A 57,355-nucleotide genomic window follows, 5' to 3' on the forward strand; every position below is an offset into this window, starting at 1 on the left:
TCAGGGCCGGATGACCACCGTCGAAGTGACCTTGTCGTGCAGGCACTGGTACAAGGGACGGTCCCAGAGCAGCCACAGCACGTCCAACAGTCCGCCGAGCGGGACCGCGCGGAGGACGAGCTGGATGCCGAAGCGGCCGAAGGACAGGCCCAGGGACGGGAAGCTGTGCCCGTCGGCGACCCGCACCACGCGGACGCCCACGGCGAGCTTGCCCAGGGTGCCGCCCCATTTCCAGGTGGTGATGACCTCGTAGAGCAGCATGAACAACACGGCCAGCGAAACGAAGACGATCAGGAGAAGCAGGGCCGATCCCTCCGGCTCCCCTAGGTCGCCAGTGAGGCTGGCGAGAGCCACACCCAGGCCGGCCAGCAACCCGGCGCCGATGACCAGGATGAAGAAGTCCAGTACCCGCGCTCCCAACCGCCGCCACGGGCTGGCGATTACGCGCACCGGCACGGGAGCGTCCGGGTGCTGGCCCTCCGGTGTGGACGGCGGCAGGAACACCGGCGCACCGGGGGCCTGGCCGTAGTACGGCTGCTGGGCGTAGGGCTGCTCGGCGTACGGGGGCTGGCCGCCTTCGGGCGACGGTGGAAAGCTCGGCAGTGTCACGGTGACTCCTCGAGGGACATAATTGGTCTCGCGGGCGGTGCGAGAATGCCACACCGGCCCGTCGCCCGCGGGTATATCCCCCGTGCCGGGGCCTTGCCGATCAGTCGACCGCGGTGGTCATCGCCTCGAAGTTCGCGCGGTACTGGTTGTAGATGGCTTTGATGTTCGTCTGGATCATGGCCTCATCGTTACGTCGAAGCGACGTGTGGTTGAAGTTGGGGCTGCCGGTGAATACGCGTACCGCGTGTGGGTCACCGTCGAACTCGCCTTCGATGAGCAGGTACTTCGAGTGCAGGCGTCCGGGGAGCGAACCGGAATCGTTGAGTTCGTGCAACTGGATGGCCGGTTCCGCCGACAACACGTCACGGACGCCCTCGTCCATCAGTCCGTGCACGATGGAAACAGAGCATCCCTGGCCGGCCAGGTCCGCCAGTCGTTCCGCGATGGCGATCCGGGAAGTGTCCCATTCGGACATTCCGATGCGAATGCTCGTATCGCTTCCGCAGCCCGCTTTGGCCAGGTTCTCCACGATCGGATCGCCCGTGGCGCGCGGGAAGAAGTATGCCTTGACGAAGCCACCGCGCATGCCGGTGGTCACCTCTCGGTAGTAGTCGTCCGAGCGGCGCTCGGCAGCGAGGTCGTCGAAGTACGAGCCATAGGCGTTGTACAAGCGAGAGTTGCCCACCAGGGTGGTCGCGTTGTTCCAGTACGTCGTCGAGTTCAGGTTCGTGAAGTTGGCCGAGGACTGAACGACCACCTCGGACTCGCCGCCCGTTCGGGAGAACAGATAGAACTTGTTGTGTTGCCCCTTTGTGCCGATACATGCGGCGGTGTTGCCCTCGGGGGAGCGACCGGTACAGACATGCAGCCAGGAACGCGCGGACTTGTCGGTGCCGAGTTCACTCCGCAGGGCGTCTACGGCAGGGTTGTCGACCTGCCAGCCGTCCAGCACGAGCTGGACGTCGACATCGCGGCGGTGTGCCTGGAGGAGTTCGGTCGCGAAGTCCATGCCGGCGCCGCCCGAGATGACGAAGTGCGCGATCCGGATACGGGAACCGCTGGGCGCCTGGTGCACGAGACCGCAGATCTGGCGCACTATCGCTGTCGGGTCCCCGGCGGCCGGATTGTTGAAAACGGCGCCGGTCTGCACGGGCGCGGCCGGTGCGTCGCGACACGGTCGGTCGGTTTCTGTGGCAACAGCCGCGCCGGTGGGCGCGGCAGTGATCGTCAGCGCGAGCAGGACCGAACACAGCAATGGCTTGATTCTCATGGGCACTTCCTTCTTTTCGGGGCAACCATGCCCGAGGTTCGACAACGGAGCACCAACGCTCGATGAAGTGTGGTGGCTGATTGATCGGCGAGATCACTCGTTGAGCCAGGCGAACACAGGAGGAGCGCGCTGGCCTCCGCTCTCGCAAGGAGATGCGGAGAGGTTGGGTTAACGTTCACGTTAACGCTAATGTCGGCGCCCTCCAGACGCTACTCCGCGCGCTTCTTGCTCGTCAAGACGTGTTCGAGGGAGGGATCGAAGGCATCCGAAGACCGACCGTTGACGAGATCCCGGCGAGAAGTTAGCGTTCACGCCACGACGGAGTTAGCGCTCACGTTAACGTTAATCTCCACGTTGCGACGTTCTCCTTAGGAGTTGAAACCTTGGGTTCCCCTGACGACGCGGCCATCGCCGGACACCTACGTCGAGCCATGCTCGACGCGGACCCGGCCCTGTCCCGCTTCAATCCGCTGTCTCGCATCCTCGTGTTCGATCAGTTCAACACAGGTACGAACGGCTGGACCGAGTTGATCGGCAATCATGACGGAGCGGGAAATCTCGACACCGTCGACGATCACATGCGTGACTTCCGGCCTCCGCAGCTGAGTTCCTGCACGTTCTTCGACGTTGGTACCCACGGTGCGATGACGGGCACCTACGCACTCAAGGTCGCCACGCGCCCGGTCGCGGGGCACACCGCGGTGGCCATCCGCCGGCTAACGATGGCGCGTAAGGGCCGAGTGCAGTTCGAGACCTACTTCACCTACAAGTCCGAGGCGGCGTCCACCGAGAACCAGGCGGCCAACCAGGCCGGTGCGGGCGATTGGGATGGCAACATCCACCCCTCGGAACAGCAGTTCGGCGCCCTCACCGTCGCGACGGACATCTGTGACGACAGGGGAGTGCGATACCACTGCGTGGCGCGGTATCAGAACACCGACCTCGACAACCAGTTCACCCGGCGCTGGATGTACCCGGTGGTTCCGGAGCCCACACCTCGCGAGCACCTCGAGGGCAAGGTCAAACTCGGCCCCACCGCCGATTTCACGGCCCCCAACCCGGAGGACTGGCGAAGCCTCGGCGAGCCGCAGTCGCTCTGCTACAACGAGGTTCCGACCAAGGTCAACTGGCACTACCTGCGCTGGCAGATCGACACCGAGTCGCAGCGCAACGTCGAACTGCAGATCAACGACCGCATTTACGACATGAGCGACGTGCCCGTCCCCGCTTACGCGGAGCGTTACGACTCCCTCGACAATCTGCTCAACTTCTACGTCAGCGCTCGAACACACACCAATGTCAGGAACTTTCTCTTCCTGGACTCGGTTCTCGTGTCGGTGGATTGGTAGGTCTACATGCGACAGTCACAAGCCGCGGTACTCGAACGCTATCGAACGTTCGAGGGCGATTTCGTCACCGAGCCCTACGAGGCCGGCTGGGCATCTGAGGCGCGCTGGTTCGTGCAGGTGCTGAGTTCTGACCAACCAGACACGAAACTCGTGCTCACCACACAGGTGTCCCCGGACGGGCTGAATTGGTGTGACGCCGAGAATCCGCCACAGGTCGCCGAGGGCGAGGGAATGGTGTCATGGCCGGTACGGGAGTTCGGTCAGTGGTTGCGTATCAGGGGATCTGTCCAGGGGGACGAAGGATCAGTGAAGGTTCTGATCTACCTCACGCTCAAAAGCTGAGCATAGGAGATTCACATGGCACCCAGCTACAACCGGAGAAGCTTTCTCAAGATCAGCAGCATGGGGCTGGCGAGCGCCTACCTCGCCGGCTGCAGTGTTGGCGGAGGCGACCAGCGGACCGCCGAGCAGGCGCTCCGGGCCGCGTTCGTCCAACCCATCAACGACCTCGACCCGCATGGTCCGAGCAGCGTCGACGAGAGCACCCTCCTCGCCGGGCGGCTGATCTACGACACACTGATCCGCCGCAACGGTGAGGAACTCGAGGCCGGAGTCGCTACCACGTGGGAGCAGTCCGACCCGAACACCTGGGTTTTCACCCTGCGCGACGACGTCAAGTTCCACGACGGCAACCCGCTGACCGCACGCGATGTGAAGGCGTCGCTCGAACGGGTCAAGGAAGCCGGAACGGCACAGTCGGCACTGTGGACCTCTGTGTCGTCCATCGAGGCGCCGGATGAGCACACGCTGCGGATCACTACCGACGAGCCACTGGGCACCATGGCGGTGAACCTCACGCTGATGTTCATCCTGCCCGCGGACAAGATGGACACCGAAGGGTTCTTCCGCAAGCCGATAGGCAGTGGTCCGTTCCGGGTCGAGTCGTTCACCCCTTCCGACGTCCTCGAACTTGCCGCGGTGGAACACTGGAGCGGAAAGCCGAAGCTCGCCAACGTCTCGCTGCCTTACATCCCGGAGACGTCGAGCCAGATCACCGCGTTGCGCACTGGCGACCTCGGTGCGCTTTGGCCGATTCCCCCGGACCAGCTGCGCGAACTGGAGGGTGTCGACGGGGTACGGCTGGAAACCGTGCCCAGCTATGTCTACTACTTCAACTGGTTCAACTGTGGACGGCCGCCCTTTGACGATCCGCGCGTCCGCAGGGCGATGTGGCGCGCTGTGGACGTCGCCGGGATCGTCCGGAATCTCTTCGGCGCGGGCGCGGAGGTGATGACCGCGCCGATTCCGTCCACCGTGTTCGGCCACGCCGAACAGGAGGCCTATTCCTACGATCCCGATGCGGCGAAGCAGGAACTTGCCGAGGCGGGACTCGGTGACGGATTCCGTACGTCCGTCATGTGGTTCAGCGACACCGGGCCGCTGGCCGACGGGCTCGCGCAGGCCATGATCTCGGACTGGGCGAAGATCGGGGTCACGGTGGAGCCGCAGAGCGTCGAGAAGGCCGAATGGTTGCGCCGTCTCAACGCCAAGGAGTTCGATATGGACCTCCAGACCAACACCGTGACCACCGGCGACGCCGACTTCACGCTGGGCAGGTTGTACGACTCCAAGGCCGACCGGATGGGGTACAGCAACCCGGACCTCGACTCGATACTGCGGCAGGCACACGAGGACTCCGATCGAGCACGGCGCGGCGAGCTCTACAGTCAGGCCTGCAAGATCATCTGGGAGGATGCCGTTGGCATCTTTCCGGCAGCGCTGATCAGTACCTACGGTCTTCGTGACACTATCGACGGTTTCGAGCCTGCGCCGAGTAATCAGCCCGATCTTCGTGGCGTAACGCTCACCAGCTGAGGAGGGGCAGATGGCGGAGGCGCGACGGGTGACACTGAAGGACATCGCCAAGTCGTTGGGTGTCTCGGTCAACACCGTATCCCGTGCACTGACCGGTAAGGACAGTGTCGGTGAGGAGACGCGGGCTCGGATCAAGGCGGAGGCGGACCGGCTCGGCTACGTCCCCAACTCCATGGCACGTTCGCTTGTGCTCGGGTCCGCGATGACTCTCGGCCTGGTCATCACCAATCCGTCGAACCCCTTCTACGCCCAGCTCATCAGCACAATCGAGCAACGAGGCCGGATCCATGGCTATTCGCTCATGCTGTTGGTTACCGAGGAGAGCCCGCAAGGCGACCAGGCTGCCGCGGAGACACTGCTGCGGTGGGGTGTCGACGGTGCGCTCGTCGTGCCCGTGCAGGGTGATGGCGAGCACTGGGACAGGCTCAACGAGTCGGGGGTCCCGGTGGTCTGCCTCAATCGCGGCTTTCCCTCACTGGAGCTGGATTTCATCGGCGTCGACTACGAGCGCAGCGCGTACGAGGCCGCACTGCACCTGATCGACGGGGGCGCGCGTACGTTGTGCCTGCTGGAGGAGGATCTGCCGATCTCGCCAGTCGCGGATCGCATCACCGGGTTCCGTCGGGCGCTCGCCGAATCCGGTATCTCACCCACTGTCGACCCGGTGGTCGCGGTCCCGACGCGGCGTCAGGAATCGCTCGCACTGCCGTGGGAACCGGCCGACGCGTACCGCTTGGCGCAGCAGATCGTGCGGGGCCGCGATCTTCCGGACGCGATCATGGTCGGCAACGACTACTTCGCTCTCGGGGTGTACCGGGCATTGACGGAGGCCAGCCTGCACGTCGCCGACGACGTACTTGTCGGGGGTTTCGGTGACCATCCCTTCGCGGCCTATCTCAACCCGGCGCTGACGACCGTTCGCCTGCCCGCAGCCGAGATCGGGACATCCGCGGTCGACCTGTTGCTCCGACGGGTGAAGGGTGACGGCAGCCAGGAGCGGGCGGAGAAACAAAGGCTGCCCGCAAGGCTCGTCGAACGAGCGTCGAGCCGAGCCGGAAGAAGTGCTTCCACATGATCATCTATCTCGCCCGCAGGCTGGCGCAGTCGGTGCTCCTGATCTTCGGCGCCATCACCATCGTGTTCCTGGTACTTCGTGTCATTCCAGGAGATCCGGCTTCGCTCATCCTGGGCAGCCAGGCAAGCCGCGAGGAACTGGAGTCGCTGCGGCAAGAAATGGGGCTCAGTGACCCTTTGCTGGTGCAGTACGTGCGGCATCTCGGTGAAGTCGTGCTGCTCGATTTCGGCGAGTCCTGGCGCCTCAGTGCCGACGCTTTCAGCAGTGTCGTCGACCGGCTGCCCGCCACTCTGACCCTGGCCGGATACGCGCTGGTGCTGACCCTGCTCATCGGTTTCCCGTTGGGCATCTATGCGGCCAAGCACACAGGTCAGGCCGTAGACCGGGTTGTCTCCTACCTCTCGCTGACCGGACAGGCACTGCCGTCGTTCTGGGTCGGCATCATGCTCGTGCTGATCTTCTCGCGGATGCTCGATATTTTGCCCAGTACCGCTGACGGGACACCCCTCGCGCTGGTGCTGCCCGCCTTCACACTCGCACTACCGTTTCTCGGCTGGCTTGCGCGCCTCGTTCGCAACGGCACGCTGGAGGAGTTGGGCAAGGACTACGTGCGCACCGCTCGATCGAAGGGGCTCTCGGAGCGGGTGGTATTCAACATTCACGTTCTGCGCAACACGCTGACGCCGGTGGTGACGGTGCTGGGGCTGGTGATCGGCAACTTCATCGCCGACGCGGTCATCATCGAGCAGGTGTTCGCCTGGCCGGGCATCGGTTCGTTGATGATCGAGTCCATCGTCAACCGCGACTATGCGGTGGCGGAGGCGGCCATCATCCTGATCGCGGTGTTCTACATCGGACTCAACCTGCTGGTTGACGTCCTGTACTTCGCCCTCGATCCGAGAATCACGCTGGAGACGGTATGAAGTCGAAGGCCGCGATGTTCGCGGGTTCGGTCCTGGCGCTGTTCGTCCTGATGGCCGTATTCGGGCCCCTGCTGATCCCTTACGACAGTGTGTCCACCGGCGTGGCCGACCGACTGCTGGCGCCGGGGAGTGAACGGTCCGACGGGAGCCTCGCGTTGCTGGGCACCGACCAGCTCGGCAGGGACGTGCTCGCACAGGTCATCGCAGGCTCGCGGGTGTCGCTGCTGGTAGGTGTCACGGTTGTGGTCGTGGGAGGGCTACTCGGCCTCGTGCTCGGTCTGCTCGCGGGCTACTACGGTGGCTGGCTCGACTCGGTCATCTCCCGGATCGGCGATATGCAACTGGCGTTTCCCAGCATTCTTCTGGCGATCCTGCTCGCGGGTGCGCTCGGGCCGAGTCTGCTGAACGTCATCATCGCGCTGGCGGTGACCAGATGGGTCATTTTCGCCCGAGTGGTTCGTGGTTCCACGCTCTCAACCCGAAACCGGGAATTCGTGGATTCCGCGCGGGTGATGGGTGCGAGTGATTCGCGCATCATGGCCCATTACATCTTCCCGTCGTGCCTGCAGCCGTTGCTGGTGGCCGCGACGGTTCAGATCGGGCTGACCATGGTCGCCGAGGCGGCATTGAGCTTCCTCGGCCTCGGTGTGCCCATCGACCAGGCCTCGTGGGGATCGACCATCGCCAACGGTCGTGACTACCTGGCATCGGCGTGGTGGATCGCGGCTATCCCGGGAATCGCTCTGACCCTGGTGGTGGTCTGCATCGGGCTGCTCGGGGACGCGGCACGCGACAGTAGCGACAAGTCGAACGAAGTGGTGATCCGATGAGCGCGTTGCTCGACGTTTCCGGGCTCGTGGTCGCGTTCGGCGATGTGCCGACGGTCCGCGGCGTTTCATTCGCTGTCGAGAAAGGACAGACGCTCGCGATCGTTGGTGAGTCCGGCAGCGGCAAGAGTCTCAGTTCACTTGCGGTGCTCGGACTGCTGCCGCCACAGGCGCGAGTCACCGCGGGTGACATCCGCTGGGAAGGTCAGGATCTGCTCGCTCTCGGCGACACCGAAATCCGGCGGCTGCGCGGCGAGCAACTCGCGATGATCTTCCAGGATCCGTTGAGCGCGCTCAACCCTTCGCTGACGGTGGGATACCAGATCGCGGAGATGTTCCGTCGTCGCCGCGGAATGCGCCGGAGACAGGCCAGAGCACAGGCGATCGAGGCGATGACCGAGGTGGGTATTCCGGACGCAGGCCAACGGTTCGGCGCATACCCGCACGAGTTCTCCGGGGGTATGCGGCAGCGCGTGATGATCGCGATCGCTCTCGCGCTCGAGCCGAAGCTGCTCATCGCGGACGAGCCGACCACCGCGCTCGACGTCACGGTGCAGGCACAGGTTCTGCGACTCCTGCGCCGACGGCAGAGCGAGGGTCTTTCCATGATCATCATCAGTCACGACCTCGGTGTCGTGGCCCGAACCGCGCAGTCGGTCGTGGTGATGTACGCCGGGCAGGCGGTGGAGACCGGCACCGTCGCCGATGTGTACCCCGCGCCCGCCCATCCCTACACGGTGGGGCTGATGGCGGCCAGTCCGTCCGCAAGAGACGGTCGCAGGGAGGTGCTCCCCATTGAGGGGTATCCACCCGACATCGCGACCCTGCCCAGCGGGTGTGTGTTCCATCCCCGTTGTCCGTTCGCCCGGGAACGGTGTCGGGTCGAAGAGCCGGCGTTGCGTGAGGTGGCACCGGGCCGCAGCAGTGCGTGTCATTACGCGGAGGAGGTGCTCACCAGTGGAGCGGAACTCGACCACGCCGGTGCTTGAGCTCGTTGACCTGGTCGCGGGTTACCGGCTTAGGCAGGGACTGCTCGGCAGCCGTCGGGACGTACGCGCCGTGGCTGGAGTGAGTTTGTCGGTCAACGAGGGGGAGACCCTTTGCCTGGTGGGCGAATCCGGATGCGGCAAGTCGACTGTCGCCAGGACGGTGGTGAATCTGCTCCGCCCCTTCTCCGGAGAGGTGCGGTTCGAGGGCGCCGACATCACCGGTATGGGCAAGCAGGACCTGCGAGCCATGCGGCAGCAGGTGCAGCTCGTGTTCCAGGACCCGTACGCCTCGCTCAACCCCCGTATGACCGTCCGTGAACTGCTTACCGAAGCATGGCGGATTCACCCGGGGATCGTGGAGCGACAGCACTGGGACACCGAAGTGGACAGCCTTCTGGAACGCGTCGGGCTCAATCCCGCGCATGCCTCGCGGTACCCGCATCAGTTCTCCGGCGGGCAGCGGCAGCGAATCTGTATCGCCAGGGCGCTGTCCGTTCGGCCTCGGCTCATCGTGTGCGACGAGGCCGTGTCCGCGTTGGACGTGTCCATCCAGGCGCAGATCCTTACGCTGCTCAAACAACTGCAGGACGATCTCGGTGTCGCGTACCTGTTCATCACCCACGACCTCGGGGTCGTCCGGCATTTGGCCGATCGGGTCGCGGTGATGCAACTGGGCACCATCGTCGAGACGGGCGACACGGAGCAGATCTACGAACGACCCGCGCACCCGTATACGCAGGCGTTGCTGTCCGCGGCACCGAGCGTCGACGACTGGCGAGAGCAGACGAGCGACGAGATTCTGTTGGCGGGGGACGCGCCCTCTCCACTCAACCCGCCGTCGGGCTGCCGCTTCCATCCTCGATGCTGGAAGGCGCAGGATATCTGCGGCATCGACGAACCCGCACTCGTGCACCGGGACACCGACCACCCCGTCGCCTGCCATTTCGCTTCGGCGGACGCCGGGGTGGGGCCGGTGTTCAGCTGATCAGACGCCCAGTGGGTGCCAGACGGTCTTTGCCTCCAGGTAGCGGCGCAGGCGGGCGATGTCCGGACGCTGTGTCCAGTCGGGTTCCTCGGCCGGGACGTCGAGCACCCGCTTGACCGTGCCCGCCGCGTCCCGTGCCAGGTCGGCCCGCGCCTCGACATCGGCGCCGGTGGGGTCCAGCGCGTTGACGTCGCCGTGCGAGGCCAGCCACGACCCCAGCTCGGCGGCCCTGCCGGTCAGGATGTTCACCACCCCGGCCGGCACGTCCGACGTGGCCAGCACCTCGGACAGGGTGATCGCTGGCAGTGGCCGCTGCGCGCTGGTGACCACGACGGCCGTGGAGCCGGTGGCGAGCACCGGAGCGAGCACGCTCACCAGGCCGAGCAGCGAGGACCGCTGCGGCGCGAGGACCGCCACCACCCCGGTCGGTTCGGGGACGGTGAACGAGAAATACGGCCCCGCCACCGGATTCGCCGAACCCAGCACCGCCGTGATCTTGTCGGTCCAGCCCGCGTACCAGACCCAGCGGTCGATCGCGGTGTCCACAACGGACTGTGCCTTGCGGTCGGGAAGACCTTCCGAAGCCGCGACCTCGGCGGCGAACTGTTCCCTGCGGCCCTCCAGCACCTCCGCCACCCGGTACAGCACCTGACCGCGGTTGTACGCCGTGGCGCCGGACCAGCCGGGGAACGCCTTGCGGGCGGCGACCACCGCGTCACGGACGTCCTTGCGGGATGCGTGCGCGGCGTTGGCGAGGAAGGTGCCCTTGTTGTCGGTCACGGGGTAGACCCGGCCGGACTCCGAGCGCGGGAACTTCCCGCCGATGAACAACTTGTAGGTCTTCGCGACCGAAATCCTGTTGCTGTCAGGCATTGAGGTAAGCCTCCAGACCGGCGCGCCCGCCCTCGCGGCCGAACCCCGATTCCTGGTAGCCGCCGAACGGTGCGGCGGGATCGAAACGGTTGAACGTGTTGGCCCACACCACGCCCGCGCGCAGCTGGTTGGCCATCCACAGGATGCGGGAGCCCTTCTCGGTCCAGATGCCCGCGGACAACCCGTACGGCGTGTTGTTCGCCTTGGTGACCGCCTCGTCCGGTGTCCGGAAGGTCAGCACGGACAGCACCGGGCCGAAGATCTCCTCGCGGGCGATGCGCATCGACTGCTGGACGTCGGAGAAGACGGTGGGAGCGAAGAAGAATCCGCGTTCGGGCAGCGGGCAGGAACTGGTCCAGCGCTGCGCGCCCTCGGCGTCACCGGCCTCCACCAGTTCCCGGATCTTGGTGAGCTGCTCGACGGAGTTGATCGCGCCGATGTCGGTGTTCTTGTCCAGCGGGTCACCCAGACGCAAGGTGGAGACGCGGTAGCGCAGTTTCTCCAGCAGTTCGTCCGCGATGGACTCCTGCACCAGCAGCCGCGACCCGGCACAGCAGACGTGGCCCTGGTTGAAGAAGATGCCGTTCACGATGCCCTCGACGGCCTGGTCCAGCGGTGCGTCGTCGAACACGACGTTCGCGGCCTTCCCACCGAGTTCGAGGGTGAGCCGCTTCGGTGTGCCCGCCACCGAGCGCTGGATCAGCTTGCCGACGTCGGTCGATCCGGTGAAGGCGATCTTGTCGATGCCCGGGTGGTTCACCAGTTCCGCACCGATGTCCCCGGCACCCGGCACGATGTTGACCACGCCGGGCGGCAGCTCCGCCTGCTGGCAGATCTCCGCGAACACCAGTGCGGTGAGCGGAGTGGTCTCGGCAGGCTTGAGCACCACCGTGTTCCCGGTGGCCAGCGCGGGCGCGATCTTCCACGCCAGCATCAGCAACGGGAAGTTCCACGGGATGATCTGCCCGGCCACACCCAGCGGGCGTGGGTCGGGACCGAGGCCCGCGTAGTCGAGCTTGTCGGCCCAGCCCGCGTGATAGAAGAAGTGTGCCGCTGCCGTGGGTACGTCGGAGTCGCGCGACTCCTTGATCGGCTTGCCGTTGTCCAGGGTTTCCAGGACCGCGAGTTCGCGGGAGCGTTCCTGGATCAGCCGGGCGATACGGAACAGGTACTTCGCCCGCTCGCTGCCGGGCATCCGGCCCCAGACCTTGTCGTAGGCCTTGCGGGCGGCCTGCACTGCTTTGTCCACATCGGACACCGACGCGGTCTCGATCTCGGCCAGGACTTCTTCCGTCGCCGGGTTGATCGTCTTCAGCGGCTCACCGGAGCCCTCGACGAACTGTCCGCCGATGAACGGGCGGTAGTGCGGCTTGAGATTGGCGATGTCCCTGGATTCGGGCGCGGGGGCGTACTCGAACGGTGATTCAGTCATGTCAGTCCAGGGTCACGTAGTCGGGGCCGCTGTAGTGGCCGTCGAGCTGGGTGCGTCGCTGCAACAGCAGGTCGTTGAGCAGGCTGGAAGCGCCGAACCGGAACAGGTCCGGGGTCAGCCACTGCGGGCCCGCCACCTCGTGCACGGCGACCAGGTAGCGGATCGCGTCCTTCGTGATGCGGATGCCGCCCGCGGGCTTGACCCCGCGCAACTCGCCGGTGCTCCTGTGCCAGTCGTGCACGGCCTGCAGCATCACGTGCGTGACCGGCAGGGTGGCGGCTGGGGAGACCTTGCCGGTGGAGGTCTTGATGAAGTCGCCCCCGGCCAGCAGCGCGAGCCAGGAAGCGCGGCGCACGTTGTCGTAGGTGGCGAGTTCGCCGGTCTCCAGGATGACCTTCAGGTGCGCGTCGCCGCAGGCAGCCTTGATGGTCCGGATCTCGTCGAACACCTGTCCGTAGCGGCCCTCGAGGAACGCGCCCCGGTCGATCACCATGTCGATCTCGCTCGCACCGGCATCCACGGCCAGTGCGACGTCGGTGAGCTTGACCTGCTGCGAGGAGCGGCCGGAGGGAAACGCGGTGGCCACGCTCGCCACCGCGATGCCGGTCCCGGCCAGGGCCTCGACCGCGACGCGGGCGAGGTCCGGGTACACGCACACGGCCGCGACCGGCGGGGTGTCCGGGTGATCCGGGTCGGGCCTGCGGGCCTTCGCGGCCAGCGCGCGGACTTTGCCGTGGGTGTCGGCGCCTTCCAGCGTCGTGAGGTCGACCATCGAGATGGCGGTGTCGATCGCCCAGCGTTTGGCGGCCTTCTTGATGCTGCGGGTGGCCAGGCCTGCGGCGCGTTGTTCCACGCCCACCTGGTCGACACCGGGCAGCCCGTGCAGGAACCTGCGCAGGCTCGCGTCGTCGCGGATGGCGTCGGCGAGCTCGGCAGGCAAGGTAGCTGTTGCCATGGGTCGAGCGTAACCGCCAGGTCAGCCGCCCAGTTCCTTCGGCGTCTTACGGGGCTTGCGGATGACGGTCACCGCACCCCAGAACGCGAGCCCGTTCACGGTCACGACCGGTGCGTCGGCAGGTGGGACGGCGAGGTCGCCGCGTTCCTTTGTCTCGAATGCGCCCATGAAACCGATGCCGGTGACGTCGACGATGACGTCGTCCGGGACGACGATGTCGATACCCGCCATGATCGCCACGGCCGTGATGGTGACGTGCTGCTCGGCGAACCGGGCCTGACGCAGGTCGATCTTCACCTCGCCCCAGAAGGCGACGCTGTTGTGCTGGCGCGGGACCACCCAGCTGCCCTTGCGGGTCGCGCCGGACATCACCGCGATCGAACTCGTCGATCCCGGGGTGCCGCCGACGCGAGTCTCGGGGGATCGGCTGAAAGCGGGCTGCACGGTGGCGCCAGGGGTGCCGGCGTCGGGCAGATCGGCGGTGACAGGCTCCAGTTCGCCGAGCGTTTTCGCTGAGTAGACGGTGTTCAGCCGCTCTTCGAGCTCAGCCATCGTGATGCGGCCTTCGCTCATCGCCTGCTGCAGGATCCGGGCGACATGCTCACGGTCGGTGTCGGAGGCGCGGAACTGCTTACGGTCGGGCATGCCGGACAACTCACTCACCCGGCGAGCGTAGCGCGCATGCGCGGTGAGGTGGGCGGAATGGGGACATCGTTGGTGGAGGCAGTCGCTTCTGTGGGGCGAACGACCGGCACGCTCGCCGACCGGGCCGGGCTACGGTCTCGTCGTGCGCGGATGCAGGATTCACGCACGATCACTAGGAAATCGCGATTTGCCACCCTTTGTCTTGAACAATTGTAACCAAGGAGATTTATGTTTTCACTCCACTCCAAAGGAAAACGGCTCGCGTCGTTCATGGCGTCGGCGATACTCGCATTGGGGATAGTGGTCGGAAGCGGTGGAATGTCGACCGCCGGCGCTGACACGATCAGGCCCTACCTCGGCTGGTCGGAGAGCGGGGGCTATTGTTACGGTACGTGGTCGAAATACGTCGGGACGCGGACCTACAACCCGAAGACGCACAGCGTCACGCGGCTGAAGAGGACCGAGACGACGTCGAGCAGCATGACGAAGATCTACAACCAGAACGGTGTACGTAAAGCCAGGGTGTACGAGGCGTGCAGGAATGGCGGCCTCACCCGCAGCTTCAGTCCTTCGGTCTATAAGCATCGGTCCATCAAGGTCAGCTACGTCTGCTGGAGCGGCCGGTGCAGCATCACCAGCAGGATCTACGGCAGCTGGCTGAATGGCACTGGCACGCCGAAGTAACGGATGGCGCTGGTAACTCGAATTCTTGTCAACCAAGGAGATCCATGTCTTCAATTCGTCGCGTGATCCGCAAAGCGGCTGTCCCTGCCCTCGGTGCGGTGCTGGCTTTCAGCTTCGCCGTCACCACCGCCACGCCGGCTGCGGCCAGCGGCTCCTACAGCGGCAGGGCGTACGTCTACGGCAGTGGCTCGGTAAACAACGACTTTGACAACGAGGGCGTCGTCAATGTCAGAACGCACCGCTATTCGAACGTCACCTGTCTGTGGCAGACCGTTCTTTGGGCACATGGCTACCTGCCCTCGTCCGGGGTCGATGGCGTCTTCGGTGACCGAACTGACGCCGCTACGAGGAAATTCCAGGCAGACAAGGGCCTCGTCGCGGACGGCTCCGCCGGTCGGAACAGTTGGGCAAAGGCAGGAAACAGGATCAGGCAGCACGACAACCAGAATGGGTGGCTGTTTGTGGTCTATGACGGCCACAAGGGCTCCAGGAGCCAGTACAGCTCACATGATTTCGTGTTGCAACGTTCACCCAGCGGGAACTACAGGTTCTACCCGCCCGGGACGAACGACATTCCCTGGGCGTCTTACAACTCCCGCACCTGCTGACCTCGCCGGAGTGTCGGTCCGCGCTGCGAGGATCGCGGTATGGATGAGGACAACCGGCACCCGGACCACTCACTCAGCAGGCAGCACATCTCCGACGCCGTCAGCGACTTGGGCTGGCGGTACGTTCTGGCGAGCCTGCAGACCTACGTGCGCGTGGGCTCCCTGACGGAGGCGGCCGAGGTCGCCGCGCGCGTGGTTGCTGTCGCGGGCGGCGATCTCGGCGAGCACCTGAGCGCCGATCTCCGCAGGGACCGGCTGGTCCTGTCGTTGCAGTCGGCGTACACCGAATCAGTGACCGCGTCCGACATCGACCTCGCGCGCCGGATCTCCGCCCTCGTCGCTGACCTCGGACTGCGTACCGACGCCAACGCCGATGCCGGGACCCGCGCCGTGCAGGTGCTGGAACTCGCGATCGACGCCCTCGACATCCCGTCGATCCGCCCGTTCTGGAAGGCGGTCCTCGGCTATCGGGACGAAGCCTCTGGCACGGCGCTCGTGGACCCGGCCGGGCAGCAACCGGCTGTCTGGTTCCAGCAGATGACCGAGCCGAGGCCACAGCGCAACCGAATCCATGTGGACATCTCTGTGCCGCACGACGCGGCGCAGAGCCGAATTGCGGAAGCGCTCGCGGCGGGAGGCGAACTGAAGTCCGGCGCGGCGGCTCCCGCGTTCTGGATCCTGGCCGACGCCGAAGGCAACGAGGCGTGCATCACGACCTGGCAGGGCCGCGACGGCTAGCGGTGGTGCGGTAATTCGTCGACGAATTACCGGTGGGGGCGAGCCGGGACCTGGAGCGGCTGGGACGGGCCGGGTATTGACGGCTACGGTGGTCCGCTATGGACGTGCACGTTGTCGATCACCCGCTGGCGAAGGCCAGGCTCTCCACCATGCGCGATGCGCGAACTGACAGCGCGGCCTTCCGGGCGGCACTGCACGAGCTGACCGTGATGCTGGTGTACGAGGCCACGCGCGATTTCCCCGTCCGCACCGAGCGCATCCACACGCCGGTCGCCCTCACCGACGCCTATCGACTGGCGACCCCACCGCTGCTCGTGCCGGTACTGCGCGCCGGGCTCGGCATGGCCGACCAGGCGCACAAGCTGATCCCGGATGCGCGGATGGGCTTCGTCGGCCTGGCCCGTGATGAGGAGACGTTGCAGCCGACGCCGTACATGGAGTCGCTGCCCGACAGCCTCGCCGACCAACCGGTGATGGTGCTCGACCCGATGCTGGCGACCGGCGGCTCGATGGAGTTCACCATCCGGCTGCTGGTGGAGCGCGGGGCGACCGACGTCACGGCGGTGTGCGCGCTGGCGGCCCCGGAGGGGATCGAGTTGCTGCGTGAGTCCGGGCTGCCGCTGCGCGTGGTCACCGCGAGCATCGACGAGCGCCTGAACGACTCCGGCTTCATCGTCCCCGGCCTCGGCGACGCGGGTGACCGCCAGTACGGCGCGCGCTGAGCGTTCGCCGTTACTCGCGAAGCCAGCCCCGCGCGTTGGCGCGCAGGGCCGATTCGTACGCGCCGGAGGCGCTGAACTCCGGGGGCAGGTTGCCGTTGAGTTCCAGTGAGACGAGTCCGTGGGTGAAACCCCAGCAGCTCACGGCGATCACCTCGGCGGGGTGGTCGGCGAGCACGCCTCGCGCGAGGCCGTCCCGGACGATCTCCAGCAGGGGGTCGAGGGTCGAGGCGGCCAGCCTTCCCGCCTCCTCGTTGGGCTCGAAGCCGGGGACCGCCTTGGTGAACATGATCGAGTACAGGTGCGGGTCGGCTTTCGCGCTGGTGCGGTAGACCTTGCCGAGCTCGATCAGGTCCTCGATGGTGTCACCGGTTCTGGCCACCGCGCACATCCGGCCCGCGAACCGCCGGAATCCCTCCAGGTACAGCGCGTTCACCAGGTCCGGCTTGCTGCCGAACAGCGAGTACACCGCGGTGGTGGACGTGTCGACGTCGGCGGCCAGTTTCCGCAGGCTCAGTGCCTTGGGGCCCTCGGCGGAGAGCAGTTCGCCCGCGCGGTCGAGCAACCGCAGTCGCAGAGCGTCGTCGTGGATTTTGGGACGAGCCATCGGACCAGAATATCGCAACACTGTTACCAAACAACTCGGGCCAAAAACTCGCGTTTGACCTGGAGCGCACTCCAGGTCGTAGTGTCGCTTCATGAGCTACTCGATAGCGGAAGCCGCGCGACGTAGCGGACTGTCGATCGACACTCTCCGGTACTACGAACGCATCCAGTTGCTGGAGCCACCCGACCGGGACCCCGCGGGCCGCAGGGCCTACTCGGACACCGACCTGGTGTGGCTGGAGTTCCTGACGAAGTTGCGCACCACCGGCATGCCCATCCGGCGTATGCGCGAGTACGCCTCCCTGCGCAGGCTCGGCACTGCGAGTGCGGGCAGGCGTAAGGCGATCCTGCAGGAGCAGCGGGTTGCCGTGCTGGAAAGGATCGCCGAACTCCGGTCCTGTTTGGACGTGCTCGAATACAAGATCGATAACTACGAGAAGATCGAATGTGCGATGGCCGACGTGCTCGACAGTGAGCCGCAAGGGGTGTCGGCGTGAACGAGATCGAGGGGACAGGCGTGGGAGAGCGGACAGTGCAGGCGCGCAGGCTCGGCAAGTTGGAGGTCAGCGCGCAGGGCCTCGGCTGCATGGGGATGAGCGAGTTCTACGGCGAGACCGACGACACCGAATCCATCGCCACGATTCACCGCGCACTGGAGCTCGGCGTGACGCTGTTGGACACGGCGGACATGTACGGCTTCGGTCGCAACGAGAAGCTCGTCGGCCGCGCGATCGCCGATCGGAGGGACCGGGTGGTACTGGCCACCAAGTTCGGCATCGTGCGGGACGAGAACGACCCGTCCACGCGTGGCATCCGTGGAGACGCCGCCTACGTTCGTCAGGCCGCCGAGGCCTCGTTGCGCAGGCTGGGCGTCGATCACATCGACCTCTACTACCAGCACCGGGTGGACCCGGACGTCCCGATCGAGGAGACGGTGGGGGTGATGGCCGAACTCGTCGCGGAGGGCAAGGTGCGCCACCTCGGGCTCTCCGAGGCGGGCGCGGAGACCATCCGCAGGGCGCACGCCGTGCACCCGATCGCCGCCGTGCAGACCGAGTGGTCGCTGTGGTCACGCGACATCGAGGACGAGGTCGTGCCCACCTGCCGGAAACTCGGGATCGGCGTCGTGCCGTACTCCCCGCTCGGACGCGGCTTCCTCACCGGCCGGTTCACCTCCCGCGCCGACTTCGGCGACGGCGACTACCGGCAGGAGGTCCAGCCGCGCATGGCCGAGGGCAACCTGGAGCGCAATCTGGCGATCGTCGACGCCCTGCGCGAACTGGCCACCCGCAAGGGCGTCACCGCGGGGCAGCTCGCCCTCGCCTGGGTGCAGCACCGGGGTGACGACGTCGTCCCGATTCCGGGGACCAAGCGGCGCCGGTACCTGGAGGAGAACGTCGCCGCGACCGGCATCGAGCTGTCCGGGGCCGAGCTCGCCGAGATCGAGACCGCGGTGCCCGCCGAGGCCGTGGCGGGCGAGCGCTATCCCGAGGCTGCGATGAAACTGCTCGGCCGGTAGTCACGCCGAGCGCCTCGGTGAGGTCGGACTCGCGGGTCACGACACTTTCCCGGGAAAGTGCGATACGTCCCTGGGGATATGGCACCCAAACCGGCACTTTTGCGGGAAAGTGCGAGGCTGGGCGAGGGGCGCGCTTGGGTCTAGGGGGTGAGGAGGTCGGCGACGGCGCCCGCTGCCGCGTCGACGCCCACCTGCTGCTGGTCGCGGGTCGCGAGGCTGCGCACGGTCACGTTGCCGTGCTCCCAGTCCTCCTGGCCGACGATCACCACGGCCCGCGCCCCGGCCTTGTCGGCGCGACCCAGTTCCTTACCCAGCTTGCGCGGCTCCAGCGGCACCGAGGTACGCAGGCCTGCCCGGCGCAGCTTCGTCGCCACCGTGCGTGCCGCGTCCTCGAGGTCCTCGGTCACCGGGATCACCACGACGTCCACCTCGGCGCGCGGCGCGGGCGCGAGGCCGTGCGTCTGCAGGAAGTCGATCAGGGTCACGTCGCCCATGCCGAACCCGATACCGGGGATCTGCTGCGCGGTGAACAGCCCCGCGAGGTCGCTGTAGCGACCGCCGCCGAACAGCGCGCGGTTGTTCTCCGGCGAGGTGTCGAACACCTCGAACACCGTCGAGGTGTAGTAGGCGAGGCCGCGCACGATCAGCGGGTCGAACCGCACGAGGTCGGCCGAGCCGCTGCTGAGCACCCGCACCAGGTGCGAGTTCTCCTTGACCGCTTCCGGCAGCTCGTCCAGCAGCGCGGTGCCCGCACCGAGAACCTCGGTGAGCCGGTCGAACTGCTTGGTGGTCAGGCCGATCTCCGCGGCGGTCTCGGCCAGCTTCTCGCGGTCCTGCTTCTCCCACCGGTCGACCAGGGAGAACACCGGGGAGAGCTGCTCGTCGGTCACGCCGACCAGGTCGGTGAGGGCCGAGGAGAGCAGCGTGCGGTCGTTCGCCCTGACCACGAACATGTCCTCCGTCGCGCCTAGCGCGCGCAGCATGTCGTGGATGAGCTCGAAGATCTCGATCTCGCAGTTGGCGCTCTCCGAGCCGAAGATGTCGGCGTTGATCTGCCAGTGCTCGCGTACCCGGCCCCGCTGCGGCCGCTCGTAGCGGTGGCAGTTGGGGTGGCTGTACCAGCGTACCGGGAACTGCAGCGAGCCCGCGTTGCCCGCGATCATTCGCGCCACGGACGGGGTCATCTCCGGGCGCAGCGCCAGCCTGCGCCCGCCCCGGTCGGTCAGCGTGTAGAGCTGCTGGTCGGCGATCTCCTGGCCGGACTTCGCCTCGTAGATCTCGGCGGACTCCAGGACCGGGCCGTCGTAGCGCTGAAATCCGTACCGCTCCAGCACCTCGTAGAGCGTGCCGAACACCTGGGTCCGGACGGACATCTCCGGGGGCAGGAAGTCGCGTGTTCCCCGGTAGGGCGCAGTCGGCAGAAATTCGGGCACGGCGAGTGGGTCCTCTTGGTCCTCGGTGATCAGCGAGCGTGGATCCATCCAGCCTATCGGCCGCGCCTGCCGGTGATGAGCAGGGAGGTCATCGCGCCCGCGACGCAGACGACGGCGGTGATCAGGAAGATCTCCGTGTACTGGGTGAGCAGCGCCGCGCGAACCGACTCGGTGTAGGTGGCCAGCGCCGCGTCGAACGCGGCCTTGTCCGGGAAGAGCATCGGCAACGGGGTCTGCAGGTCGGCGGTCATGTCGTGGAACCGGTGCAGTCCCCACGCGGACAGTGCGGCGACCCCGACCAGCATTCCGGTCATCCTGGCCACCACCACGCCGGCCGAGGCGATCCCGTGCTGGTCGGCGGGCACCACCTTGAGCACGGCGGCCGACAGCGGGGCGATCACCAGTCCCAGGCCGATGCCGACGATCGCCAGGTCGGTGTCGAGCCGGGGCAGCGACAGCAGGCCGAGGTCGTGCCGCGCGGCGAGCACGTCGAGCGGCCAGCCGGACATGAGCAGATAACCGGCCGCCGCGACGAGCAGCCCGCCGAACGCGACCCAGTGCTCCCCGAAGCGCGAGGCCAGCAGTCCACCGAGCACCGCGCCCACCGGTAGCGCGATCAGGAACCGCAACAACAGCTCCACGCTGCCCTGGTCGTCCCTACCGAGCAGGGTCTGGGCGAACAGGTCGACGTCCACCAGCGTGACCATCAGCGCCGCGCCCGCCGCGGCACTCGCCCCCAACGCGGCGAGGAACGGGCGCATCCGGACGTCGGAGGTGTCGATCAGGGTGGTCGAGGCGCGCCGCTCCCAGAGCAGGAAGGCGACGAGCGCGATCACCGCGCACGCCAGCAGCGGCAGGCCCCACGAGGGCAGCACCTGTCCACGCGGGGCCGGGTTGTACAGCCCGATCACCACCAGGCCGAGCACCACGGCGAGCAGCCCGCCGCCGACGACATCGACCTTGCCGCGTTCGCCCTCGCGGCGTCCGGCGGAGGGCACCGCCCAGTAGACGGCGATCATGGCGAGCACGGCCAGCGGCACGTTGATCCAGAACACGCCGCGCCAGCCCGCGACGGCGGCCAGCGCGATACCGTAGACGGGGCCGAGCACGCTGCCGAGCTCCTGTGCCGCGCCGACGCCGCCGAGCACGGTGGCCCTGCGGTGTTCGGCCCACAGATCGGCGACCAGCGCCATCGTCACCGGGAGCAGCGCTCCGCTGGCCACGCCGAGCACGACTCTGCCGATCACCAGGACCAGCAGGTCCGGGGACAGCGCGGTGATCACCGAACCCGCGAGGAACCCGCCGAGGCACACCTGCAGCAGCAGTTTGCGCCCGAACCGGTCGGACGCCTGTCCGAGCAGCGGCATCGCCGCGACGTAACCGAGTAGGTAGCCGGTGACGATCGGAGTGACCTGTTCGAGCCGGTTCACCGGGATCTGCAGGTCCTCGATGATCTGTCGGAGCAGCCCGATCACCACATAGGTGTCGAGCGCGCCGAGCAGGACGGCGAGGCCGCCGGCGCCGATGGCGACGGAGCGGCCCCGCCGCGTCGCGGTGACCGTCACGCCGGCGGCGTCACGGTGACCGGCTTGTCCACATCGGACAGCGTGACGTCCACAGTGGCCGGTTCTCCGCCCTCGCCCTGCAGTGCCACCGATGCCTTGACCGGCAGGTGTTCGCCCTCGGTGTGCAGCCACAACGTGATGTCCCCGCCCGACGGCGCTCCGGGCAGCAGGCCGGCGAGCACGTCCTTGGTCACCGTGCCGGTGACCTTGTACGCCTGGACCCCGTTGATCTCCTCCTGCGCCTGGGTCGCCGGATCCTGGACGCTGCGCAGCACGTTGGCGACGCCGCGCTCGGGATCGAGGACTGCGGAGGGGTCGTACACACCGGCCCCGAGGGCGGCAGGCAACTTCTGGAAGCTGCCGGTCGGGCCCTTGATGTACAGGTCCTCCTCGGCGAGCACGAACTCCACCTCGACGAGCTGCCCGCCGAGCGCGACCTTGCCGGTGCCCTGCGCCGCGCCCGATGGACCGCCCTCCGTGGTGAGGTCGCCCTCCAGGTTCTGCACACTCAGCCCGGGCACCGTGCCGTTGACCTGCAACGAGAAGTGCGTGCTGGTGATGCCCGCCGTCGCGGTCGCGGCCTGCTCGAGCAGGCCGGACGCGTCCGGCAGTTGGCCCTGTGGTGCCTCGTCGGAGGAGCACCCTGTGGTGGCCGCGATGGCGAGCGCGAACGCCCCGAGCAGAATCCGGCGCGAGATCATGCGTGCATCGTAGAGCTGGGTGCGACCACCCCTGAAGCTCAGGTCACCACGCCGCTCTCCCACCACCAGGACTGGGAGCCGTAGGGATACTCCACGCGGCTGTCGGCGTGCTGCCAGCTCACCGTGTAGCGCTCGAGGCCGGAGAAGCCGGAGGTCTCACAGGCGACGTAGAAGGTGCGGGTGGAGACACCGGAGGAGACGAAGTCGGCGGCGATGCCGTAGAGGTGCTGGCTGTTCGACGCCCCGCCGACCTTGGAGTTGTGCGACTTCGAGCGGAAGCCGGAGTTGATGGTCATCGGCTTGTTGCCGACCTTCTTGCGCACCGCCTCCAGCTTGTACATGAGCCTGCGGACGTTCTCCTTGACGGTGCTCTCGCCCACCTTGCCGCCGGAGAAGCGGGAGCCGTCCTTCGAGTAGAACTCGGAGAAGTTGAAGTGGGCGGTGGAGCCGCCGGAACCTTCAAGCGCGTTGAGCTTGGTGTGGGTGGAGCTGTCAGCGACACCGTTGGCCGTCACGCCGTAGGCCCGCTGGAAGCGCTTCAGCGCCGCCTCGGTGCCTGGCCCGAACTCTCCGTCCACGGCCACGTAGGTCTTCTTCGGGGAGTCGGCGGCCCAGCCCGCGATCCGGATCTGGAGCTCCTTGACGTCCGCGCCACTGTCCCCGGACTTCAGGGTGCGGGACCAGTTGTAGGCTTGCGCGGTACCCATCGTCAGCACGCCGAAACCGGCGGCGACGGGGACGATTGCGGCGGTGCGCAGGAATGCGCGGCGGCCGTGGCCTGCTGGAGGCTCCGAGTTCTGGGGCGAGGGGGACTCCATGGACTGCTCCCATTCGATCGAGGTGAACGCTCGACCAGATGCTTGCTCGTTCAGTGACACCTTGGCAATGGCGTTCGGCAGTTTGGGAAAACGTTAGGACTCCGGGGCGCGAACGTCGAAAACAGGTTCATGGAACGCGATCTCGTGTGCATGGAACGCGATCTCGGTTAGTCCATTAGGCCAGCGGCGATGGTGGCGCCCAGCTCCCAGCAGCCCGCCAGGTCGTCCTTGCTCGGGTCTCCGGTCACCGTGACCCCGGCAGCTGCCTGCTCCCAGCCGAGCCCGGTGGTGATGGCCTCGATTCCGCGCACGGTGCCCGCGACATCGCTGTTGCCGTGCACGAAGAAGCCGTACGGCCTGCCCTTCGTCGCGTCGAGGCAGGGGTAGTAGATCTGGTCGAAGAAGTGCTTCAGCGCCCCGGACATGTAACCGAGGTTGGCCGGGGTGCCGAGGAGGTAGCCGTCGGCCTCCAGCACGTCCGGCACCGTCGCGGCCAGCGCCGCGCGCCGGACGACCCGCACGCCCTCGATCTCCGGATCGGTCGCCCCGGAGACGACGGCCTCGAACATCGCCTGGGTGCTGGGCGACGGCGTGTGGTGCACGATGAGCAAGGTGGACACGTCTGGCGAGCCTGCCGTGCCCGGCCCCGTGGGGCAACCCGGACCGGTCGATCCCGCGTGGCGAGCTGCTCACCCGGGTCGCGCCGTGATTCGCCATCCCGCGGTCGCTGGCTACCTGCCCAGCCGGATCGACACCCCGACGGCCACCAGTGCGAGCAGGGCTGTTGTCGCCACTACGGCGACTCCGCCGACGAACCCGTGCACGCCCCCGGCCGCGGCCGTCCAGGCGAGAGCGCCGAGCGCGGGCCCCAGCGAGAAGCCGAGCGTGCGTAGCAGCGAGGTGACGCCGCTGGAGGTGCCCATCAGCGCGGCGGGTGTGCGGGCCATGATCTCTGCCGCGTTCGGTCCGGCGAACAGCCCGTTGCCGATGCCCACCAGCACCAGCGGCCAGACCAGGCCGAGCGCGGTCGTGTCCGTGTCCACGAACAGCAGCGCCACCAGGCCGCCGAGCACCACGGCGGCCCCGGTCAGCGTGACCGGCCGGTTCCCCAGCCGATCGGCGAGGACACCGGCGAGCGGGGAGAACACCGCCATTCCCGCCGAGACCGTCAGCAATGCCATCCCGATCACTCTCGGCGATGCCTGCTGCACCTCGGACAGGAAGTACGGGACGAGAAAGTTGAGGGCCGCGATACCCGCCGTGATCATGGGTAACGCGACCATCGGCAGGGACAGTTCGCGGCGCCCCAGCAGCGAGCGCACCGGTTGCGATTCCGGCAACCGCATCCACACCGTCACCGCGGCGAGTGTCACGAGACCCAGCACCGCGACGAGCACGCCACCTTCGGCACGGCCCAGCAGGTCCAGTGCCAGGAAGAACGCCGTCGCGGCCACACCGAGCACCACCGCCTCGCGCACGAGCCGCCCGCCGGGCAGCGGCAGGCCAACACGGCCGGGAAGGCGTGCGGGAATCGTCCGTGCCCCCGCCCACATCGCCGCGGCCACGATCGGCACGTTGATCAGGAACACCGATCGCCAGCCATAGGCGTCGGCGAGCACGCCACCCACCGCAGGACCCGCCACGCCACTGATCGGGATCAGCGTGAGCACGATGCTCATCGCGCGGGCCCGGTGCTCGGGCCGTACGGAGATGGCGACGAGCGGCATCGCGGCGACGCCGACGAGGCTGCCGAACACACCTTGCAGAACGCGTCCCGTGAGCAGCAGGCTCATCGTCGGCGCGACGGCGATCAGCACGCTCGCGACGCCGAACCCGCCCACCGCGAGCAGGAACGACGGCAACGGGCCCGCTCGGTCCAGCCAGCGGCCCGCCGGGATGCTCAGCGCGACCAGCGGCAGCGAGTAGCCCAACAGCACCCACTGGGTCACCTGGGGACCCGCGCCGAAGTCCGCGCCGAGCGCCGGCAGCGCCACCGCGACGACGCTCATATCGAGCGCGGCCAGTACGACGCCGAGCGCCACGGCGACGACCGCGCTCCAGCGGGTGCGTTCGAGCACGGGCGTTGCCTCGGTCATGCCCGCATCCCGGCCATCTTGGCGCGGAGTTCCGCGAGCAGCGTCTCGAAGCCGGCGCGCAGTTCGTCGTCGAGCAGGCGGTCATGCTCGTCGAGCTGGCGGAAGACCTCCGGGACCGCGAGCTGGCCTTCGACCACGTCCGCGCCGGCGATCCCCAGCACCCTGCGCAGATCGGCCTGGGCCCACGCGGCGCCGTGCTGGCTCGGGCTGGCACCGACGACCACGGCCGGTATTCCCTTCAGGACACCAGCGCCGGAGGGCCGGGATGCCCAGTCGATCGCGTTCTTCAGCTGCCCCGGCACCGAGCCGTTGTACTCAGGGGTGGCGATCAGCAGCCCGTCGGCGGCCCCGATCGCGCCACGTAGGTCCGCGACCGCGGCGGGCACCGGGCCGCGTTCGGCGTCCTCGTCGAACGGCGGCAGCTTCCCGAGGCTGTCCCACGTCGTCCATTCGACCTCCGCGTGCCGGTGCTCGTGCTGGAGGGCCCTGAGTAGCCGCCGGTTGAACGAGCCCCGCCGCAGGCTTCCCGAGATGGTCAGGATCGTGCTCATCGTCTCGACTCCATTCGTGCGCTGTGCGATGGAGTCGAGTCTTGGGCTAAGGCGGGTGCAGGCACATGAGGCGCGAGCCCTATTTCGGCGTGCGGACCAGCCCTAGTCTGTGCGCCGTGGCGGCCGCCTCGACGCGGTTGGCGACGCCGAGCTTGCCCAGGATGTTGGACATGTGCACGCTCGCCGTCTTGGTGGCGATGAACAGCCGCTCGCCGATCTCCTTGTTGGACAGGCCCTCGGCCGCCAACCCCAGGATGTCCAGCTCACGTGGCGTGAGCCCCGCGGCGGAAGGATCACCGACAGCACCGTTCCCGAGCGGGATACGTGCCCGCCGGGCCAACGCCGCCACGGTCTCCCGCAGCGGCGCCGCGCCGAGGTCGTCGGCCAGTTCGGCGGCCCGGCGCAGGACCTGGGCCGCCACCTCCCGGTCGCCACCCGTCGCGAGCAGCGTCTCGCCCAGACCGGACAGCGCCCGCGCCAGCCGAGCCGGCTGGTGTAGCCGCTCCCACGCCGATGCGGCCCCCTCCCACAGGGCCACGTCGGGGGCGCCCTCGGCCCGCGCGGCCTCGGCCTCGAAGGTGGCCGCACCAGCCGCCTGTACGGCACCCGCGATCCGCGTGGTCGAGGCCTGCCCGCGCAGTTGTCCCAGCAGTGCCGAGTCGGCCGTGGCCTCGGCGACACGTGCCCCGATCACCAGCAATGGCCAGGTGAGCCGGGACGACACGGACAGGAAGGGCAGCTCCAGCGTTCGCCACAACACGGTGGCCGCCTCGCCCGCGCGCCCCTGGGCCAGTCGAAGCTCCGCCTCCAGCCGCGGCAGCAACAGCGGGTCCTGGGGCAGGACCGAGTCGGTGACCTGCTCTCGCGCGAGAGCCAGGATGCGGTCGGAGTCCTCGGTGTCGCCGCGGTAGAGGGCCAGGTAGGCCTTGAAACACAGGAGGTTGGCGTAGTTCGTTCCCGGTTGCGCCAGCTCCAGTGCGTGTTCGAGGGACTCGGCCGCCTCCGCCCACCTGCCCGCCGAGATCAGTGGGCCGACCAGGTCGATGGCGTGCAACGCTCCGGCGGACCGAGCTAGTCCGGCCTCCCTGGCCGCGGCCAAACCGTGCTTGGCGACCTCCTGCGCCTCGTCGAGCCTGCCGAAGGCCTGCAGCAGTGACGACTCGCAGTGCAGGGCCCGCAGCCGGACGGCGTGCGCGCGGATGCTCTCCGCCATGGCACGGGCCTTGCCGAGCTTGGGCAGCTCGGCGTCGAGATCGCCGAGACGGGCGTCGAGGACCGCGAGCGTGATGAGCGCGGAGGCCTCGGTGGGATCGTCACCGGCCTCGTGCGCCTCGTGCATGGCCTGCTCGGCCGCGTGCCGCGCCTCGTCGGGCCGCGGAATCTGCATCAGGTACTCGGCGAGTGAGTTCAGCAGGTATCCCCGTGCCTGGTGGCCGGACGGCACGAGTTCGACCGCGTCGTTGTGGTCCGCCAATGCGCCGTCGCGGCCCAGCTGAGCGCGCATCCGGGCGCGCTGGTCGAGCAGCAGGGCGGCCCGTACCCGGGCGGTGGTCCTGTCGATGGTGTCCAGCGCCGCGGAGGCGAACCGCTCGCCCAGCCGGTGCTCACCCGCGCGGTATGCGGCGTGGGCGGCGTTCTCCAGCACCGAATCGTGGTCGCGGCCGATCCGGGTGGCGTTGTCCGGCACCGCGTCCCACAGGTCCAGCACCCGCTGGAGCATCCGCAGCTCCTCGGCGGGCGCGAGGGAACGCCGGGCCTGCAGCGCGGCCTCCCACGCAGCGGACAACGCGCCGGCGGTGTCCCCGGCCGCCGCGAGGTGGTAGGCGAGCTCACCGGACGCGCCGGTGCGGCCGCGCAGCGCCTCGGCATAGCGGCCGTGCAGCTCGGCCCGCTCGCCCGGCAGCAGACTCGCGTACACCGCGTCCCGGATGAGCGCGTGCCGGAACACGTACTCGTCGCCGTCCACGCTCAGCACGCCCGCGTCGACAGCCCCGCGCAGGGCGTCGGTGAGCCCGGGGCCGTGCACGTCGGCGAGCAGCACGTGCGTGACGCGAACCCCACCGGCACCGGCGACGCGCAAGACGGTCCTGCTCTCCTCGGGGAGCCGTTCGATCCTGGCCAGCAGCAGGTCCTCGAGTGACGCGGGCACGTCGCCTCCGGTGCCACTGTCGAGCAGCGCCTCGACGAACAGCGGGTTGCCCTCACTGCGGGCGAAGACCGACCGCACGAGCGCCGGTTCGGGCTCGTGACCCAGGATTCCGCGAACCTGGCGGACGACCTCGGGTATCGAGAGCCGGGGCAGAACCAGCCGCTCGACCCAGGGCACCCTGGCCAGTTCGGCGAGCAGGGGGCGCAGGGGATGGCGACGATCCAGCTCGTCGGAACGGTAGGTGACGACGATCATCGAACCGGGTGCGGCACGCAGGTTGCGCACCAGGAAGTCGAGCAGGTCACGGCTGGAGCGGTCGGCCCAGTGCGCGTCCTCGACGACGAGCACCGCGGGACGTTCGGCGGCGAGCCGGGCAAGCAGGGCGAGAGCGCTCTCGAACAACCGCGGGCGCGCGTCGTCGCTCAGCGCGGACAGTGCCCGGACCTGCCCCGGAAGCAGCGGCGCGAGCGCGTCACGCTCGTCGTCCGTGAGTTGTCCCGCGAGCCCACGAAAAGCGGCGACGAACGGGGCGAACGGGATCCCCTCGCCGCCGACTCCGACGCAGCCGCCGAGTAACAGGACGGCCTTGCCTGCCTTCGTGCACTCGCTCACCAGCCGTGACTTGCCGATCCCCGCCTCGCCGCCGACGAGCACGGCTACCGGCTCGCCGCCCGCCGCGAGGGCGAGCGCGTCGGCGAACCGCGTGGACTGTTCGCGGCGTCCGGCGAAGACCGGGCTCACGACGTGAGTGCTCACCGCGTGGACCCTATCGGCGGGCGTGCATGCCGAACAGCGTGTGCACCTCGGCGCGCAACGTGGTCAGTCGCTCGTTCGCGCGCTTGCGTGCCGGCGCGAGTCCGGTTTCGGCCGTAGCCGGCTCGGTGACCTCGAGGTAGGCCTTCAGCTTGGGCTCGGTACCCGACGGGCGGATTACCACTCGTGCTCCGGTTCCGTTCAGCCGCAGCACGTCGGCCTCCGGCAGGAGGTCCTCCGAGGTCACCGGCTGGCCCGCCAGTTCGGTCGGCGGGGCCGCCCGCAGCTCGGCCATCAGCCTGCCGATCCGGTCGAGGTCGGTGACCCGGAGCGAGATCTGGTCGGTCAGATGGACCCCGTGGCGGGCGGCCAGCGTGTCGAGCGCGTCGAGCAGGGACTGCCCCTGTGCCTTCAGTGTGGCGGCGAGATCGCAGGCGAGCACCGCGGCGGCGATTCCGTCCTTGTCCCGCACGAAGCCCGGGTTCACACAGAGTCCCAGCGCCTCCTCGTACGCGAAGACCAGGCCGGTACCCGCTCTGGCCAGCCACTTGAACCCGGTCAGCGTCTGGGCGAACCGCGCCCCGTGCGCCCGTGCGATGCCCGCCAGCATCGACGAGGACACGATGGTGGTCGCGACGAGCGGGTCGGGCACGACGGTTTTGTCGAGTGTGGACAGAATGTGCTCGCCGAGCAGCACTCCCGACTCGTCACCGCGCAGCATGCGCCAGGCGCCGTGTGCGTCGGCGACACCGAGAGCGCACCGGTCGGCGTCGGGGTCCAGCGCGATCGCGATGTCCGCCGCCACCTCGACGGCCAGCGCCAGCAGCAGATCGGTGACACCCGGCTCCTCGGGATTCGGGAAGGACACCGTGGGGAAGTCCGGATCCGGAGCGGCCTGTTCCGCGACCAGATGAACGTCGGTGAACCCGGCCTCGTGCAGTGCCGCCCGCAGGACGTCGGCGCCGACGCCGTGCAGCGCCGTCGCGGCGACCCGCAGGTCGCGGTGCTGTCCCGCCGGCAGCGCGGCGACCCGCGACAGGTAGGCCCGTACGACGTCCTCGCCGAGCGGCGTCGCGCCCGGAGCGCGGGGCACGCTCACCGCGGCCGGAACGGCCTCGATGGCGGCCTCGATCTCACCGTCGGCGGGGGGCACGATCTGCACAGCCGTGTCGTCGTAGAGCTTGTAACCGTTGTCGGCAGGCGGGTTGTGCGACGCGGTGATCTGGATGGCGGCCGCGGCGCCGAAATGGCGCGCCGCGAACGCGAGGACCGGGGTCGGCAGGGGGCGGGGCAGCACACGGACGTCGAACCCGGCCGCAGTGAGCACGTCCGCGGCCGCTGCGGCGAATGCTTCCGACCCGTGCCGGGCGTCGCGGCCCACCACCACGGTCGCCCCGGTGTGGCCGTGCCGGTCCAACCAGGCGGCGACGCCCGCGGTGGTCCGGATGACGACCGCGAGGTTCATCCCGTTGGGCCCCGCGCGAACCGGGCCACGGAGCCCGGCCGTGCCGAACTCGAGCGGACCTGCCATGCGGTCCGTGAGTTCCGCGACCGCCGCCTCTTCGCCGCCCATCGCGCGGGCGAGTACAGCCTGCAGTTCGGTGCGCGCTTCGGGATCGGCGTCGTCCGCGATCCAGCGGAAGGCGCTGTCCCGGAGTTCGGGGGTGAGTCTGGCCGGAGTCGTCACGCGGCCAGCCTACGGTGCCGGCAACTGTCACGCCGGTACGACTTCTGCCCGCCTTCGTTGTCAGGAAATTGATAGCTGAATCAGCGGCGTTCTTCGCTTCTTGCCAGGCGAGCCGCGTGGGCGGTACACAGTTCACAATTCGGTGAAAACAAAACCCCGTCCCTTCGAGGTCGCCGCGTGGTCACATTCGAGACGCTTTTTCCGGGATCGCGTGACGCCAGCCTCAGGCGCGCATTCGACGATCTCAATCTCACCCTGTCCCGCATTTCGGCATTGTCCTCGCCGGCCTCCTCCGGCGAGGAAGGCGAGGAGGCCGAGCGACTGCTCTCCCTGCTGCCCGCCAAGGTCGCGCCGATCTTCCGCACGCAGTGCGGCCCCGTGGCCAGGCAGATCCTGCGGGAGATCCAGCGCGGGATCCCGGAGTACTCCCGCCCGATCGAGGGTGTGTTCGGCAAGGCGATCGTCGCTGGGATCGAGCAGGGCATCCTCGAGTTCGTCGAGCGGTTCGCCAATCCCTCGTTCCATCGCAGGGGAAACGTGGAGCTGTTCCGCAAGCTCGGCAGGTACGAGGTGGCGGAGGGGCGCAACATCCACGTCCTGCAGTCGGCCTACCGCATCGGAATCCGGGTCGGCTGGCAGCGGCTCAGCGAGTTCGGCCAGCGGCTGAGCCTGCCCGTGTCGACACTGTGCCTGCTCGCCGACGCCCTGTTCGCCTACACCGACGAACTGTCCGCGCTGTCCGTGGAGGGCTACACGGCGGCGCAGGCCAAGGCGGCAGGCGCGCTGGAGCGGCGCAGGAAGCGGCTGCACGAGCTGATCGTCGCCGACCCGCCGGTTGCCGAGGCCGCGATCAAGAGCCAGGCGCTCGCGGCGGGCTGGGATGTGCCCGACCGGGTGGCGGTCGTGGTGTTGGAGCGAGCTGGAGGCGAGGAGGCCGCCGTACCCGAATTCGACGAGGACGTGCTTGTCGACCTGGAGAGCCCACTGCCCTGTCTGGTGGTTCCGGTGTCCGGGGACGGTCCGCGCGAGGTCGAGCCGGTGCCGGGCTGGCGGAGTGCGGTCGGTCCGCCGGTGCGGCTGTCAGCGGCGTCTCGGTCATTGCGCTGGGCCGGGCAGGTGCTCTCACTCGTGCAGTGCGGCGTGCTGCCCGATCGCGCGGTCACCTCGTGCGTGCGGCATCTGCCGACGCTGGCTCTGCTCGATGACCCCGCGCTGGCGGCACAACTGGCCGAACGTGTGCTCGAACCGCTGCTTGAGTTGCCGGAGAAGGCGCGAAGCAGGCTCGCGGGCACGTTGTCCAGCTGGCTCGAGTCCAGGGGCGGAGCGCCGGAAGTGGCCACCCGTCTGCGGATTCATCCCCAGACGGTGCGGTATCGCATGCATCAGGTCGAGGAGTTGTTCGGGGAAAGGCTGCGCGATCCGGACGAGCGATTCGCGCTCATGGTCGCGCTGCGGGTCCGGCGTCTGCTCACCGAGGACACATCCGGCGCCCTTCCCGGCGGTGATTTGTGAGCCAGATAACACCCTTCCGGTACTCGTAGCTCTCTGTTCGGGGCAAGCACCCGAACGGGGTATTGTCGTCCGCCGACAATTTCGAGACCTTTATACCTACCGGTCGGTAGGTCGCTGCGGAAGCCGATGGCGATCATCGGTCCGCAACGTGTCCTTGCGAATTCGGAAATGGTGCGCGTCCCCTGTCGTGAACCATTTCAGTTTCATGCTTTTCCGCTTTTTTTTGGGCCTTGGTATCTGGGGAAACCGGCCCGCCCCTTTGACATGGAGGTCGAGATGAACCGAATCCTGCGCTTGGGCACGCGAATCTGGCTGCGCCCGGAGATCACCGACGTGCCGATCACCTCGACGGTCTCGACCTCGCCGGTCGACCGTCCTGTCCGCTGAGCTGAATCGGGTGGCCGGCACGATCGCCGGCCACCCGCTCGGTGTACGTCTGAAACGCCGGTTCAGGCGCGCGAGACGAGCTCGCGCAGAAGTGTGCCCATCCGTTCGGCGGCGGCCCTGCCCGCCTCGATGACCTCTTCGTGGTTCAGCGGCTCGCCGGTCATTCCGGCCGCGAGGTTGGTGACCAGCGAGAGCCCGAAGACCTCGACGCCCGCGGCCCTCGCCGCGATGGCCTCGAGCACGGTCGACATACCGACCAGGTCCGCGCCCAGTGTGCGCAGCATCCGGATCTCCGCGGGAGTCTCGAAGTGCGGACCCGGCAGGCCCGCGTACACGCCCTCGGCGAGCGAGGGGTCGATCTCCTTGGCGATCCCGCGGAGGCGGTCGGAGTACAGGTCGACGAGGTCCACGAAGTTCGCGCCGGTGATCGGCGACGTCGAGGTCATGTTCAGGTGGTCGGCGACGATCACCGGCTGACCGACCTGGAAGCCGTCCCGCAGGCCGCCGGCCGCGTTGGTCAGCAGTACTGATCGCACACCCGCCGCGGCCGCGGTGCGGACCGCGTGCACGACCCTGCCCACCCCCTTGCCCTCGTAGAGGTGGGTCCGGCCGAGCAGGACCAGCGCTCGTTTTCCACCGACCTCGACCGAGCGGACGGTGCCGCCGTGGCCGACCGCGCTCGGCGTCTCGAAACCGGGCAGCTCGCCCAGTGGCACCTCGGCGGAGGCCTCGCCGATGACATCGGCGGCGGGGCGCCAGCCGGAGCCGAGCACGACGGCGACGTCGTGGGTGGGAAAGCCGGTCCGCTCGGCCAGGGTGCCGGCCGCGGCGTTGGCGAGTTCGTCGGGATTCTGCGGGTGTTCGCTCACGGCGGCAGCCTACGTGCGCGCGACCTGGCCCGTCACCGACGGCGTGCGATCGCCGCGCGCCGCGACCGAGCGGGCCACCAGATAGGCGAGCATGCCGAACGGGGACAGCAGGATGGTGACGATCAGGATCGGTGCGAGCACCAGGTGGGGGACGCCGCGCTGCCTCGCGTCGGTGTACATCCAGCGCCCGACCAGCAGGTCGTAGCCGACCAGGTGGGCCCAGAGACCCGCTGCCCCCTCCGGCGTGCCGAGGAACCCGCGCAACGTCTCGAGGTCGGGCCGGCTCATCACCGCCCAGAGGTCGCCGAGGTTGGGGATCATCAGCACGGCGTAGACCACGAGGGGGAGCGCGGCGATCCACGGCGAGGCGACGATCCTGCGGGTCCACGACCAGCCGGGCGCGAGGATCATCACCGCCCAGAACGGGACCACCAGGTAGAACGTGATGCTGAACAGGAATGCGGTACTCATCGCGGGATGCCCTCCTTGATCGGGGTTTCGGAAGCAGCAATGCCGGTGCCGGCAGTGCTGTTGTCGGGGTTCGGCGGGGAGCCGCGCAGGGCCAGTGCCGTGGCGACCACGACGACGGCGACCAGCGCGGCGAACGCGGCCAGCGTCCAGCCGTCCGGGCGGATCAGCGGCTGGCCGCGCAGGGCCTGCCAGGTCACCAGCGCGACCAGGCCGGAGTAACCGGCCGCGGCGATCCGCACCAGTTGGACCCGGACGGCCACGTGCAGCCTGGGGGAGCGGGCCGCCGCGACCGCGAGCACCATCGCCACCAGCGGGAGTATCTGCAGTGCGTGCATGCCGATGAAGTGCGGGATGCGCAGGTCGCCGCCTTCGGTGCTCCAGTTGACGAAGAGGATGCCCTGACCGCCGTCGGGGACCCCGACGCTGTGTGCGCCGATGGTCGTGCGCACCACGTCGTCCCGTTCCCCCGCGGCGATCTGTTCGGCCGTCGGTGAGAGCATCAGGCCGCCGAGGCCGAGGCCCACGGCGGAGATCACCATGCCGAGCCGTACCGCCGATGCGGTGGCCCGATCGCCGTAGCGTCCGGCGAGCAGGATCGCGGCGAGGACGAAATGGCCGACCAGGAGTACGGAGATCGTCACACCCATCAGCTGGAAGACCATATTGTCGAACGAGGTCTCGACGTTGAAGTGACTGCGCGTGCCGCGGACCACCTGCCCGACGATCGCGATCATCTCCACGACTCCGGCTACGGCGATCGCCGTTCCGGCCCACCAGCCCCAGCGACGGGCGCGGCGCTGGAAGGTGAGCATCCATGCCCAGGTGACCGCGTAGACGACGAAGGAGATCGAGAACTTGAGCGGCTTCGCCCACGCCGGTGCGCCGGCGATGACCCGGTCGTCCACGGCGAGGCCGACGGCCGCCACCACGGTGAGCACGGCCATTGCCGCCGCGAAGAGCATCAGTGGGCCGTGCCAGCGCAGGGCCTTTCTGCCGAGTTCGAGTGCTGCGGTCACGATGACCCCCATGTATAGATAGTGAGACTTTCCATTACGGAAAGCTAGACTATCCATGCTGAGATATTCACAGGAAGAGCAATTGAGAGGTTGCGGAGGTGGCGCGGATGCGGATGGCCGAGCTGAGCGGCGAGTCCGGGGTGCCGGTTGCGACGATCAAGTACTACCTGCGGGAGGGGCTGCTCCCGCCCGGTGAGCGGACCAGTCCCAACCAGGCGCGCTACACGGCGGACCACGTCCGCAGGCTGCGGCTGGTGCGAGCGTTGATCGACGTCGGCGGGCTGTCCCTGAACCAGGTCGGTGACGTGCTCGACGCCCTCGACGAGCCGGAGCCGGACCCGCACCACGTGCTGGGCGTCGCGCAGCGCGGGATCACCCCGGCCAAGGAGCAGCCCGGCGAGGCGGCGCAGGAGTGGGCGATGGATCGTGTGCGCGCGATCGCGGAGCGCCGTGGCTGGGAGTTCAAACCGGACAGCCCGTCGGTCTCCGTGCTGGTCTCGGTGTTCTGCACGTTCCGCGAACTGGGCCACGAGGACCTGCTGGACCGGTTGGACGGCTACGGGGAACTCGCCGACCGGATCGCCGAGATCGACCTGGCCGCCGTGCTGGGCCTGCCCCGGGAGGAGATGGTCGAGAGCGCCGTCGTGGGCACAGTGCTGGGCGACGCCATGCTCGTCGCCCTGCGCAGACTCGCGCAGCAGAGCGCCTCATCCCGCACCCTCCGCCGCCCCAACACCCCCGCCACCGGGGATGGAGCGTCTGCAAGTACGCCCAAGCAAGATCCACATGTGCGCTAACCGCACCCAACCGCCACCCGCGCTCGGGGCAGCTTGGGTGCGGTTATGTACTGAAATGATCTTGCTTGGGCGTACTTGCAGACACACCAAGGGCGGCCGGTACGGCTCGGCGGCTAGGCGGCGACGTGGAAGGTGGGGGCTATTCGGTCGAAGAGTTCGGTGCGCCCGGTGCTCTCCTGGTCGGTGGGTACGGTGATCGCGACCACCCACAGGTTGTTTCCACTGGGGAAGACCTGCGCGAACGTGCTGCGGTTGAGTGAGCGGACGGTGCCCTGCGCCGGACTGTCCGGTGCGGGGGTCTCCACCGTCCGGTAGGTCAACAGCAGGCCGCCCTTCTCGGGCAGTTTCTCCGTCTCGCCGGGTACGAAGTCACTCGGCGGCCACTGCGCCCGCAGCGTGGCGCCGTACTCCTGGGGATCCAGCGGCCCGTCGAATCGCTGCACGTCCAGCGCCTGCCTGCCGTCCGGGGACACGAACTGCACGAGCGTGCTCTGCGGCAGTGCGTTTCCCGGTTGCTGGGTGACCGACGTGGTCCAGTCCTCCGGGACATCCACCGAGAACATTCCGTCATTGGTGCCGCGCACACTGCTCGCGTCGCCCTGCCGGGTCACCAGCTCCCGCATCGGCGGTGCGACGGCTGACTCGGGGGCGGGCCGCTCGGGAGGCGTCAGCGGCTGCGCGCCGACCGCCCTGGTCAGCGCGAACCCGCCCACGCCCGCCGCGAGGAACAACAGCACTGCGAGCACCAGGAGCACCACCCCGCGGGACGCGCCGCGACCGGGTGTGCCGGCCTCCGGCGCTGCCGTCGAGGCCGGTAGACCGAAGGGCAGCGGACCAGGGTCGCTCGCCAGTTCGGGCGCTGGTTCTGCCCGCTCTTCCCGCGACGGCTTCGGCGGTGCGGACAACGGACGCACCGGTGCGATGACCTGGGTGGTCGTGGTGTCGGCGCGGTCGGGCGCAGGGGAGACGCCTGCCTCGACGAACAGTTCCGGCGCGAACAGCGTGTGCCGCGGCCGGGCCAGCAGCGGATACAACCGCCGCCGGACCTCGCGCAGCGGCATCCGCGCTCCCGGCTCCTTGGCCATCAGAGCTTGGATCACCGGCGCGAGCGGACCGGGGGCAGGCGGCGGCACACTGCCGTGCACCACCCTGCCCACGGTCTCCAGCGGGTCGCCGTCGGCGTCGTAGGGCGGTCTGCCCTCGACCGCGGAGAACAGCGTCGCACCGAGTCCCCACAGATCGGCACCGGGAGTGACCGCGCCGCCCGAGGCGACCTCTGGCGCGATGTAGGCGGGGGATCCGAGCATCATCCCGGTGCGTGTCATCGTCGCCTCGGAGACGTTGCGCGCGATGCCGAAGTCGTTGAGCTTGATCCGCCCGTCCTTGGCGACCAGCACGTTGCCCGGTTTCACGTCCCGATGGGTGATGCCCGCCGCGTGCGCGGCCTCCAGCGCGGCCGCGACCGCGTCGCCGACCGCGGCGGCCTGGGCCACGCTCAGTGGCCCGTGTGCGCGCAGGAGCCCGGCGAGACTGCGCCCCGGAACCAGTTCCATGACGACGAACGGATCGTCGTTCTCCCTGGCGACGTCGTGCAGGATGATCACGTTCGGATGCGAGAGGACCGCGATGGCCCTGGCCTCGCGCAGCGTCCGCTCCCGCAACTCCGCTGCCTGGCTGGGTGGCAGCCCCGGTGGCAGCCGCACCTCCTTCACCGCGACAGGGCGGTGCAGGAACTCGTCGTACGCCGACCAGACCGTCCCCATCGAGCCGGAACCGAGCACCGCATGCAGCCGGTAGCGGCCCGCGACCACACGCGGTTCGGTGCCGGCCGGGTGCTCTCTTTCGGGGGAACCCGCCGGTCCCGATCCGCTGTCGGTGCCGTTGCCGGAGTGGGACACGCCGACCATTGTGGCGTAGTCCTCACCACCCGCGTGCCCCGCCGTGCCGGGTGGCGGGTGGGGGCAAACCGCGATCAGCCTCACATCTCGGCGGGCCCGATGAGCCCTACCATCGTGGGTTATGACTTCGAGCGACGTGGCCGAGGCGACACCGCCCAGCGACCGGGAGCCCGACGAACTGGCTCTCGCGGCCGAGTTCGACCGCCCGGACCGCGCGCGATGGCAGGACCTGGTGGCGGGTGTGCTGCGCAAGAGCGGCGCCCTGCCGGAGAACTTCGACGTCGTCGCCGACGCTCCGGAGTCCCTGCTGACCAGCCGGACCTACGACGGCATCGAGATCCAGCCGCTCTACACCGCCGAGGACACCACGCCGCCCACCGGGATGCCCGGGCTGCCGCCGTTCGTGCGTGGTGCGCGCCCCGAAGGGCACGTCGGGACGGGCTGGGAGGTCCGCGCACTGGTCGCCGACCCCGATCCTGTCGCCGCGAACAAGGCCGCACTCGCCGATCTCCACGGCGGTGTGCAGTCGCTGTGGCTGCGTGCGGGCGTCGGAGGCGTGCCGATCGAGCGGCTCGCGGACGCGCTGAACGAGGTCTACGTCGACCTCGCACCGGTCGTGCTCGACGCGGGTGTGGAGTACGCGGCGGCGGCCGACGCGCTGCTGGAGGTCTTCGCCGAGCGGGAGATCCCGGACAGCGAGGTCACCGGCAACGTCGGCGCGGACCCGGTCGGCCTGCGCGCCCGCACAGGGCAGGCCCACGACCTCACGCCCGCGGCGGAACTCGCCGCCGGGCTGGCCGGAAAGCACCCGAAGCTGCGCACCATCGTGGTGGACGGCCTCCCGTTCCACGAGGCTGGCGGATCCGACGCACAGGAGCTCGGCGCGGCGGTGGCCGCCGGTGTCGCCTACCTGCGTGCCCTGACCTCGGCCGGGCTGGACATCGATCAGGCAGCCGGGCAGCTCGAGTTCCGCCTCGCGGCGACCGCCGACCAGTTCCTCACGATCGCCAAAATGCGCGCCGCGCGCCGGCTCTGGGCCAGGGTCACCGAGGTGTCGGGTGCGGGCGTCGCGGCACGCGGAATGCGCCAGCACGCCGTGACCTCCACGGCGATGCTCACCCGGCGTGACCCCTGGGTGAACCTGTTGCGCGGCTGTGTCGCGTGTTTCGGGGCGGGAATCGGCGGCGCGGACTCCGTCACCGTGCTGCCGTTCGACTCCGGTGTGGGGCGTTCGGACTCCTTCGCGCGGCGCATCGCCCGCAACACACAGGCGATCCTCCTCGAGGAGTCCAAACTGGCCGGAGTGATGGATCCGGCGGGCGGGTCCTGGTACGTCGAGAACCTGACCGACGAACTCGCCCGCGTCGCGTGGCGGGAGTTCACCGACATCGAGCGGCACGGCGGCATCCAGTCCGCTCTGGATTCCGGGCTCCTCGCCGAGCGGTTGGCCGCCACGTGGGCCGAGCGGCAGCAGCGGCTGGCAACCCGCGAGGACGCGATCACCGGTGTGAGCGAGTTTCCGCACCTGGCCGAGAAGCCACTGGAGCGGGAGCCGTTGCCGGGCAGGCCCGAAACCGGCGGGTTGCCACGCGTGCGCTACGCCCAGGACTACGAGGAGCTCCGCGACCGCTCGGACAACCACCTTGCCGCCACCGGCACCCGGCCGCGGGTCTTCCTGGCCACCGTCGGGCCGGTCGCCGCGCACACCGCCCGGGCCACATTCGCCTCGAATCTGTTCCAGGCAGGCGGAATCGAGCCGGTCGTGGCCGGGGCGACGAGCGGCGTCGATGACGTCGTCGCGGCGTTCCGGGACAGCGGCAGCACGGTGGCCTGCGTCTGCGGCAGCAACAAGGCATACCCGGAGCAGGCCCAGGCAACCGCCGAGGCGCTGAAGGCGGCGGGAGCCGAAACCGTGCTGCTGGCGGGCAAGCCGACCGAGGAGTACCCGGACGTCAACGGGTTCGTGTTCGCCGGATGCGACGCGCTCGCCGTTCTGACCAGCACACTGGACACGCTGGGAGTCACCGCATGAGCGACCGGCAACGTGACCGAAGCGGGTACGGCACTGAGCGATGTGCAGCCCGCCGGCGAGTGAGGCAAGAGATATGAGCATCCCCGATTTCACCGGCATCGACCTCGGCACGCCCGAGTCCGTTGGCCGCTCCGAGTGGGCCGAGGCGCTGCACGCGAGCACCGGCAAGGGGGACGACGCCCTGGCCTGGGAGACGCCGGAGGGGATCGGGATCAATCCGGTCTACACCGCCGACGACCTGTCCGGTGTGGACTTCCTGGAGACCTACCCGGGCATCGCCCCGTTCCTGCGCGGGCCCTACCCGACGATGTACGTGAACCAGCCGTGGACGGTGCGCCAGTACGCGGGGTTCTCCACGGCGGAGGCATCCAACGCGTTCTACCGGCGCAATCTCGCCGCGGGCCAAAAAGGACTGTCTGTCGCCTTCGACCTGGCGACTCACCGTGGCTACGACTCCGACCATCCGCGCGTCGCGGGCGATGTCGGGATGGCGGGCGTGGCGATCGACTCGATCTACGACATGCGCCAGCTCTTCGAGGGCATCCCGCTGGACAAGATGAGCGTGTCGATGACCATGAACGGCGCGGTGCTGCCGGTCATGGCGCTCTACGTGGTGGCGGCCGAGGAACAGGGAGTCGAGCCGGAGCAGCTGGCGGGGACCATCCAGAACGACATCCTCAAGGAGTTCATGGTCCGCAACACCTACATCTACCCGCCGCAGCCGTCGATGCGAATCATCTCCGACATCTTCACCTACACCTCGCAGCGGATGCCGCGGTTCAACTCGATCTCCATCTCCGGCTACCACATGCAGGAGGCGGGAGCCACCGCCGACCTGGAGCTGGCGTACACGCTCGCCGACGGCGTCGAGTACATCCGCGCAGGTCTCGACGGCGGGCTGGACATCGACAAGTTCGCCCCGCGGCTGTCGTTCTTCTGGGCGATCGGGATGAACTTCTTCATGGAGGTCGCCAAGCTGCGGGCGGCGCGGCTGCTGTGGGCGAAGCTGGTCAAGCAGTTCGAGCCGACGTCGAGCAAGTCTCTTTCGCTGCGCACGCACTGCCAGACGTCGGGCTGGTCGCTGACCGCGCAGGACGTCTACAACAACGTCACCCGCACCTGTGTCGAGGCCATGGCCGCGACGCAGGGCCACACGCAGTCGCTGCACACCAACGCCCTGGACGAGGCGCTCGCGCTGCCCACCGATTTCTCCGCCAGGATCGCCCGCAACACGCAGCTGATGCTGCAGCAGGAGTCCGGCACCACCAGGGTGATCGACCCGTGGGGTGGCAGCGCCTTCGTCGAGAAGCTGACCTACGACCTGGCACGCAAGGCATGGGCGCACATCAGCGAGGTCGAGGCGGCGGGCGGGATGGCCCGCGCGATCGACGCCGGTATCCCGAAGCTGCGAATCGAGGAGGCCGCCGCGCGCACTCAGGCCAGGATCGACTCCGGGCGTCAGCCGGTCATCGGGGTGAACAAGTACCAGCTCACCGGCGCCGATGCCGCCGAGCAGATCGACGTGCTCAAGGTGGACAACGCGGACGTGCGCGCGCAGCAGCTGGAGAAGCTGCGCAGGCTGCGCGAGGAACGCGACGAGAACGCCACCCAGGACGCGCTGCGCAGGCTGACCGAGGGCGCTGCGTCCGACTCGCGTAACGGCAACCTGATGGCCCTTGCCGTCGACGCGGCGCGGGCCAAGGCCACCGTGGGAGAGATCTCCGATGCGCTGGAGGGCGTCTGGGGGCGGCACTCCGGGCAGATTCGTACCATCTCCGGGGTGTACCGCGACGAGGTCGGCAAGTCCCAGAACGTGGAGCAAGCGCGCGAGCAGGTGGCCAAGTTCGCCGAGGGCGAGGGCAGGCGCCCCCGGATCCTGGTGGCCAAGATGGGCCAGGACGGCCACGACCGCGGCCAGAAGGTGATCGCAACGGCGTTCGCCGACATCGGTTTCGACGTGGACGTCGGGCCCCTGTTCTCCACCCCGGCAGAGGTGGCGCGGCAGGCGGTCGAGGCGGACGTGCACGTGGTCGGTGTCTCCTCGCTCGCGGCTGGGCACCTCTCGCTGGTCCCCGCGTTGCGCGCCGAGCTGGCCGAACTGGGCCGGGAGGACATCATGGTGGTGGTCGGCGGGGTCATCCCGCCGCAGGACTACGACGATCTGCGCAAGGCCGGCGCCGCGGCGATATTCGGACCCGGAACGGTGATCGCGGATGCCGCGATCGACCTGCTGCGGCAACTCGAAGCGCGACACGAGAGCTGAGGCCGGAGTGGCGCGTGCGATCGACGTGTCCGCGTACGCCAAGGGTGTGCTGGCGGGTGATCGTGGAGTTCTCTCCAAGGCGATCACCCTGGTGGAGTCGAACAGACCGGAGCACCAGGCGCGGGCACAGGAGTTGCTGGTCGAACTGCTGCCGCACGCCGGAGGGTCGCAGCGGGTCGGCATCACGGGCGTCCCAGGAGTCGGCAAGTCGACATTTATCGACCAGCTCGGCACCGACCTGACCGCGGCGGGGCATCGCGTCGCGGTGCTGGCGGTCGATCCGTCCTCCACCCGCACTGGTGGCAGCATCCTCGGCGACAAGACCAGGATGTCCCGGCTCGCGGTGGATTCGGCGGCGTTCATCCGCCCTTCGCCGACGTCGGGCACGCTCGGCGGGGTGGCAAGGGCAACACGCGAGACGATCGTGCTGATGGAGGCCGCGGGCTACGACATCGTGCTCGTCGAGACCGTCGGCGTCGGGCAGTCCGAGGTCACGGTCGCGAACATGGTGGACTGCTTCCTCTTCCTCACCCTGGCCCGCACCGGCGACCAGTTGCAGGGCATCAAGAAGGGCGTGCTCGAACTGGCCGACGTGATCGCGGTGAACAAGGCGGACGGCGAGCACGAGCGCGAGGCGCGCAAGGCGGCGAGGGAACTGTCCGGGGCGCTGCGGATGATCTACGGCCCGGACGCGGAGTGGACCCCGCCGGTGCTGACCTGCAGTGCGCTCAACGACATCGGTCTGGACACGGTGTGGCAGCAGATCAGCAGGTACAACGACACCCTGCGCGAGTCGGGGGAGTTCGCGGAGCAGCGCAGCAGGCAGCAGGTGGACTGGACCTGGGCGATGGTCCGGGAGCAACTGCTCGGCAGGCTGGCGACGCACGTCGAGGTCAAGGCGGTGGTGCCCGAGGTCGAGCGCGCGGTCCGCGCGGGCGAACTGACGGCGACCCTGGCGGCCGAGCGGATTCTGGGCGCGTTCACCGGCGATCACCCGCGTGGCTCCTGATCTGGCGGCGTCCGGCAGGGCAGACTGGTCCCCTGTGTTTCGTGAGTGAGGCGGAGGCCGAGTGTCGATGATGGTGACCCGACTACGTTCCATGGTGCCCGCCGCGCTGCTCGGGCTGGCGGTGCTGCTGGGCGGGGCCCCCGGCGCCTTGGCCGAGCCGGTCGCCACCGAACCGTTCGTCGCAGCGGCACCGTTCGTCGCAGCCGGTCCCGCGCTGACCCAGGACACGACTCCGGAGCCAGGCCCGACGCTGGATCCCAGCGAGAGTGAGCAGGCCAACGCCGAGAAGACCAGGAACAAGCTGATCGTCGGCGGTATCGCGGCTGTGCTCCTGGTGATCGTGATCTGGGGTCGCAGTGTGCGGAAGAAGTCGAGCAAGAAGGACTAGTAGCCGACCGACTACAGTGTGGCCGAATTCGGCCTAGCCGTTCGCCGCACACCCGCTACCGGCTGTCTCGCAGGGTAGACTTGTTGCTCCATGCATCACCTGTTTGGTGCAACACTCTCTGCAAATGCGTACGACATTCATTACCCAGCGAAGGTTCGATGTTGCGGCAGATGCTGCGCTCGGTCGGCTTGGTGTGGGTGCCTCGAACGGAGGTGCGGCGTGACGGTGCTCGATTCGCGACCAGGTGTACCCAGGGAGCCGGACGGCAGGTCTCGCTCTACCGAGGGGTCCACCGCGCTGATTTCCGAGACCGGCGTCAGCATGACCTCTGTGCAGGATCTGGGCGCGGGACGAGGGCCGTTCTGGCTCGACGACTGGCTGCGGGCCAACGCGGCCGACGTCGTCGGGTGGCGCAGGCACATCCACGCCAACCCCGAGCTGGCCAGGCACGAGTACGCGACCACCGAGCTCATCGTGCGGCAGTTGCGGGCGGTCGGCCTGCGGCCCACGGTCCTGCCCGGCGGTACCGGCGTGGTCTGTGACATCGGCACCGGCCCGGTGTGCGTGGCGCTGCGCGGCGACATGGACGCGCTGCCGCTCACCGAGGCGACCGGGCTGCCGTACTCGTCCACGGTGGACGGTGTGGCGCACGCTTGCGGGCACGACGCCCACACGACGATCCTGCTGGCGGCCGGGCTGGCGCTGTCGACGGCGCCGGAACTGCCGGGGCGGGTGCGGCTGATCTTCCAGCCGGCCGAGGAGGTCATGCCCGGTGGCGCGCTCGACGCGGTCGCCGCCGGTGCGCTTGAGGGTGTCGACCGGATCTTCGGCCTGCACTGCGACCCCCGCCTGCCGGTGGGCAGGGTCGGGACCAGGGTGGGCCCCCTGACCTCGGCGGCCGATCTGATCGAGCTGCGGCTGACCTCGCCCGGCGGGCACACGTCGCGCCCGCACCTGACCGCCGATCTGGTGCACGCGCTGGGCACCGTGATCACCTCGCTGCCTTCCGTGCTCTCCCGTCGCGTGGACCCCCGGTCCGGCACGGTGCTGGTGTGGGGCGCGGTGCACGCGGGGGAGGCCGCGAACGCGGTACCGCAGGAGGGACTGCTGCGCGGCACGCTGCGGACCGCCGACCACAGCGTGTGGACGGAGCTGGAGCCGCTGGTGGCGGCGTCGGTCGAATCCCTGCTGGCGCCGACGGGCGTCGGCTTCGAACTGGACTACCGCAGGGGCGTCCCTCCGGTGGTGTGCGACCCGGACAGCACGTACCTGCTGCGCGCCGGCGTCGAGGCCGCGCTGGGCGACGACTCCCTCACCGGCACCGAGCAGTCCTCCGGCGGCGAGGACTTCGGCTGGTACCTGCAGCACGTTCCGGGCGCGTTCGCCCGCCTTGGCGTATGGCCCGGCGAGGGCGCCATGCGCGACCTGCACCAGCCCACCTTCGAACTGGACGAACGCGCCCTCCTGGCCGGCACCCGGGTAATGGTCCACACAGCCCTAGCCGCCCTAGCCTGACTTGCAGTTCTGTGGACAAGTGTGTGCGTTCCATGTACTTGTGTGAGCGTCCTGCGGCGCAAACACCAGGTCAGACAAGGATCGCGACGCGCTGAAGTAGTTATCCACAACGCCGCAGTTGTCCACAGGTTGCGGTGGACGCGCTGTCATCCGTGCCTCAGGACGGACACGCTTGCCGCATGCGGATCTTTCCTGGAGGAAACGCTGCGGCGCTGCGGCGTGACGTCGCAGCCGAAGTCGGTGAACGAGCCCTGCGTTCGGCGCTTGCAAGCGGTTTGCTCGTGCAGATCTGGCGTGGCGTGCTGGTCTGGGCAGAGTCGTCCCTCGAGCCGTACGTCCGCGCCGCTGCCGCGCTCCTGGTCGTTGGTCAGCCCGCCGTGTTGTCCGGCCGGACCGCGGTCGCGTTACGTGGGTACTCGGCTGCCGAAGCCTTCGACGTCCACGTGACCGTGCCCTGCGGCCGCGCTGTGCGCTCCCGGCCAGGGCTCGTCGTTCACCGGAGACAATTCACCTCCAACGACGTGGTGCAACTGCACGGCCTGTCCGTCCTCACCCTCGAAGCCGCACTGGCCGACTTCCTTTGTGACGGCGACCGGCGGGCTGCCTTCGCAAGTCTTGACCAGGCACTTGCCGCCTTACCGGAGGCCGACAGAAGGGAATTCCGAAAGGCCGTTGATCACTGCCTGCTTGCTCGGGAGGACCGCCGTGGTGTCAGTCGTGCACTGATGCTGACCAGGCTTGCAACGGGAATGGCTGACTCGCCACCGGAGAGCTGGTTGCGGCTGCTCGTCGTCGAGGCGGGTTTTCCGGTTCCGGAGGCGCAGTACGTCGTGTACACCGTCGACGGAGCGGTGCTCTACGTCTTCGACATGGCCTGGAAGGAACTTCGGATCGCACTCGAGTACGACGGGTACGCCGCCCACGTGGACAGAGCCGACTACGACGCCGAACGGGACCGCAGGATGACCAAGCGAGGGTGGATCACCGTGCGCGCTACGGCAGAGGATCTCCGGGACTCGCGTCGGCTGCTCACCGAACTCGCAGCGGCGTTCGCGGCTCGTCAGTGTTGATCGAGCGTACGTGGATCGCTATCTCGTGTGCGTCGAAGGCACACACATGTACATAGAACGCACACACGTGTGTCGGTTAGGGGGCTATGCCTCGGCAGGGGCGGGTGCGGAGGTTCTCGACGTAGTCGGCGGGGGCGCCTGCGGCTTCGGCCGCGTCGGCGAGGACGCCCAGGTAGCGGGCGGAGGGCAGGCCGCCCTCGTAGCCGTCGAGGACGTAGAACCAGGCCAGGACGGAGCCTTCCATGGTCTGCACCCGCAACCTGATCTTGTTGTGGATGCCCAGCTCACCGCCTTCCCACCGGTCGAGCCCCGACTCGTCCAGCGGCGTGACGTCGTAGAGCACCACGAAGACCCGGGAGCCGGGGTCCTCGACAATGGTGCCCAGCGCTCCCTCCCAGCCGAGATCCTCGCCACCGAAGGTCAGTCGCCAGCCTTCCAGCCAGCCGGTACCAGCCATCGGCGAGTGGGGGGCTCGCTCCATCATCTGGGCGGGTTCCATGTTGGACCCGTACGCGGCATACAAGGGCACGGCCATAGCGTAGCTGCCGATCCATCACCCGATGGGACGCACTCCGGGGGTGTGGCCACCCCGGTGAGCCGAACGGTCGCCCGCGTACGGTGGGCGACGTCGAACCTGTGGAGGAGGAATCAAGGTGACCAGGATCGTGATCATGGGCGGCGGCCCTGCCGGTTACGAGGCAGCACTGGTCGCCGCGCAGCACGGGGCGGACGTCACCGTTGTGGAGCGGGACGGCCTTGGCGGCGCGTGCGTGCTCTACGACTGCGTCCCGTCCAAGACCTTCATCGCCTCGTCGGGGGCGCGTGCCGGGATGCACGGCCTGAGCGAGCTGGGGATATCCACCGACCTCGCGGACACCACGATCGACCTCCGTACCGTGCACGGCCGGGTGAAGGGGCTCGCCCTGGCACAGTCGGCCGACATTCGCGCCAGGGTGCAGCGCGAGGGCGTCAAGGTGATCAACGGCACCGCCCGGTTCTGTGACGAGGAGCCAGGGCTCGCCACCCACAAGGTTGCCGTCACGAGTCCAACGGGCGACCAGGTGCTCGACGCCGACGTCGTGCTGATCGCCACCGGCGCCACACCGAGGGTGCTGCCCGGCGCGGTGCCCGACGGCGAGCGGATCCTGGACTGGCGCCAGCTCTACGACCTGCCCGAACTCCCGGAGCACCTCGCCGTGATCGGTTCTGGTGTCACCGGTGCCGAGTTCGCCTCCGCGTACACGGAGATGGGCGTCAAGGTCACCGTGGTCTCCAGCCGCGACCGCGTGCTCCCCCACGAGGACGCCGACGCCGCCGCCGTGCTGGAGGAGGTCTACACCCAGCACGGGACGACCGTGGCCAAGCACGCACGGGCGGACCGGGTGGAACGCACCGAGAAGGGCGTCGAGGTCCACCTCACCGACGGCAGGGTGATCGAGGCCAGCCACGCGCTGATGACCGTCGGTTCGGTGCCGAACACCACCGACATCGGCCTGGAGCGGGTGGGTATCGAGCCCGGGCCCGGTGGATTCATCTCCGTCGACCGTGTGTCCAGGACCAGCGTGACCAACGTCTACGCGGCGGGTGACTGCACGGGCGTGATGATGCTCGCCTCCGTCGCCAGCATGCAGGGCCGGATCGCGATGTGGCACGCGCTGGGCGAGGGCGTCGCCCCGATCAAGCTCAAGACCGTGGCCGCCAACGTGTTCACCCACCCCGAGATCGCCACTGTCGGCATCGGCCAGCAGGTGATCGACTCCGGTGAGGTCCCCGCCCGCACGATCATGCTCCCGCTGGCGACCAACGCGCGGGGAAAGATGGAAGGCCTGCGGCACGGTTTCGTGAAGCTGTTCTGCCGTCCGGCGACCGGCGTGGTGATCGGTGGCGTGGTGGTTGCCCCGACGGCGAGCGAGCTGATCCTGCCGATCGCCCTCGCGGTGCAGAACCAGCTGACCGTCGAGCATCTGGCGCTGACGTTCGCGGTCTACCCTTCGCTTTCCGGTTCGATCACCGAGGCCGGACGCCAGCTCATGCGCCACGACGACCTGGACTGAGGCGCGCTTTCCCTCCGAAAGTGCCCCGCGCGAAGCGGCGCGCTTTCGGAGGGAAAGCGCGACGGGTCAGTCCTCGTCCTCGACCCAGTCGAAGGTCTTGGTGACGGCCTTCTTCCAGTTGCGGTACTGCTTCTCGCGGTGGGTCTCGTCCATCGCCGGGTCCCACTGCTTGTCTTTGGCCCAGTTGCTGCGGATGTCCTCCTCGCTGGCCCAGAACCCGACGGCGAGGCCCGCGGCGTAGGCGGCGCCGAGCGCGGTCGTCTCGTTCACCACGGGACGGATCACCGGGACGCCGAGGATGTCGGCCTGGAACTGCATCAACAGTTCGTTGACGACCATCCCGCCGTCGGCCTTCAGCGACGTGAGCGGGACGCCGGAGTCGGCGTTCATCGCATCGATCACCTCGCGGGTCTGGAACGCGGTGGCCTCCAGCACGGCCCGGGCCAGGTGGCCCTTGTTGATGAACCGGGTGAGGCCGACGATGGCGCCACGGGCGTCGGAGCGCCAGTACGGTGCGAACAGGCCGGAGAACGCGGGCACGAAGTAGGCGCCACCGTTGTCCTCGACCTTGCGGGCGTGCTCCTCGATCTCGGCCGCCGTGCCGATCATGCCGAGGTTGTCCCGCAGCCACTGCACCAGCGAGCCGGTGACCGCGATCGCGCCCTCCAGCGCGTAGACCGTGTCGTTGGAGCCGATCTTGTAGCAGACCGTGGTGAGCAGTCCGTTGCTGGAGAGCACCTTCTCCGTGCCGGTGTTGAGCAGCACGAAGTTGCCGGTGCCGTAGGTGTTCTTCGCCTCACCGGGGGACAGGCACGCCTGCCCGAACGTCGCGGCCTGCTGGTCACCGAGGATGCCCGCGATCGGCACGCCGGCCAGCGCACCCTTCGCCCGCACCTTGCCGTACACCTCCGACGACGAGCGGATCTCCGGGAGCATCGACATCGGGATGCCCATGTCGGCGGCGATGCCCTCGTCCCAGCTCAGCGTGTCCAGATCCATGAGCAGGGTGCGGGAGGCGTTGGTCGGGTCGGTGACGTGGATGCCGCCGTCCGGACCACCGGTCATGTTCCACAAGACCCAGGTGTCCATGTTGCCGAACAGGAGTTCACCGGCCTCGGCGCGCTCCCGCACACCGTCCACATTGTCCAGAATCCACTTGATCTTCGGTCCGGAAAAGTAGGTTGCCAGCGGCAGACCGGTTTTCTCGCGGTAGCGTTCCTGCCCGCCGCCCAGCGCGCCGAGTTCGGTGACGATGCGGTCGGTTCGCGTGTCCTGCCAGACGATCGCGTTGTACACCGGCTTACCGGTCTTGCGGTCCCACACGACAGTGGTCTCGCGCTGGTTGGTGATGCCGACCGCGACGAGGTCGGTGGTGTGCAGGTCGGCCTTGGCGATGGCTCCGGCGGCGACCGCCCTGGTGTTGGACCAGATCTCCTCCGCGTCGTGCTCGACCCAGCCCGCCTGCGGGAAGATCTGCTCGTGCTCGCGCTGGTCGACCGCCACCACCCTGCCGGAGTGGTCGAAGATCATGGTCCGGGTCGAGGTCGTGCCCTGGTCGATCGCGGCTACGTACGAAGTCATAAGGCTCCCTTTCGGGCGAGATTGTCAGGCAGTGGGCAGGACGAGGAACAGCAGGGCGGCCAGCGCGGCGCCGACCAGCGGTCCGACGACCGGCACCCAGGAGTAACCCCAGTCTGCCTTCCCCTTGCCCTTGATGGGCAGGATGAACGCGTAGGCGATGCGCGGGCCGAGGTCGCGGGCCGGGTTGATCGCGTAGCCGGTCGGACCACCGAGCGAGGTACCGATCACGAGGACGACGAACGCGACGCCCGCGTAGCCGAGTGCCGAGTTCCCGAACGTGGGGACCTCGCCGTTGACGGCGGGTTCGTACACCGGGGTGAGCAGGATCCAGGCGACCAGCACGAAGGTGCCGATGATCTCGGTGACAAGGTTCCAGGCCGGCTTGCGAATGGTCGGCGCCGTGGAGAAGATGCCGAGCGTCAGCCCGGGCTCGGGGTGGTCGTCGAACTGCAGCTTGTACGTGGCCCAGCAGAGGACCGCACCTAGCACACCACCGACCATCTGACCGGCGAAGTAGATCGGCACATCGGCCCACTCCGTCTGCCCGCTGATCGCGAGGCCGAGGGTCACCGCCGGGTTGATGTGCGCTCCGCTCGGCGCGGCGATACTCGCGCCGGCGAAGACCGCGAAGGCCCAACCGAAGGTGATGAAGAGAAAACCCGCGCCGTTTCCGATGGTCTTGCGCAACGTGTTGTTGGCGACCACCGCGGTGCCGAGTAGCACGAGCACCGACGTGCCGAGCATCTCCCAGATGAAAATCGAACCCGCACTCATTGGCCCTCCAGTGTCTTATTCGAAGGTCGGGTTATTCACCGCCGACGTGCGGTCCTGTGCGGACCTCACCTCCAGTCGGCAGCCACGACCACCCCTACTGCGGCAGAAACAGCTTGCCGCAGCGGGGGCCCTCTCCGGGCGGCCCCGTCTGCCGACTTGTGAATACCCCTCCCAGTCGAACACTCCTGTGCGGACCGTCGCCGGCGAGTTGCGGCGCCGTCGCCGATCCACGATCACCGCACGCTACTGGGTTCGTGGCGATCATTCCAGGCACCAACTGTCGCAATTGGTCTCAGCGTCTGTTTGGAACGCGCGTCACGACCAGCTCGCCGCTCGTGGGCTTTGCCGCGCGCGTTCTCCGGGACACCACCGTCACGTACCTCCAGGTCGTAATCGGTCTCCAGCGAAGCCGACCGAGTGTCACTCGCCTCGCCGACGAGTAACAGCGGAGCAGACGTGCCATCCTGGAGGGGACGAAGACTCGAGGAGGATCTCTGGTGACTGAGCCGCAGCGTGGACCCCGGCCCGGACCTCGTGCCGCAACAGGCGACCCCGCGGTGCTGGGGCCGCAGAGCCGCGCGGATTCGTGGGAGCGGCTCGGCTCGGAGACGTTCGACGTCGTGGTCATCGGTGGCGGCATCGTCGGCGCCGGTGTCGCGTTGGACGCGGCGACCCGCGGTCTGCGGGTCGCGCAGGTCGAGGCGCGCGACCTGGCAGCGGGCACGTCCAGCCGGTCCAGCAAGTTGTTCCACGGCGGACTGCGCTATTTGGAGCAACTGGAGTTCGGCCTGGTGCGCGAGGCGCTGCGCGAGCGCGAGCTGATGCTCACCCTGCTGGCGCCGCACCTGGTGAAGCCGGTCAGCTTCCTCTACCCGCTGACCCGCAGGGTGTGGGAGCGGCCGTACACGGCGGCAGGGCTGTTCCTGTACGACACGATGGGTGGCGCCAGGTCGGTGCCGGGGCAGAAGCACCTCACCAGGGCGGGTGCGCTGCGCATGGTGCCCGCGCTCAAGCGGGACGCCCTGATCGGCGGGATCCGTTACTACGACGCGCAGGCCGATGACGCCCGGCACACGATGACCGTCGCCCGCACCGCCGCGCACTACGGCGCGATCGTGCGTACCTCGACTCAGGTCGTCGACTTCCTGCGCGAGGCCGACCGGGTCTCCGGCGTGCGCGTGCGCGACGTCGAAGACGGCAGGGAGACCGACGTGCAGGCCGGCGTGGTGATCAACTGCACCGGCGTGTGGACCGACGAGCTGCAGCGGCTGTCCGGCAGCCGCGGCAGGTTCCGGGTGCGCTCCAGCAAGGGCGTGCACATCGTCGTGCCGAGGGACCGGATCGTCTCCGAGTCCGGGATGATCCTGCGCACCGAGAAGTCCGTGCTGTTCGTGATCCCGTGGCGCAACCACTGGATCATCGGCACCACCGACACCGACTGGAACCTCGACCTCGCGCACCCGGCCGCGACCAAACACGACATCGACTACCTGCTCGAGCACGTGAACGAGGTGCTGGCCACGCCGCTGACCCACGACGACATCGAGGGCGTCTACGCGGGGTTGCGCCCGCTGCTCGCGGGTGAGAGCGAGGAGACGTCGAAGCTGTCCAGGGAGCACGCCGTCGCGCGGGTCGCGCCGGGGCTGGTGGCGATCGCGGGCGGCAAGTACACCACCTACCGGGTGATGGCGGCCGACGCCGTCGATGCCGCGGCCGTGGACCTGCCGGGCAGGCCGCAGTCCTCGATCACCGACAAGGTGCCGCTCATCGGCGCCGACGGCTACCACGCGCTGGTGAACCAGGCCGACCACCTGGCCGCCGAGCACGGGCTGCATCCGTACCGGGTGCGGCACCTGCTGGACCGCTACGGCTCACTCGTGCACGAAGTGCTGGCGATGGCCGATCAGCGGCCGGAGTTGCTCAAGCCGCTGGAGTCCGCGCCGGACTACCTCGCGGTCGAGGTCGTCTACGCGGTGAGCCACGAGGGCGCACTGCACCTGGAGGACGTGCTCGCGCGGCGCACCCGCATCTCCATCGAGTACCCGCACCGCGGCGTGGACTGCGCGAAGCAGGTGGCGGCGCTGATGGGGGAGATCCTCGGCTGGTCCACGGAGACCACCGACCACGAGGTCGAGGTCTACCGGGCGCGGGTCGAGGCGGAACGCGACTCCCAGACCCAGCCCAACGACGAGGCGGCCGATGCCCGCAGGGTCGCCGCTCCCGAAGCCCGCGCCAACATCACCGAACCCGTCAGCTGACGCCGGAACTCGTCGACGAATTCCGGGGAGGGCCAGTGGGTTGATGCCGGGCGCGGAGGGCTTTGCGGTCCACCTTGCCGATGGGGGTGAGGGGGAGCGCTTCGGTGAACTCCACGGCCGAGGGCGCCAGGTGACCGCGGCCGAGGACGACCTCGACGTGCCGCCGCAGCGCGTCGGCGGTCTCCGGTGTCCCCGAGCGCGGTTCGGTGGGCACCACCACGGCGTGCACCACCTCGCCACCGGCGTCAGTGCCCGGCACGCCGAACACCGCGGCGTGGCGCACCAGCGGATGCCCGGTGAGCGCGTCCTCCACAACGGACGGATGAACCAGGCTGCCGTTCTCCCCGGTGACGATCACGTCGTCCAGTCTGCCCAGCAGGTACAGGTATCCGTCGCTGTCGAACTTCCCGGCGTCACCGGTGCGCAGCCAGCCGTCCTCGAGCGGAGCGGGCCGGTCGAGATACCCGTCCATCAGTGCGAGTCCGCGCACCAGGACCTCCCCGGTCGAGTCGTCGACACGCGCCTCCATCCCGGGCACGATTCGTCCGACAGACCCGAGCCGGTGCGGATGGTCCGCCAGTTCCGCGGGTGCGAGGTTCGCGATCATCGGTGCCTCGGTCAGCCCGTACCCCTGCCCGACCACCGGGCCGAACACGTCCAGCGCCTGGCGCAGCCGGTGCGCGGGCAGCGGGCTCGCGCCGACGGAGAGCGCGCGCATGCTGCGCAGATCCGTGGACTCGATCGCAGGATGGTCGAGCACCTGCGCCAGCCTTGGTGGAGTGAGGGACAGTGTCGTGATCCGCTCGGACTCGATGGCGCGCAGCACGGCCGCCGCGTCGAAGCCCTCGTGCAGCACCACGACGTCGCCCCGCAGCAGCGCGCCGAGGGCCGCGGCGTTCCCGGTCATATGGGACATCGGCGCCACCAGTAGCGCTCGTTCCGGGGAGGGGCCGGGCCGGAAGATGTGGGCCATTTCCTCGTAAATCCGGCTGTGGCAGATGAGCTTGGGAGTCCCGGTCGTGCCTCCCGACGTGAAGATCACCCGCGCCGATTCGGGCAGGGCGAGCGCCGTGGTCGGCCATTCGTGAAGCAGATCCACGACTCCCGGCGCGGACCCCAGCCCCAGTACCCCGCACCGCCCCGGCAGGTGGCGCAGATCGCCGATCCGGCCGGGGTCGACGATCACCGTGCCCGCGCCGGCCGCGGAGATCGCCGTGGCCATGTCCGGCAGGCTCGCCGAGGCGCCGACCAGCAGCACCGTCGCGCCGCGCAACTGGGCCGCCAGTTGCGCGAGGAGCGACTCGGGGCGGTTGCCACCGATGATCGCGACGGTCTCGCCCCGGCCGACGCCCTCGGCCGCGAGCCCGTCGTGCAGCCGTCGCACCAGCCGCGTGGCCGCCTCGTAGGTCACGCATTCTCCACCGTGCACGAACGCGGGGCGGCTCCCGCCGTCGGCCAGCGCCCGGAGAACGCGTGTCAGAAAGTAGCTGGGCACCGGCACTGGCTCACATCGCGCCTGCCGGACCGCGAGTCCAGATCAGCTCCGGTTCCACACCCGGCCCGGCGTGCTCGGTACGCACATGGGTGAACCCGCAGCGACGCGCGACGGCGGCGGAGGCGGTGTTGCTCTCCTCGTGCTGGTAGCTGATCTCCCGCAGTCCCAGCGCGCCGAAGCCGAACCGCAGCGCGGCGCTCAGCGCCGTCACCCCGACGCCCCTGCCCCTGGCGTTCGGGTGTATCCACAACCCGGCCTCGGCGACCCCCGCTTCCAGGTCGAGGTTCTTCAACAGGATCTCGCCGAGCAGGTCGCCGGTGGTCGGTTCGGCAACCGCCCAGGAGCAGCGTTCGTCGCGCTCCCACTGCCGTGCCCGCACCGCGACGTACTCGCCCGCCTCCTCCAGCGTGCCGACCTGGTAACCCGGCACGTAGCGGCGCTGCGTTGGGTCGGCGAAGGCCTCGACCAGCGCGGGCCGGTCGTCCATCAGCTCGTCCGCCCGCAACTGGCGCAGGTAGTAGTTGCCCGCGTTGATCTCGACCGGTTCCATGACTGGACCCTATCGCCGACGCTCAGCGGCCCCGGCCGCCGAAGAGGGACCCGGCGAGGAGCGCCACCGCGGCGGGGATCAGGAAGACCAGCCAGAACCCCTTCGCCACGGTGAAGAACAGCACGATCGCGACCACGGCGGCGATCGGGACCGCCGCGGATGCGAGTCGTTGCGACGGCGGCTGCGACGGTCTGCGGACGGGAGTGGCCGCGGCCGGCCGGTACGGCGAGAGGAACTTCGGGCGAGGCTCGGGCAGGTCGCTGAACAACGGGATCAGGTCGCCCCTCGTGCGCGCGGAGGTCACCTGGGACGAGCGGTCGCCGAACTCGCCGATGTCCAGGCGCCCGGTGCGGACGTGCTCGGAGAGCGCATCCAGGGCGTCCTGGCGCTCGTCATCGCTGAGGCGAAGGTGGGGCTGGTCCGCTGGCACTCCACGATCCTAGGTGCCCCGCGCCGTGCGGGGGGTCACGGTGTGGGTGCGCTACCCGAGGAGGTCCGCACCGGGCTGCGTCTCTCAGTCCTTCAGTTCGAGCAGGACGGACCCCTGGCTGACGGCCGAGCCGACCTCGACGGTGAGCCCGGTGACCGTACCCGCCTTGTGGGCGGTGACCGGGTTCTCCATCTTCATGGCCTCCAGCACGACGATCAGCTCACCCGCCTCGACCTGCTGGCCCTCCTCGACACCGACCTTCACGATCGTGCCCTGCATCGGCGCGGTCACCGCGTCGCCGCTGACCGCCGTCTTGCCGCCGCCGCCGCGCTTGCGCGGCTTGGCCTTCGCGGCACCGCCCGTGCCGCCACCGCCGCCCAGCGCGAGGTCGCCGGGCAGGGAGACCTCGAGCCTGCGCCCGCCGACCTCGACGACGACGTTCTGCCGCGGCGCGGTCTCCTCCTCGACAGGCGTACCGCCGTCGAACGGCTCGATCTGGTTGTCGAACTCGGTCTCGATCCAGCGGGTGTGCACGCTGAACCCGTTCTCGTCGCCGACGAACGCCGGATCACGCACGATCGCGCGGTGGAACGGCAGCACGGTGGCCATGCCGTCGGCCACCATCTCGCCGAGCGCACGGCGGCTGCGCTCGAGCGCCTGGGTGCGATCGGCTCCGGTGACGATGACCTTCGCCAGCATCGAGTCGAACTGCCCGCCGATGACCGTGCCGGTCTCGACACCCGAGTCCACGCGCACGCCAGGGCCCTCGGGGAAGACCAGCCGGGTCACGGTGCCCGGAGCGGGCAGGAAGTTGCGGCCCGCGTCCTCGCCGTTGATCCGGAACTCGATGCTGTGCCCGCGCGGGGTGGGATCGGAGGTGAACGGCAGCGCCTTGCCCTCGGCGATGCGGAACTGCTCACGTACGAGGTCGATCCCGGTGGTCTCCTCCGAGACCGGGTGCTCGACCTGCAACCTGGTGTTGACCTCGAGGAAGGAGATCGTGCCGTCGAGGCCGACCAGGTACTCGACGGTTCCGGCACCGTAGTAGCCGGCCTCCTTGCAGATCGCCTTGGCGGACTCGTGGATCGTCGCGCGCTGTTCGTCGGACAGGTACGGCGCCGGCGCCTCCTCGACGAGCTTCTGGTGCCTGCGCTGCAGCGAGCAGTCGCGGGTGCCGACCACGACGGCGTTGCCGTGCATGTCGGCGAGCACCTGCGCCTCGACGTGCCTTGGCCGGTCGAGGTAGCGCTCCACGAAGCACTCGCCCCGGCCGAAGGCCGCGACGGCCTCCCTGGTGGCCGACTCGAACAGCTCCGGGATCTCCTCGATTGTCCTGGCCACCTTCAGGCCACGACCGCCGCCGCCGAACGCGGCCTTGATGGCCACGGGCAGCCCGTGTTCGCCCGCGAAGGCGACGATCTCCTCGGCCGTCTCCACCGGGTCCTTGGTGCCCGGAACCAGCGGTGCACCCGCCTTGAGGGCGATGTGGCGGGCCGTGACCTTGTCCCCGAGGTCACGGATGGCCTGTGGATTCGGGCCGATCCAGGTCAGGCCCGCGTCGATCACGGCCTGGGCGAATTCGGCGTTCTCCGAGAGGAAGCCGTAACCGGGGTGGATGGCATCCGCGCCGGCGCGCTTGGCCGCGTCGAGCAGCTTGTCGAAGACCAGGTAGCTCTCGGCGGCGGTGGTCCCGCCCAGAGCGAACGCCTCGTCGGCGAGGCGCACGTGTGGTGCGTCCCTGTCCGGATCCGCGTACACGGCGACGCTGGTCAGCCCCGCGTCGGCGGCTGCTCTGATGACCCGGACCGCGATCTCGCCCCGGTTGGCGACGAGCACCTTCGTCACCGGTCCGCCCTGCGTCGCGCTGGCACCTTCGGGCACGCCCTTGCCTCCTCGTGGTCGCTCTGCCCGGCATGGACGCGAAGAGGCGCGTCCGCGGGCCTCGCAGCAGTTTAGGCGACAGTACTGCCGGAACGTGGTGAGAGGCGGCTCACTCCTTACCGCTTCGGGCCTGCTCAAGCCGGGGTTGTGGGCCAGACCACGTTCGTCCCGGCGGCGCGGAGGCGGCTCAGTGCCGCAGCGGGGCGGGCAGTTCGGTGTCGAGCAGGATGGCCTCGTAGGGCTGGCGCTCGAAGATCGCCGTCAGCTCCTCGGTGTTCACCAGCGCCCACGGCTGCTGCTCCCCGCAGCAGCGCACGAGGCGGTCGATCGCGGAGTACGCCAGCAGCGCCAGCTTGCCGTCCTCGGTGTGCCGCAGCTCGACGGCGAGGGTGCTGCCGCCGTCCTGCGTCCGGTAGCGACCGCAGGGGATGTAAACCATCGGCGGGAAGCCGGGCGGGACGGGCAGGCGCGGAGTCGATTCGGAAATGGTCACGCGGACAACATAGACGGGCACCCAGAGCTACCTCGCCGGGTGGGCGGCGCGCACTTACGCTGGAGTCGTGACCTCGACGAACTCGTCCCGGCCACCACGCACGGTGCTGGTGACCGTCGTACTGGCCCTGGTGGTCACGATCGCGGCCCTGGTGACGGTGTTCCTGCTCCGGTCGCGC

54 protein-coding genes (1 of these 54 cut by a window edge) are annotated in these 57,355 nt (G+C 68.7%); 26 read left to right on the forward strand and 28 right to left on the reverse strand.

Annotated features, from left to right (window positions below):
- Together BM199_RS15585 and BM199_RS15590 are read right to left on the reverse strand one after the other, a co-directional pair.
- Complete coding sequence (locus BM199_RS15585; protein WP_143101837.1) at positions 1-609, reverse strand: RDD family protein; 609 nt, start codon at positions 607-609, stop codon at positions 1-3.
- A gap of 100 nt (positions 610-709) precedes the next feature.
- Complete coding sequence (locus tag BM199_RS15590) at positions 710-1,879, reverse strand: phospholipase D-like domain-containing protein (protein WP_091673926.1); 1,170 nt, start codon at positions 1,877-1,879, stop codon at positions 710-712.
- Between the two features lie 383 nt (positions 1,880-2,262).
- On the opposite strand from BM199_RS15590, the gene BM199_RS15595 reads away from it, so the two are divergent.
- Genes BM199_RS15595 through BM199_RS15630 form a run of 8 tightly spaced genes read left to right on the forward strand, consistent with a single transcriptional unit; the run spans position 2,263 to position 9,902 of the window.
- Positions 2,263-3,228, forward strand: a complete 966-nt coding sequence (locus BM199_RS15595) for a DUF6772 family protein (RefSeq protein ID WP_091673927.1) — start codon at positions 2,263-2,265, stop codon at positions 3,226-3,228.
- Positions 3,229-3,234: 6 nt separating this feature from the next.
- On the forward strand, positions 3,235-3,570 hold the full coding sequence (locus BM199_RS15600; RefSeq protein WP_091673928.1) for a hypothetical protein: 336 nt from the start codon (positions 3,235-3,237) through the stop codon (positions 3,568-3,570).
- Positions 3,571-3,585: 15 nt separating this feature from the next.
- Positions 3,586-5,103: an ABC transporter substrate-binding protein gene (locus tag BM199_RS15605; RefSeq protein WP_091673929.1), complete on the forward strand. Its 1,518-nt coding sequence runs from the start codon at positions 3,586-3,588 to the stop codon at positions 5,101-5,103.
- A 10-nt stretch (positions 5,104-5,113) separates the two neighbouring features.
- Positions 5,114-6,178 carry a LacI family DNA-binding transcriptional regulator gene (locus tag BM199_RS15610; RefSeq protein WP_091673930.1) on the forward strand — a complete coding sequence of 355 codons (1,065 nt, stop codon included), beginning with the start codon at positions 5,114-5,116 and terminating at the stop codon, positions 6,176-6,178.
- Positions 6,175-7,101 carry an ABC transporter permease gene (locus tag BM199_RS15615; RefSeq protein WP_091673931.1) on the forward strand — a complete coding sequence of 309 codons (927 nt, stop codon included), beginning with the start codon at positions 6,175-6,177 and terminating at the stop codon, positions 7,099-7,101. The genes BM199_RS15610 and BM199_RS15615 overlap by 4 nt, the downstream gene beginning before the upstream one ends.
- Positions 7,098-7,931 carry an ABC transporter permease gene (locus BM199_RS15620; protein ID WP_091673932.1) on the forward strand — a complete coding sequence of 278 codons (834 nt, stop codon included), beginning with the start codon at positions 7,098-7,100 and terminating at the stop codon, positions 7,929-7,931. Before BM199_RS15615 ends, BM199_RS15620 begins: the two co-directional genes overlap by 4 nt.
- A complete protein-coding gene (locus BM199_RS15625; RefSeq protein WP_091673933.1) occupies positions 7,928-8,917 on the forward strand; it encodes an ABC transporter ATP-binding protein in 990 nt (329 codons plus the stop codon). The genes BM199_RS15620 and BM199_RS15625 overlap by 4 nt, the downstream gene beginning before the upstream one ends.
- Complete coding sequence (locus BM199_RS15630) at positions 8,886-9,902, forward strand: ABC transporter ATP-binding protein (protein ID WP_091673934.1); 1,017 nt, start codon at positions 8,886-8,888, stop codon at positions 9,900-9,902. Before BM199_RS15625 ends, BM199_RS15630 begins: the two co-directional genes overlap by 32 nt.
- Here BM199_RS15630 and BM199_RS15635 read toward each other — a convergent pair whose 3' ends face one another.
- Genes BM199_RS15635 through BM199_RS15650 form a run of 4 tightly spaced genes read right to left on the reverse strand, consistent with a single transcriptional unit; the run spans position 9,903 to position 13,825 of the window.
- Positions 9,903-10,775 (reverse strand): aldehyde dehydrogenase family protein, encoded by an 873-nt coding sequence (locus BM199_RS15635; RefSeq protein WP_091673935.1) that lies wholly within the window; start codon positions 10,773-10,775, stop codon positions 9,903-9,905. It abuts the gene before it with no gap.
- The gene (locus BM199_RS15640) at positions 10,768-12,207 is read right to left on the reverse strand and encodes an aldehyde dehydrogenase family protein (protein WP_091673936.1); all 1,440 of its coding nucleotides are present in this window, start codon (positions 12,205-12,207) and stop codon (positions 10,768-10,770) included. The genes BM199_RS15635 and BM199_RS15640 overlap by 8 nt, the downstream gene beginning before the upstream one ends.
- Position 12,208: 1 nt before the next feature.
- Positions 12,209-13,162: a deoxyribose-phosphate aldolase gene (gene deoC / locus BM199_RS15645; protein WP_091673937.1), complete on the reverse strand. Its 954-nt coding sequence runs from the start codon at positions 13,160-13,162 to the stop codon at positions 12,209-12,211.
- 21 nt (positions 13,163-13,183) lie between these two features.
- The gene (locus tag BM199_RS15650; RefSeq protein ID WP_425425530.1) at positions 13,184-13,825 is read right to left on the reverse strand and encodes a DUF1707 SHOCT-like domain-containing protein; all 642 of its coding nucleotides are present in this window, start codon (positions 13,823-13,825) and stop codon (positions 13,184-13,186) included.
- 210 nt (positions 13,826-14,035) lie between these two features.
- On the opposite strand from BM199_RS15650, the gene BM199_RS15655 reads away from it, so the two are divergent.
- The 4 genes from BM199_RS15655 (at position 14,036) to upp (ending at position 16,559) form a co-directional block, all read left to right on the forward strand.
- Complete coding sequence (locus BM199_RS15655; protein WP_091673939.1) at positions 14,036-14,491, forward strand: hypothetical protein; 456 nt, start codon at positions 14,036-14,038, stop codon at positions 14,489-14,491.
- 44 nt (positions 14,492-14,535) lie between these two features.
- Positions 14,536-15,099 (forward strand): peptidoglycan-binding domain-containing protein, encoded by a 564-nt coding sequence (locus tag BM199_RS15660; RefSeq protein ID WP_091673940.1) that lies wholly within the window; start codon positions 14,536-14,538, stop codon positions 15,097-15,099.
- Positions 15,100-15,138: 39 nt separating this feature from the next.
- Entirely contained in the window at positions 15,139-15,837 is a 699-nt protein-coding gene (locus tag BM199_RS15665; RefSeq protein WP_091673941.1) for a VOC family protein, read from the forward strand.
- A gap of 98 nt (positions 15,838-15,935) precedes the next feature.
- Positions 15,936-16,559, forward strand: coding sequence for a uracil phosphoribosyltransferase (upp, locus tag BM199_RS15670; RefSeq protein ID WP_091673942.1), 624 nt, complete (start codon positions 15,936-15,938; stop codon positions 16,557-16,559).
- 10 nt (positions 16,560-16,569) lie between these two features.
- Here upp and BM199_RS15675 read toward each other — a convergent pair whose 3' ends face one another.
- A complete protein-coding gene (locus BM199_RS15675; RefSeq protein ID WP_091673943.1) occupies positions 16,570-17,163 on the reverse strand; it encodes a TetR/AcrR family transcriptional regulator in 594 nt (197 codons plus the stop codon).
- A gap of 91 nt (positions 17,164-17,254) precedes the next feature.
- Between BM199_RS15675 and BM199_RS15680 the strand changes: the two genes are divergently transcribed.
- Positions 17,255-17,659 (forward strand): MerR family transcriptional regulator, encoded by a 405-nt coding sequence (locus BM199_RS15680; protein ID WP_091673944.1) that lies wholly within the window; start codon positions 17,255-17,257, stop codon positions 17,657-17,659.
- Positions 17,660-17,748: 89 nt separating this feature from the next.
- The gene (locus BM199_RS15685; RefSeq protein ID WP_091674017.1) at positions 17,749-18,681 is read left to right on the forward strand and encodes an aldo/keto reductase; all 933 of its coding nucleotides are present in this window, start codon (positions 17,749-17,751) and stop codon (positions 18,679-18,681) included.
- A gap of 140 nt (positions 18,682-18,821) precedes the next feature.
- Here BM199_RS15685 and hisS read toward each other — a convergent pair whose 3' ends face one another.
- The 9 genes from hisS to BM199_RS15730 all read right to left on the reverse strand — a co-directional run bounded on the left by hisS (position 18,822) and on the right by BM199_RS15730 (position 30,434).
- On the reverse strand, positions 18,822-20,114 hold the full coding sequence (gene hisS / locus BM199_RS15690) for a histidine--tRNA ligase (RefSeq protein ID WP_091674018.1): 1,293 nt from the start codon (positions 20,112-20,114) through the stop codon (positions 18,822-18,824).
- 53 nt (positions 20,115-20,167) lie between these two features.
- Positions 20,168-21,679 carry an MFS transporter gene (locus tag BM199_RS15695; RefSeq protein ID WP_091673945.1) on the reverse strand — a complete coding sequence of 504 codons (1,512 nt, stop codon included), beginning with the start codon at positions 21,677-21,679 and terminating at the stop codon, positions 20,168-20,170.
- Positions 21,676-22,380, reverse strand: a complete 705-nt coding sequence (locus tag BM199_RS15700; RefSeq protein ID WP_091674019.1) for an LppX_LprAFG lipoprotein — start codon at positions 22,378-22,380, stop codon at positions 21,676-21,678. The genes BM199_RS15695 and BM199_RS15700 overlap by 4 nt, the downstream gene beginning before the upstream one ends.
- A gap of 38 nt (positions 22,381-22,418) precedes the next feature.
- Positions 22,419-23,198: a D-Ala-D-Ala carboxypeptidase family metallohydrolase gene (locus BM199_RS15705; protein WP_091673946.1), complete on the reverse strand. Its 780-nt coding sequence runs from the start codon at positions 23,196-23,198 to the stop codon at positions 22,419-22,421.
- A gap of 167 nt (positions 23,199-23,365) precedes the next feature.
- Positions 23,366-23,818, reverse strand: a complete 453-nt coding sequence (locus BM199_RS15710; RefSeq protein ID WP_091673947.1) for a flavodoxin family protein — start codon at positions 23,816-23,818, stop codon at positions 23,366-23,368.
- Positions 23,819-23,929: 111 nt separating this feature from the next.
- Positions 23,930-25,294, reverse strand: coding sequence for an MFS transporter (locus tag BM199_RS15715; protein WP_091673948.1), 1,365 nt, complete (start codon positions 25,292-25,294; stop codon positions 23,930-23,932).
- On the reverse strand, positions 25,291-25,845 hold the full coding sequence (locus BM199_RS15720; RefSeq protein ID WP_091673949.1) for an NADPH-dependent FMN reductase: 555 nt from the start codon (positions 25,843-25,845) through the stop codon (positions 25,291-25,293). The genes BM199_RS15715 and BM199_RS15720 overlap by 4 nt, the downstream gene beginning before the upstream one ends.
- A gap of 79 nt (positions 25,846-25,924) precedes the next feature.
- Entirely contained in the window at positions 25,925-28,750 is a 2,826-nt protein-coding gene (locus BM199_RS34930) for a helix-turn-helix transcriptional regulator (protein ID WP_091673950.1), read from the reverse strand.
- A 10-nt stretch (positions 28,751-28,760) separates the two neighbouring features.
- Positions 28,761-30,434 (reverse strand): phospho-sugar mutase, encoded by a 1,674-nt coding sequence (locus tag BM199_RS15730; RefSeq protein WP_091673951.1) that lies wholly within the window; start codon positions 30,432-30,434, stop codon positions 28,761-28,763.
- A gap of 177 nt (positions 30,435-30,611) precedes the next feature.
- Here BM199_RS15730 and BM199_RS15735 point away from each other — a divergent pair, with 177 nt between their 5' ends.
- Both BM199_RS15735 and BM199_RS33315 read left to right on the forward strand, forming a co-directional pair.
- Positions 30,612-31,946 carry a PucR family transcriptional regulator gene (locus BM199_RS15735; RefSeq protein ID WP_245788382.1) on the forward strand — a complete coding sequence of 445 codons (1,335 nt, stop codon included), beginning with the start codon at positions 30,612-30,614 and terminating at the stop codon, positions 31,944-31,946.
- A gap of 126 nt (positions 31,947-32,072) precedes the next feature.
- Positions 32,073-32,333 carry a hypothetical protein gene (locus BM199_RS33315; RefSeq protein WP_143101838.1) on the forward strand — a complete coding sequence of 87 codons (261 nt, stop codon included), beginning with the start codon at positions 32,073-32,075 and terminating at the stop codon, positions 32,331-32,333.
- Positions 32,334-32,395: 62 nt separating this feature from the next.
- Here the strand turns inward: BM199_RS33315 and BM199_RS15740 are convergent, their stop codons facing one another.
- From BM199_RS15740 to BM199_RS15750, 3 genes are read right to left on the reverse strand one after another with little or no spacing between them, the layout of a single operon-like run.
- A complete protein-coding gene (locus tag BM199_RS15740) occupies positions 32,396-33,202 on the reverse strand; it encodes a purine-nucleoside phosphorylase (protein WP_091673952.1) in 807 nt (268 codons plus the stop codon).
- A 9-nt stretch (positions 33,203-33,211) separates the two neighbouring features.
- Complete coding sequence (locus BM199_RS15745) at positions 33,212-33,673, reverse strand: ABA4-like family protein (protein ID WP_091673953.1); 462 nt, start codon at positions 33,671-33,673, stop codon at positions 33,212-33,214.
- On the reverse strand, positions 33,670-34,701 hold the full coding sequence (locus tag BM199_RS15750; protein ID WP_177242633.1) for a hypothetical protein: 1,032 nt from the start codon (positions 34,699-34,701) through the stop codon (positions 33,670-33,672). The genes BM199_RS15745 and BM199_RS15750 overlap by 4 nt, the downstream gene beginning before the upstream one ends.
- 95 nt (positions 34,702-34,796) lie before the next feature.
- On the opposite strand from BM199_RS15750, the gene BM199_RS15755 reads away from it, so the two are divergent.
- Positions 34,797-35,486: a MerR family transcriptional regulator gene (locus tag BM199_RS15755; protein WP_091673954.1), complete on the forward strand. Its 690-nt coding sequence runs from the start codon at positions 34,797-34,799 to the stop codon at positions 35,484-35,486.
- A 113-nt stretch (positions 35,487-35,599) separates the two neighbouring features.
- Here BM199_RS15755 and BM199_RS15760 read toward each other — a convergent pair whose 3' ends face one another.
- The gene (locus tag BM199_RS15760; protein WP_281245704.1) at positions 35,600-37,297 is read right to left on the reverse strand and encodes a serine/threonine-protein kinase; all 1,698 of its coding nucleotides are present in this window, start codon (positions 37,295-37,297) and stop codon (positions 35,600-35,602) included.
- Between the two features lie 208 nt (positions 37,298-37,505).
- Between BM199_RS15760 and BM199_RS15765 the strand changes: the two genes are divergently transcribed.
- From BM199_RS15765 to BM199_RS15790, 6 genes are all read left to right on the forward strand, one after another.
- The gene (locus BM199_RS15765) at positions 37,506-39,416 is read left to right on the forward strand and encodes a methylmalonyl-CoA mutase family protein (RefSeq protein WP_091673956.1); all 1,911 of its coding nucleotides are present in this window, start codon (positions 37,506-37,508) and stop codon (positions 39,414-39,416) included.
- A gap of 73 nt (positions 39,417-39,489) precedes the next feature.
- Positions 39,490-41,679: a methylmalonyl-CoA mutase gene (gene scpA, locus BM199_RS15770; protein WP_091673957.1), complete on the forward strand. Its 2,190-nt coding sequence runs from the start codon at positions 39,490-39,492 to the stop codon at positions 41,677-41,679.
- A 7-nt stretch (positions 41,680-41,686) separates the two neighbouring features.
- Entirely contained in the window at positions 41,687-42,688 is a 1,002-nt protein-coding gene (gene meaB, locus BM199_RS15775) for a methylmalonyl Co-A mutase-associated GTPase MeaB (RefSeq protein WP_091673958.1), read from the forward strand.
- Between the two features lie 61 nt (positions 42,689-42,749).
- Positions 42,750-43,076 carry a hypothetical protein gene (locus tag BM199_RS15780; RefSeq protein WP_425425531.1) on the forward strand — a complete coding sequence of 109 codons (327 nt, stop codon included), beginning with the start codon at positions 42,750-42,752 and terminating at the stop codon, positions 43,074-43,076.
- A gap of 219 nt (positions 43,077-43,295) precedes the next feature.
- Positions 43,296-44,591 (forward strand): M20 family metallopeptidase, encoded by a 1,296-nt coding sequence (locus BM199_RS15785; RefSeq protein WP_091673959.1) that lies wholly within the window; start codon positions 43,296-43,298, stop codon positions 44,589-44,591.
- A gap of 179 nt (positions 44,592-44,770) precedes the next feature.
- Positions 44,771-45,661 carry a DUF559 domain-containing protein gene (locus BM199_RS15790; protein ID WP_091673960.1) on the forward strand — a complete coding sequence of 297 codons (891 nt, stop codon included), beginning with the start codon at positions 44,771-44,773 and terminating at the stop codon, positions 45,659-45,661.
- A gap of 76 nt (positions 45,662-45,737) precedes the next feature.
- Here the strand turns inward: BM199_RS15790 and BM199_RS15795 are convergent, their stop codons facing one another.
- Positions 45,738-46,190 (reverse strand): gamma-glutamylcyclotransferase, encoded by a 453-nt coding sequence (locus BM199_RS15795; RefSeq protein ID WP_177242634.1) that lies wholly within the window; start codon positions 46,188-46,190, stop codon positions 45,738-45,740.
- 124 nt (positions 46,191-46,314) lie between these two features.
- Here BM199_RS15795 and BM199_RS15800 point away from each other — a divergent pair, with 124 nt between their 5' ends.
- A complete protein-coding gene (locus tag BM199_RS15800) occupies positions 46,315-47,715 on the forward strand; it encodes an NAD(P)H-quinone dehydrogenase (RefSeq protein ID WP_091673961.1) in 1,401 nt (466 codons plus the stop codon).
- Positions 47,716-47,781: 66 nt separating this feature from the next.
- Here the strand turns inward: BM199_RS15800 and glpK are convergent, their stop codons facing one another.
- Both glpK and BM199_RS15810 read right to left on the reverse strand, forming a co-directional pair.
- Positions 47,782-49,296, reverse strand: coding sequence for a glycerol kinase GlpK (gene glpK / locus BM199_RS15805; RefSeq protein ID WP_091673962.1), 1,515 nt, complete (start codon positions 49,294-49,296; stop codon positions 47,782-47,784).
- Between the two features lie 24 nt (positions 49,297-49,320).
- Positions 49,321-50,070 carry an MIP/aquaporin family protein gene (locus tag BM199_RS15810; RefSeq protein ID WP_091673963.1) on the reverse strand — a complete coding sequence of 250 codons (750 nt, stop codon included), beginning with the start codon at positions 50,068-50,070 and terminating at the stop codon, positions 49,321-49,323.
- A gap of 560 nt (positions 50,071-50,630) precedes the next feature.
- Here BM199_RS15810 and glpD point away from each other — a divergent pair.
- Positions 50,631-52,328 carry a glycerol-3-phosphate dehydrogenase gene (gene glpD / locus BM199_RS15815; RefSeq protein WP_177242640.1) on the forward strand — a complete coding sequence of 566 codons (1,698 nt, stop codon included), beginning with the start codon at positions 50,631-50,633 and terminating at the stop codon, positions 52,326-52,328.
- Here the strand turns inward: glpD and BM199_RS15820 are convergent.
- The 5 genes from BM199_RS15820 to BM199_RS15840 all read right to left on the reverse strand — a co-directional run bounded on the left by BM199_RS15820 (position 52,321) and on the right by BM199_RS15840 (position 57,177).
- Positions 52,321-53,823 carry an AMP-binding protein gene (locus tag BM199_RS15820; RefSeq protein ID WP_091674023.1) on the reverse strand — a complete coding sequence of 501 codons (1,503 nt, stop codon included), beginning with the start codon at positions 53,821-53,823 and terminating at the stop codon, positions 52,321-52,323. The genes glpD and BM199_RS15820 overlap by 8 nt on opposite strands.
- Positions 53,824-53,833: 10 nt before the next feature.
- Complete coding sequence (locus BM199_RS15825) at positions 53,834-54,373, reverse strand: GNAT family N-acetyltransferase (protein WP_091673965.1); 540 nt, start codon at positions 54,371-54,373, stop codon at positions 53,834-53,836.
- Between the two features lie 22 nt (positions 54,374-54,395).
- Positions 54,396-54,803, reverse strand: coding sequence for a DUF1707 SHOCT-like domain-containing protein (locus BM199_RS15830; RefSeq protein ID WP_091673966.1), 408 nt, complete (start codon positions 54,801-54,803; stop codon positions 54,396-54,398).
- Between the two features lie 84 nt (positions 54,804-54,887).
- Positions 54,888-56,684, reverse strand: coding sequence for an acetyl/propionyl/methylcrotonyl-CoA carboxylase subunit alpha (locus BM199_RS15835; RefSeq protein ID WP_091673967.1), 1,797 nt, complete (start codon positions 56,682-56,684; stop codon positions 54,888-54,890).
- A 187-nt stretch (positions 56,685-56,871) separates the two neighbouring features.
- Complete coding sequence (locus BM199_RS15840; RefSeq protein ID WP_245788383.1) at positions 56,872-57,177, reverse strand: SAV_915 family protein; 306 nt, start codon at positions 57,175-57,177, stop codon at positions 56,872-56,874.
- Positions 57,178-57,244: 67 nt separating this feature from the next.
- Between BM199_RS15840 and BM199_RS15845 the strand changes: the two genes are divergently transcribed.
- Positions 57,245-57,355: the start of a hypothetical protein gene (locus tag BM199_RS15845; protein WP_245788384.1), read on the forward strand. 627 nt of this gene lie beyond the right edge of the window; only the first 111 of its 738 coding nucleotides appear in the window; its start codon is at positions 57,245-57,247; its stop codon lies off the right edge, out of view.

Source organism: Amycolatopsis marina, assembly GCF_900111885.1.
In the GTDB taxonomy this organism is placed as follows: domain Bacteria; phylum Actinomycetota; class Actinomycetes; order Mycobacteriales; family Pseudonocardiaceae; genus Amycolatopsis; species Amycolatopsis marina.

Coding starts and splice junctions, on each gene's coding strand:
- BM199_RS15590 (WP_091673926.1), bottom strand. CDS start 1,879: ATGAGAATCAAGCCATTGCTGTGTTCGGTCCTGCTCGCGCTGACGATC.
- BM199_RS15600 (WP_091673928.1), top strand. CDS start 3,235: ATGCGACAGTCACAAGCCGCGGTACTCGAACGCTATCGAACGTTCGAG.
- BM199_RS15605 (WP_091673929.1), top strand. CDS start 3,586: ATGGCACCCAGCTACAACCGGAGAAGCTTTCTCAAGATCAGCAGCATG.
- BM199_RS15610 (WP_091673930.1), top strand. CDS start 5,114: ATGGCGGAGGCGCGACGGGTGACACTGAAGGACATCGCCAAGTCGTTG.
- BM199_RS15615 (WP_091673931.1), top strand. CDS start 6,175: ATGATCATCTATCTCGCCCGCAGGCTGGCGCAGTCGGTGCTCCTGATC.
- BM199_RS15620 (WP_091673932.1), top strand. CDS start 7,098: ATGAAGTCGAAGGCCGCGATGTTCGCGGGTTCGGTCCTGGCGCTGTTC.
- BM199_RS15625 (WP_091673933.1), top strand. CDS start 7,928: ATGAGCGCGTTGCTCGACGTTTCCGGGCTCGTGGTCGCGTTCGGCGAT.
- BM199_RS15635 (WP_091673935.1), bottom strand. CDS start 10,775: ATGCCTGACAGCAACAGGATTTCGGTCGCGAAGACCTACAAGTTGTTC.
- BM199_RS15640 (WP_091673936.1), bottom strand. CDS start 12,207: ATGACTGAATCACCGTTCGAGTACGCCCCCGCGCCCGAATCCAGGGAC.
- deoC (WP_091673937.1), bottom strand. CDS start 13,162: ATGGCAACAGCTACCTTGCCTGCCGAGCTCGCCGACGCCATCCGCGAC.
- BM199_RS15655 (WP_091673939.1), top strand. CDS start 14,036: ATGTTTTCACTCCACTCCAAAGGAAAACGGCTCGCGTCGTTCATGGCG.
- BM199_RS15660 (WP_091673940.1), top strand. CDS start 14,536: ATGTCTTCAATTCGTCGCGTGATCCGCAAAGCGGCTGTCCCTGCCCTC.
- BM199_RS15665 (WP_091673941.1), top strand. CDS start 15,139: ATGGATGAGGACAACCGGCACCCGGACCACTCACTCAGCAGGCAGCAC.
- upp (WP_091673942.1), top strand. CDS start 15,936: ATGGACGTGCACGTTGTCGATCACCCGCTGGCGAAGGCCAGGCTCTCC.
- BM199_RS15675 (WP_091673943.1), bottom strand. CDS start 17,163: ATGGCTCGTCCCAAAATCCACGACGACGCTCTGCGACTGCGGTTGCTC.
- BM199_RS15680 (WP_091673944.1), top strand. CDS start 17,255: ATGAGCTACTCGATAGCGGAAGCCGCGCGACGTAGCGGACTGTCGATC.
- BM199_RS15685 (WP_091674017.1), top strand. CDS start 17,749: ATGGGGATGAGCGAGTTCTACGGCGAGACCGACGACACCGAATCCATC.
- BM199_RS15700 (WP_091674019.1), bottom strand. CDS start 22,380: ATGATCTCGCGCCGGATTCTGCTCGGGGCGTTCGCGCTCGCCATCGCG.
- BM199_RS15705 (WP_091673946.1), bottom strand. CDS start 23,198: ATGGAGTCCCCCTCGCCCCAGAACTCGGAGCCTCCAGCAGGCCACGGC.
- BM199_RS15715 (WP_091673948.1), bottom strand. CDS start 25,294: ATGACCGAGGCAACGCCCGTGCTCGAACGCACCCGCTGGAGCGCGGTC.
- BM199_RS15720 (WP_091673949.1), bottom strand. CDS start 25,845: ATGAGCACGATCCTGACCATCTCGGGAAGCCTGCGGCGGGGCTCGTTC.
- BM199_RS33315 (WP_143101838.1), top strand. CDS start 32,073: ATGGCGATCATCGGTCCGCAACGTGTCCTTGCGAATTCGGAAATGGTG.
- BM199_RS15745 (WP_091673953.1), bottom strand. CDS start 33,673: ATGAGTACCGCATTCCTGTTCAGCATCACGTTCTACCTGGTGGTCCCG.
- BM199_RS15750 (WP_177242633.1), bottom strand. CDS start 34,701: ATGGGGGTCATCGTGACCGCAGCACTCGAACTCGGCAGAAAGGCCCTG.
- BM199_RS15755 (WP_091673954.1), top strand. CDS start 34,797: ATGCGGATGGCCGAGCTGAGCGGCGAGTCCGGGGTGCCGGTTGCGACG.
- BM199_RS15765 (WP_091673956.1), top strand. CDS start 37,506: ATGACTTCGAGCGACGTGGCCGAGGCGACACCGCCCAGCGACCGGGAG.
- scpA (WP_091673957.1), top strand. CDS start 39,490: ATGAGCATCCCCGATTTCACCGGCATCGACCTCGGCACGCCCGAGTCC.
- BM199_RS15790 (WP_091673960.1), top strand. CDS start 44,771: ATGCGGATCTTTCCTGGAGGAAACGCTGCGGCGCTGCGGCGTGACGTC.
- glpK (WP_091673962.1), bottom strand. CDS start 49,296: ATGACTTCGTACGTAGCCGCGATCGACCAGGGCACGACCTCGACCCGG.
- BM199_RS15810 (WP_091673963.1), bottom strand. CDS start 50,070: ATGAGTGCGGGTTCGATTTTCATCTGGGAGATGCTCGGCACGTCGGTG.
- BM199_RS15825 (WP_091673965.1), bottom strand. CDS start 54,373: ATGGAACCGGTCGAGATCAACGCGGGCAACTACTACCTGCGCCAGTTG.